The following is a 55,252-nucleotide window of genomic DNA, read 5'->3' on the forward strand; positions in this document are numbered from 1 at the left end:
TTCGGCCTCGAGGTCGCCCGTGAGCTGATGGAAGATCCCGAACGCAGAGGTCACCTCGGTCGATTGCAGTCCGTTCGGATCGAAGAAAGTGAGCGTCATTCGGCGCAGGTGAATCTCGTTGTCCTCGCGCCATTCCGCCGTGTCGGCTTCGACCACGGCGCGCCGGACGCCATCGCGCGTGACGAACGTCCGCATCCCCCGCACGGCGGTGTCCACTCCCTCCGGCAGCGGTTCGCTCGCGGTCGGAGGCGCATCGCCGGACCCGCACGCAAGGAGAAACGGCAACAGCGAAACCCGGGCGAACAGGCCGAGCCGCACCGGTCCCCCCGGCGCATCGACCCCGCTCGCCCGCGCCGGCGCGCAGTCCGCACCGGCCTCCCGTTCAACCCGCAAACCGTCCTCCTTCTCGAAACTCCGTCACCAGCCCGTCCCATTCCCCTCGGGCGACGAGCAGGGCCTCCGCGAATTCGCGCACGGCCCCTGCCCCGCCGGGCACCGTCCCCACCCACACCGCGCCGGCCCGGACCTCGGGCACGGCGCCGACGACGGCGGCCGGCAACCCCACCCGCTCCATGACGGCGAGGTCCGTCAGATCGTCGCCAAGGTGCGCAGCCTGGTCCCAGGTGCAACCGCGTCGCGCGAGCATACCCCGAAGCGCCGAAAGCTTTCCCCTTCCGGAACCGAGCGAAACCTCCGCGATATCCAGCTCCCTCGCCCGCAGGCGGACGGCAGCGGATCGCTTGCCGCTGAGAAACGCAACCACGAGTCCCGCCCGCTGCATCATCCGGATCGCCAGGCCATCGAGTGCATGAAAACGACGCACGTCACGCGCGGCGCCGAGGGCGGAGTTCGAGTCCGCGCCGATCCAGATCGAACCGTCCGTGAGGACGCCGTCCACGTCGAGGGAGACGAAGCGGACGGACTCGGCGAGTCGACGATCCATCGGGGGTCTCGGGCTCATGGGTACCGGGCTCTCAGACCGCCACGACCTCGCGCACGCGCAGCGCCCGGTCCACCACACGCTCGAGTTCGGCGAGCGGCAGCATGTTCGACCCGTCGGAAGGCGCCGCGCCCGGGTCCGGGTGCACTTCGATGAAGAGGCCATCGGCCCCGGCCGCGACCGCCGCCGCCGCGAGCCGCCCGATGTGTTTCGGCTCCCCGCCGCTTCGCGACCCTTCCCCGCCCGGCAACTGCACGGCATGGGATGCGTCGAAGACCGTCGGGCAACCCGTCGCTTCGCGCATGAGGCCGAAACTCCGCATGTCCACGACCCACCGCCCGTAGCCGAAGGCGAACCCGCGCTCCGTCACCGCCATCTCCCGCGCCCCCGCCTCACGGAGCTTCCCGATGACGCCGCCGACATCTTCCGGGGCCATCCACTGCCCCTTCTTCACGTTCACCGGCCGGCCCGTGGCGGCCGCCGCCCGCAGCAGATCCGTCTGCCGGCAGAGAAAAGCCGGAATCTGGAGGGCGTCCACGACCTCCGCCGCGAGCGCCGCCTGTTCGGGGAGGTGAATGTCGGTGAGCAGCGGGAGTCCGGAGCGGTCGCGCACGCGGGCGAGCGCGGCCAGGCCTTCGTCGAGACCCGGTCCCCGGGGAGACGACGCGGAACTCCGGTTCGCCTTGTCGAACGAGGCCTTGAAGGTCACAGGCAGGTCGAGCCGCTCCCCGAGCTCCGCCAGGTGATCCGCGACCTCGAAGTTCAAGGCGTCGCCCTCGAGCACGCACGGCCCCGCGATGAGAAAGAGCGATGTACGCCGGCGACCCGAAAAAAAAGAGGGACGCCCCGGCTTCATCTCCCGACCGTGACCCCGCTCGTCCCGGCCGCCGCCGAGTCCGCCCACCCCTCGGCCGTTCGGTTCCGCGCGGCGGAGTCCAGGGGTGCGTCCCGCCGCGCCAGCGCCGCCTCGACGAACGCCGCGAAGAGCGGGTGCGCCTTCGTCGGCCGCGACTTGAGTTCCGGGTGAAACTGCGTACCGAGGAAGTAGGGATGCTCGGGAAGCTCGAGCATCTCGACGAGTCCCCCGTCCGGCGACATGCCGCTGAAGACCAGCCCCTGCGCGCCCAGCGTCTCCCGGTAGGCCGGGTTGACCTCGTACCGGTGGCGGTGCCGCTCGGAGATCTCGTCGGCGCCGTAGACGCCGTGCGCCCGGGATCCCGGCTGAAGCAGACACGGGTAGGCGCCGAGCCGCATGGTCCCGCCCATGTCCGTTACCTTGTGCTGCGAGTCAAGGAGCGAGATCACGGGATGGTCCGTCTTCGCGTCGAACTCGGTCGAGTGCGCGGTCGGGAGATTGCACACGTTGCGCGCAAACTCGATGATGGCGCACTGCAGACCCAGACAGATCCCGAAATAGGGGACCTCGCGCTCCCGGACGAACCGGATCGTGTCGAGCATCCCGTCGATGCCGCGCTCCCCGAAGCCGCCCGGGATGAGAACGCCGTGGAAGGGCTCGAGGAAGTCGGTCCCCCGCGCCTCCACATCCTCCGCGGACCGCCACTCGACATCCACCTCGACATCGCTGACGGCGCCGCCGTGGATGAACGCCTCCGCGATCGACTTGTAGGAGTCCACGAGTTCCGTGTACTTCCCCACCACGCAGATCCGGACCCTGCCGTTCGCCGGGTTCTTGATCCGGTCCACCATCGCCATCCAGCCGTCAAGATTCGGCGCAGGCGTGTCGAACCCGAACTGCTCGCAGACGCGGTCGTCCACCTCCTGCGCGCGATAGGTGAGCGGGAGCTCGTAGATCGTCGATACGTCGCGGGACTCGATGACCCGGTTCACCTCGACGTTGCAGAAGCGGGCGATCTTCTTCTTGATCCCGTCGTCGAGGTCGTGTTCCGTACGGCACACGAGCAGGTCGGGCTGGATTCCGATGCTCAGGAGTTCCCGCACCGAGTGCTGCGTCGGCTTCGTCTTCAGTTCGCCGGACGCATTGATCCAGGGGACGAGCGTGAGGTGGATGAAGAGGGAGTGCTCGCGCCCGACATCCTGCCGGAACTGCCGGATCGCCTCCAGGAAGGGGAGCGACTCGATGTCGCCGACGGTTCCGCCGATCTCCGTGATCACGACGTCGTGGCCCTTGTCCAGGCGCCGCACCGCCATCTTGATCTCGTCGGTCACGTGCGGGATGACCTGGACCGTCGCGCCTAGGAAATCGCCGCGCCGCTCCTTCGTGATGATGTCCTGATAGACGCGGCCCGTCGTGACGTTGTTCGCCTGCGAGAGCGACTCGTCGATGAACCGTTCGTAGTGGCCGAGGTCGAGGTCGGTCTCCGCACCGTCGTCCGTCACGTAGACCTCGCCGTGCTGGAAGGGCGACATCGTCCCGGGATCGACGTTGAGGTACGGATCGAACTTCTGGATCGTCACGCGCAGGCCCCGCTCGACGAGCAGGCGCCCGATCGAGGCCGCGGTGATCCCCTTCCCGAGCGCGGAGACGACGCCTCCCGTAATGAAGATGTACTTCGTCGTTGACGTTTCGCCCGTCATCCCCGCACCTCCTTGCTGGACAATACTCTCTCCGCCCGCATGATGTCGGCAGGAAGATCGACCCCCGGCTCGGTCCACGGACCGAGTTCGACGTGAATCCGCATGCCCGCTTCGAGCGCCCTCAGTTGCTCCAGCCGCTCGGCCCGTTCGAGCGTGGATTCGGGCAGGGCCGCCCACCGCTTGAGAGCGGAGCGCCGGCACGCGTACACGCCGACGTGGCGGAGCCGCGCACGGGTGCCGAACTCCGGCTCGTCCCGGGAGAACGGGATGGGGCTGCGGCTGAAGTAGAGCGCCCTTCCGTCGGCGGCCCGGGCGACCTTCACCACGGCCGGGGATCGCCACTCCTCATCCGCCCGGATCGGGGCCGCGATCGTCGCGACCTCCTCCGCCCTCCGCACGGCGCCCTCGATCGCCCCGCCGTCCACGAACGGCTCGTCCGCCTGGAAGTTCACGACGACGTCGTCCTCGGCCGCGCCGAGAAGGTCCGCCGCCTCATCCACGCGATCCGTGCCGGAGGCGTGGTCCGACCGCGTGCGGACGACCTCTGCATCGAACCCCCGCGCACAGCCCTCGATCTCGTCGCTGTCGGTCGCGATCACGACCCTGTCGAAGGAGCGGATCGCCGAAGCGGCGCGCCAGCACCACTCAAGGAGCGTGCGGCCGGCCAGCGGCTGGAGGGGCTTCCTGGAGATACGGGTGCTGGAGATACGTGCGGGAAGGACGCAGATCACGCCCATCGCTGGGGAGGCCGGGAGACGGTCCGGAGCGGCATCGCGAAAAGCTAGACTTGCGCTCCGGGGTTGTCAAAAGAATCAGCGCGGCGGCGGCATCCGGCCGGGTCGCGCGGAGCGGCGGGTTCGGACCTCCACGAAGCCGATAAGACCGGGATCTCCGGGCTCCGCCGTGGAGCCGGCGGCGGCCCCGAATTCGAGCCGGAAATCCCACATCCGCAGGGCGAGTCCCCCCTGGATCGAGCCGTACAGATCGAAGTCGCCGTGTTCCGAACCGACGCCCCCGACGCTGCCGCGTGCGAAGGCGTCCAACCCCCCGAGTGCCGCATCGCCGAGAAGCGGGATCGCATAGGTCGTTTCGGCGTAGAGCAGGCGCGGGCCGCGCAGACCCCGCAGCGGCATCGTGGGCAGGGTCCCGATGCCCCCGATCGTCGAGTAGCGCTGCTCGGGCAGGAGGCCGGTGACGTCGAGGCGTCCGATCGCGAACGCTTCCACGGCATGCCCCGACGGCGTCACGCGGCGGAGAGAGAAGCGCCCCTCCAGCAGCAGGAAGTCGTACAGGCGGGGGGGAATGTTCGGAGTCCCCGGGATCGCGGGCCCAACCTCAATCCGCCGAATATCATCCTCGAATCCGGCCTCGGCGGCGAGCCCGAACGCCATGTGCCCGCCGCGGCCGGCGACGGCCCAATCAAAACCCAGACGCCCGAACCAGATACTCCCGCTGTTGATGAACAGAGCCGGCTCGAACCACTCGACGGCGTTGGTGTACTCCCCGCCGATGAGGACGGTCACGTTGCGGCGGCGGACCGATTCCGCTTCCTCCCTTCCTCCGGCGACGACGACGCGCCAGCGGGGCGCATCCTCCCACACGGGCGGCTCGGGCGACACCCACTCCAGTTCCAGTCCGAACTCCTTCGCGTCGTAGTGGTTGCGCACATCGTCGGCCGCGACGAAGTGCGCCAGGCTGTTGTACCACACCGGCCGGATCCAGTTGTCGTTGCTCACGGTCGCGCTGGTCGCGTACAGGCCCAGTCGGACGCGCTCGCCGAGGAGCCACGAGTTGTGGAGGCGGTAGTCCACATCCCCGCGGGCGGGGATCCACGTGATGCCGCCCGCGAGTTCGGGCCGGCCGGGAACGGCGGAGAGGCGGGCCAACGCGCCGACCGGGAAGGCGAGGCCGTTCACGCGGTCGTAGGTGGGGAGATGGAAGCCGTACGTGCCGTCGAATTCGAAGGCGGGGTCCGGGTCGATCTCCGGGATGATCTCGAAACCGCCCCGCGTGGGCCGGACGCGCAGCGGTTCGTTCGGACGATACGTGACGGCTCCCTCGACTTCCGCCACGTCCGAGTCGTAGAACCCTCCCCCGAGCACGACCACGTCCCCCGTGATGGAGGCGCCGGAGCGAAGGAAGAGGTCGCCGTCGACGACATAGAGATCGCCCTCGATCCGTCCCGCGATGCGCGCCGTACCTTCGAGCAGAAGGACGGCTTCCGGCACCGTGTCTCCCCGCGCCAGGACCGTGTCCGTCGTCCACACCGTGAAGCCGCCGGCTTCGAGGAAGGCCTCGAGCGCCGCCTGCGCTTCCGACCGCGGCTCCTCCGCCAGCCACACCTCCTGCCCGTCCGCCGCGGCCGGCACTCCGGCGGCCGAAGCCGCGGCGAGCGCGGCCGCGAGGCCGAGGCGCTTCACTTCGCGGCCCTCACCGGCGTCCGCCAGCGGTCCCACGCGATCACCTCCTCGCGAGGCAGCCGCTCCGGCAGCTCCGCCAGCCCATCGTGATATCCGAGGCAGAAGAGGGCCACGATCGGAACGTGCTCCGGCACGCTCAGGATCTCGCGGACGTCACCCTCCCGAAAGCCGTACACCCAGCTCGACTGCACCCCTAGATCCGCCGCCGCCAGCATCATCGTCTGGGTCGCGGCGGCGAGATCCATGGCGAAGCTCGGGCGGCCCGTGCCGCTCACGTGCGAGTGGATCCGCGCGCAGCAGGCGACAACGACGGGCGCCGTCCTCACGTGCGGATGGTTGAAGGCGGCCGCGGCGATCCTGTGGCGCGCGAGCGCCTCCTGCACGACGACGAGGCGCCATGGCTGCGCCTCCCGAGCGGACGAGGCGTAGCGTGCCGCCTCCAGCACCGCCTCCACGACCTCGGGTTCGACGAGCCGGTCGCGGAAGCGCTTGACCGGACGCCGGTTGCGCGACAGGTGGAGGAGGCGGGTCAACCTCATGAGCGTCGCCTACCCGCGCGGATGGTGGCTGCGGTGCATCTGGCGCAGGTGCGACCGGTCCACGTGCGTGTAGATCTCGGTCGTCGAGATGTCTGCATGTCCGAGCATCTCCTGGACCGACGCGAGGTCGGCCCCCCCCTCCAGCAGGTGAGTCGCAAAGCTGTGGCGCAGCGTGTGGGGCGTCACGCGCTTCAGGATGCCGGCACGTTCGACGTGGCGGCGCAGAATCTTCCAGACGCCCATCCGGCTCAACGGAAACCCCCGGGCATTGAGGAAGATGTGTCCGGCGGATCGCCCCCGGTCGAGCGCCGGTCTGGTGGTTCGAAGGTATCGGCGCACCGCCGAGCGCGCAGCCGCGCCGACGGGAACGAACCTCTCCTTTCCCCCCTTCCCTCGCACGCGCACGAGGGCTTCCTCCAGATCGAGTTCCCTTCCCTGCAGGGCGACGAGTTCCGACACCCGGAGCCCACAGCCGTAGAGCATCTCGAGCATCGCCTCGTCCCGCGGCGCCGTGCGGCTCTCCGGGTCCGTCGCTCCGATCAGCGCCTCGATCTCGTGGACGGAAAGCACGTCGGGCAGAGAGCGCCCCGCCTTGGGCGCTTCGAGGCGTTCGCTCGGATCGGACTCGATCGCGTTCTCGACGATGAGGAAGCGGAAGTAGCCGCGCAGCGCATACACAGTGCGCGCGACGCTCGAGGCCGCTCGTCCCTCCCCGGCCAGGCGAGCGACGTGGTCGCGGAGAAGTCCGTACGTGACTCCGGCCGGCTCCGCGACGCCCTCCGAAACCGCGAACGCCGCGAAGCGCCGGGCCTCGCGCAGATACGCGTCGATGGTGCGCGGGGAGAGCCCCCGCTCGAAGCCGAGGTGGTCGCGGAAGGACTCGAGGTGGAAGGCGCGCTCGATCCCCGGGCTTTCTCCGGTCACGGCGGCACCCGCGGCCCGTCGGCGTCGCCGCCGGAGTCGTCGTCGGGCTCCGTGGACGCCGGTGGAGCCTCCTCCCGCCGGCTTCGGACCCACCAGCCGACGATGCCGCCGATGAGGACGACGGCCACGACGAGGAGCCACGCGTTCACCTGGCCGAGAAGCGCCATGAGGCGGTCCACGTTTCGCGAGGCGAACATCCCGCCCGCGAGCATAAGCCCGTTCCAGAGGAGCGAGGCGGCGACGACCGGGGCCATCGCACGCACCGCCCCCAACCCCGTGAAGCCCGCGAAGGTGGGGACGACCACACGCAGCACCGGCAGGCAGCGGGCGAAGAAGATGGCCCACAACCCGTGCCGCTCGTAGAAGAGGGTCAGGCGCCGGAACTGGTGCGGGCGGAGGAGGCGCCGCCCCCACCGGGTCTCGAACGCCCCTCGGCCGTGCCGGCGCGCGAACCCGAAGACGACCATGGCGCCGCCGGAGTTCGCGATCCACGCGCAGAGGAGGACGGGGAGAGGCTGCAGGGAGCCCCGGTCCGCAAGCACGGCGCCGAGTACGACGAAGGTGTCGGACGGGACGGGCGGAAAGATGTTCTCGAGAGCGGACCCGACGGTGATGAGCGCGTAGGCCGTGACCGCCGGGAGGGCGATAAGGAAGTCGAGGAGGGGTTGAACGCCGGGGACCTCAGTCACCGTCCCCCTCGGCCCCGGACACCGTGGCGACCGCGATGGCGGCGAGGCCCTCGCCCCGTCCGATCCATCCCATCCCCTCGTTCGACTTTCCCTTCACCGACACGCCGCCCGGCCCCGTGCCGAGCGCCCGGCCGAGCCGCTCCCGCATCGCCTCGGCGTGTGGCCCGATGCGCGGCCGCTCGGCGATGACGGTCGCGTCGACGTTCACGACCCGGAGTCCCCCCTCGCGCAGTCGGCACACCGCCTGGGCGAGAAGTTCGACGGAGTCGGCGCCTTCGTACGCGGGGTCCGTGTCCGGGAAGAGCGCGCCGATGTCCCCGAGGCCCGCCGCGCCCAGGAGCGCATCCGTAATCGCGTGCGCAACCGCGTCCCCATCGGAGTGTCCCTTGAGTCCGGGCGCGTTCGGGATCGACACGCCCCCCAGCACGAGGGGCCGCGTCTCATCGAAACGGTGGGAATCGTACCCGACGCCGGTTCGCACCGGACGAACCTCCGAGCGGCCGGTCTGCGCTAGCCCCTCGCGCCCAGGATGCGGAGAGCGAGATGGGCCGCGTTCTTCGCGTTGTCGATGCCGACGGCGGCGACGGGGACGCCCGGCGGCATCTGCGCACACGAGAGGAGCGCGTCGAGCCCGCCGAGCGTGCCCGCCGAAACGGGAACGCCGATCACCGGCAGCGACGTGTGCGCCGCCACGACGCCGGGGAGCGCCGCCGACAGTCCCGCCCCGCAGATCACGACGGAATGGCCGGCCGCCGCCGCGCCCTCCGCCAAGTCCGCGGTCCGCTTCGGCTGCCGGTGGGCCGAACTCACCTCGACCTGCACCTCCACGCCGTTCTCCCGAAGGATCGCCACGCCCTTCTCCATCGTGGGCATGTCCGATTCCGACCCCATCATCACGAGTACCGAACTCATTCCTCTAGTCTCCGTTCCAGCGCCGAACGGCCAGACAGACGTTGTGGCCGCCGAACCCGAAAGAATTCGAGAGCGCGACCTCGACCTCCCGCTCGATCACCCCTCCGTGGGCGTATTCGAGATCGCACTCGGGATCCGCTTCCTCGAAGTTGATCGTGGGCGGGATGATCCCGTGCCTGCAGACGAGGGCTGAGATCGCCCCCTCGATGGCCCCCGCCGCTCCCAGCGTGTGTCCCGTCATCGACTTCGTCGAACCCACGACGATCGAGTAGGCGTGATCGCCCAGAACATCCTTGATCGCCTTCGTCTCCGAGACGTCGTTCGCGGGCGTCGAGGTCCCGTGCGCGTTGATGTACCCGATGTCCGTCGGGTCGACGCCCGCGTCGTCGAGCGCCTGTTCCATGGCGAGCCGCGCCCCCGATCCATCCGGCACCGGCGCCGTCATGTGGTAGGCGTCCGCGCTCTGCCCGAAGCCCGCGAGTTCCCCGAGGATCAGGGCGCCGCGTGCCTTCGCGTGTTCCATCTCCTCGAGGATGAACATCCCCCCGCCTTCCCCGAGCACGAACCCGTCCCGGTGAGCGTCGAAGGGTCGCGAGGCCCGCTTCGGATCGTCATTGCGCGTCGACATCGCCCGCATGTTCGCGAAGCCGGCGACCGCGAGCGGCGTGATCGTGGACTCGCTGCCCCCCGTGATCATCACATCGGCCTCGCCGTTGCGGATCGAGCGGAAGGCCAGCCCGACGGAGTGGCCGCTGGAGGCGCAGGCCGACACGGTCGCGTAGTTGGGGCCCTGCGCCCCGTATCGCATGGAAACCATGCCCGAAGCCATGTCCGGGATGAACATGGGGATGAAGAAGGGGGAGACGCGCCGCGGCCCGCCGGCGAGCAGCTTCTCGTGCTGAGCCTCGAGGAGCGGAAGCCCGCCGATCCCGACGCCGATGAGCACGCCGACCCGATCCGGAGGAAGCTCTCCGAACCCCTCCGCGAAGCCCGCCTCGGTCACGGCCTGGTCCGCCGCGGCCATCGCGAAGTGGAGGAAACGGTCCGCCCGCCGGGCATCCTTGCGGTCCATGTGCCGGGCCGGGTCGAAGTCCTTCACCTCGCAGGCGAAGCGCACCGAATGGTCGGTGGTATCGAACTGCGTGATGGGCCCGGCGCCGCTCTCGCCGCGGATGAGCGCGTCCCAGGTCGAGTCGGGGTCGAGCCCGATCGGGGTGACGAGGCCAACCCCCGTGATCGCTACACGTCTTCTCATGAAATGAAAGGCCTGCGGCTGCCGGCGGCCGGCGCGAAAGCCGCGATCCCTAGACCTTCTCGTTCAGGTAGGCGATGGCCTCCTCGACCGTCTGCATCCTCTCCGCGTCCTCATCCGGGATCTCGATCCCGAACTCCTCCTCGAAAGCCATCACGAGTTCGACGGTATCGAGCGAGTCGGCGCCCAGATCATCGACGAAGTTCGCGTCGTCCACCACCTTCTCCTGCTCCACGCCGAGTTCCTGCGCGATGATCTCCCGCACGCGTGCCGCGTTGTCCATGATTGCGTGTTCTCCTTGTATGAAGGGGACCGACCCGCGGCCCCGCCGTTTCCCGACCCTGTTCCAGCGATCGTACCGGCGACCGAATATGCCGCGTCGGCGCTACGACTGCATGACCATCCCGCCGTCGACGACGATCACCTGCCCGGTAACGTACGAAGCCCCGGGACCGACGAGAAATCGCACCACCGTGGCGACATCTTCCGGGGACCCCGGCCGGCCGAGGGGAATCCTCTCCGACATGGCTTTTTGAACGCTCTCGGGCAGTCCGGAGGTCATGTCCGTGGCGATGAACCCCGGCGCGACGGCGTTGGCCCGCACACCGCGACTCGCAAGCTCCTGAGCGACGCTTCGGGTGAGCGAGATCAGGGCGGCTTTGGCCGCCGCATAGTTGGACTGGCCGCGGTTTCCCGTCAAGCCCACGACGCTGGAGATGTTCACGATGTTCCCGGTGCGCCGCTTCATCATGCCGCGGGCGACGGCCCGCATGAGATAGAACGCCCCCGACAGATTCGTATCGAGCACGGCGCGCCAGTCCTCGTCCTTGAGGCGGAGGACGATGTTGTCGCGCGTGATGCCCGCGTTGTTCACGAGGATCGTCGCGTCGCCGAGGCTCCCGGAGACGTCCGAGACGAGTCCCCGGCACGCCTCCGGATCGGAGACGTCGCAGCCGAAGCCCGCATGGCCCTCTCCCGGCAGGCGCTCGGCCACGGCCCGGGCCCGGTCCGCTCCGGTGCCGACCACGGCAACGCGCGCCCCTCCCCGGGCCAGTTCCGTCGCGATCGCGGTCCCGATGCCGCGCGTCGCTCCCGTGACGATGGCGATCTCCCCCGTCAATTCGCTCATTCAGGCACCCTTCAGTCCGAAGATCCGAGATAGCCGTCCACGGACCGAGAATCCCCGACCGCGGTCACGCGCAGACTTCGATCGATGCGGCGGGCGAGGCCCGAGAGCACGTTGCCGGGTCCGACCTCGAGCCAGCGCTTGGTCCCCGCCTCGCGGATACGGTCGATCCCCTCCATCCACCGGACGGGCGACGTGAGCTGCAGGATGAGGGTTCGCCGCGCCTCCTCCGAGCCCGTCACGGGCGTCGCCGTGGCGTTGGAGACGATGGGAAAGGACGGCTCCCGCCAGGCCGCCCCCTCGAGCGCAGCCGCCAGTCCGTCCGTCGCCGTCGCCATGAGCGGCGAATGGAACGCACCGCTCACGTTGAGCGGGAGGACGCGGCGCGCGCCGGCTTCCGAGGCGAGCCGGCCGGCCGCAGCCACGGCCTCGACGTCGCCGCTGATGACGACCTGGCCGGGCGCGTTGAGATTCGCGGGCACGGCCGCCCCTCCAGCCTCCGTCGCGCGCGCGCACGCGTCGGCAACGGATTCGGCATCCAACCCGAGTATGGCGGCCATCGTGCCCGGCCGGTCCGCGCCCGACGCCCCCATGAGCCGTCCGCGCTCCCGCACGATCCGGAGACCGTCCTCGAAGCCGAAGGCACCGGACACGAGGTAGGCCGACAGCTCCCCGAGCGAGTGTCCCGCGCCGATGCCGGGCTTCCCGGCGCGCGCGGCGATGAGATGCCAGATGGCGAAGGAGTGCAGCATGATCGCGGGCTGCGCGTTCTCCGTCGCCCGGAGTTCCTCCTCGGGCCCCTCCCAGCAGATCCGGCTCAGCGGCATGCCGAGGGTGTCGTCGGCCCGCTCGTAGAGTTCCCGCACCGACCCATCGTCCTCCGCCAGGTCCCGGCCCATGCCCACGTACTGGGCCCCCTGTCCCGGGAAGAGGAGCGCGACCCCGCTCACAAGCCGCTCTCCTGCGGCATCCGGGCGAGGGACGTGCGAGTGACGGAAGTGAAGCGCGAGGCGGCACAGTCGGCCGCCGTGCGGATCCCGTTCATGATCGCGCGCGGGGGGGAGGTCCCGTGACAGATGACGGTGACCCCGGCCACGCCGAACAGGGGCGCGCCGCCGTACTCCGCATAGTCGAGGAAGCGCAGCGCCTCGCCGAGCCTGCCACCTTCGCCGACGCCGGCGTTCCGGAAGATCTCGAGCACGAACTCGGCGATCGACTCATAGAATTTAAGCAGCACGTTGCCGACGAAGCCGCCGCACACGAGCACGTCGCAGGCCCCGGTCACGATGCGGTGTCCCTCCACGTTTCCGATGAAATCGAGTTCGTGGTCGGCGGAGAGGAGGCCGTGGGCCGTCGCCATGACGCCTCCTCCCTTCTCGCCCTCCGCCCCGATGTTGAGCAGTCCGATCCGCGGCCGCTCGATCGAGAGCGTCCGGCGCAGGTAGGTCGATCCCAGGTGCGCGAACTGGTGCAGCTGCCGCGGGGTGACGTCCACGTTCGCGCCTACGTCCATGACGAGGACGCGCCCGGTCGCGGTCGGGAAGAGGGCGCCCACCGGCGGCCGGTCCACGCCGGGGAGCAGGCCGAGCGTGAGCACGGACGCCACGACCGTGGCCCCCGTCGGTCCCGCCGACACGAAGCCATCAGCCTTCCCGTCGCGCACGGCCTCCAGCCCGCGGACGATGGTGCTGTCCGCCTTCCGCCGCACGGCGAGCGCGGGCGGCTCCGCCGGATCGATGGACTCCTCCGCGGCGAGCCACGCCACGCGGTCGCGCGGGAACCGGGTTCGTGCTCCACGGAGGAGGCTTTGCGGGCCTACGAGCAGGAGGGATAGATCGTCCGGCCATGCGTCGAGCGCGCCCTCGGCGGCCTCGAGAGTGGCCTCCGGCGCGGCATCGCCGCCCATGAGGTCGAGTGCGACCCGCATCACGGTCGGCTGCCCAGATGATCTACCCGGCCCGGCCGCCGGATGGGCGGCCGCGCTCGGGAGGTTCAAAAGTCGTCGATCTGAACGACCTCGCGATCCCCGTAGTATCCGCAGGTCGGGCAGACGCGGTGCGGTCGTTTCGGATCCCCGCATTTGGGGCATGCCTGGCGCGCGTTGTCCGGCGCCTTGTAGTGCGTACGCCGCTTGCGCTTGCGCTGCTTCGACGTCCGTCTCTTGGGAACAGCCATATCGTCAACTCACTCCTGGCAGCCATTGGCTCGTGTGCCGCGTGCGACGTTCGATTCGAGCGGAACACGGCAACTGGCACTTTTCGCCCTCGAATGTCAAGGAATGTCGCCCTCCGAACCGCCCTCCGAACCGCCTCCCGATCCCTCCAGCGCGGCCCAGCGCCCGTCGGGTTCCGGCGGGGGGCAGCGACAGGCCTCTTCCGCGAGCCGCACGCCGCACGTCGGGCAGAGCCCCGGGCAGTCATGCGAGCACTCCACCCAGGCGGGTGCGTTGACCCACAACTCCTCGCGGATCGGCCCCGCCAGGTCGAGTTCGCCCGACTCCGCGTCCAGCGCCCAGACCCCCTCTTCCCCGGGCGTGACCCGACCGGGCGGACGGTACAGCGCGGCCCACCTCGCGCGCACGCCGATCCGCGTGGGCTCGAGGCAGTGCCGGCACGCTACGACGGCGCGAGCGCCGAGCGTTCCCCGGGCGCGAATCGCGGCCCCGTCCGCACGCCGGACTTCGACCTCGACATCGACGTATTCGAAGGGCAGCGGCAACGCGCCGAGCGATTCACCCGGCGCCTCGACCCGAAACGCCCGCTCGATGGGGCCGGCGTCGAGGCCCGCAAGTCCGATCCGGGCGGTTTCCGGCCGGTTCGGCAGGTCCGGCGGGTCGGGTGATCGCGGGGCGCGCCGCGGACTCACGCGCTTCCGATGAGGTCGACCTGTCCGAAGAAGAAACCGAGTTCGACCCTCGCGTTCTCGTCGGAGTCGGAGCCGTGGATCGCGTTGCGCTCCTTGCTCTCCGCGTACAGCGCGCGGACGGTGCCCGGCGCGGCCTCGGCCGGATCCGTGGCGCCGATGATCTCGCGCAGGTAGGGCACGGCCCGCTCGTGTTCGAGCGCGAGCGCCATGCAGGGCCCCGACGTCATGAACTCCACGAGCGCCCCGAAGAACGGCCGCTCCCGGTGCACGGCGTAGAATGCCTCGGCTCCGGCGCGCCCGAGCCGCAGGACCCGTGACCCCCGTATGCGAAAGCCCGCGTCCTCGAGCGCGGCGAGAACCCTGCCGACCTTCCCGGACCCGAACGCATCGGGCTTGATGATCGCGAGCGTCATCGTCTGCACGTCTTCACTCCCCTTTCGTTTCTTCCGTTTCGCCCGCCGTGTCCCGAAGCAGGAGCCTTCGTATGATGTCGCCGCGCGTCAGAAACCCGACGAGCTGGCCCTCTCGGACGACCGGCAGGCGTTCGATTTCCCGGTCCAGCATCAGACGAACCACGTTGGCCAGCGGTTCGTCCTCCTTCACGCACATCACGGTGCGTTCCATGATGTCGCGCACCTCCCCGGCGGCGTCGCCTCCGGCCGCCGGCCCGCCGGCGTCCGCCCGCTCGAGCGCGGGAAGGAGCCGGCTGATCAGCAGGCGGTCCGTGAGCATCCCGAGCACATGGCCCTCGTGATCGATGACGGGCATCGCGCGCAGCCGCCTCCGCGCAAGCATTTCCGCCGCATCCTCCAGCGTCATCCCGGGAGCGGCCGTGGTCACGTCGCGGGTCATGATCTCACGAACCTTCATTGCCGCCTCCTGCCGGTTCTGCGTCGCAGCGTTCCCTGCCCCGGGTCCCCCGCCAAGGGTTCCCGCCCCGGCCGCCCTAGCCTTCTCGTATCAGCCCGACCAGGTCGGCGGGTCTCCGCGCGACCCCGATCCCGTGGCTCTCGAAGGCGCGGATCTTCTCCTCCGCAGTCCCCTCGGAGCCCGAGATGATCGCGCCCGCGTGCCCCATGCGCCGTCCGGGCGGCGCGGTCTGGCCCGCGATGAACCCGACGACGGGCTTGCTCATCTCCCGCGACACGTATTCCGCCGCCACCTGCTCGTCCGTCCCGCCGATCTCCCCGATGACCGCGACCGCCTCCGTCTCCGGATCCGCCTCGAACGCGGCGAGACAATCGACGAAGTCCGTGCCGATGAGCGGATCTCCGCCGATCCCGACGCAGGCGGACTGCCCGATACCGGCGCGCGTGAACTGGAAGATGACCTCGTAGGTGAGCGTGCCGGAACGGCTCACGATGCCGACCGGCCCCTCGCGCACGATCTGGCCGGGAAGGATCCCCACCTTGCAGCGGCCGGGGACGATGAGTCCCGGACAGTTCGGGCCGATGAGACGCGCGCCCTTCTCCCGCACGTACGGGAGCACGCGCAGCATGTCCCCCACGGGTACGCCCTCCGTGATGCACACGATGAGCGCGATCCCCGCGTCCGCCGCCTCGAACACCGCATCCGCCGCGAAGCGCGCGGGCACGTAGATGACGCTCGTGTTCGCCCCCCGCTCGGCCACCGCCTCCTCCACGGTGTCGAGCACGGGCACGCCGCCGTCGAACGTTCGGCCGCCCTTTCCCGGGGTCACGCCGGCCACGACGCGCGTGCCGTACTCCATCATCTGCCGGGTGTGGAACGAGCCGTCGCGCCCCGTGATCCCCTGGACCACGAGTCTCGTATCGTCTCCGATGAAGATCCCCATCAGCCGCCGCCCGCCCGTCCGACGGCGGTCTCGACCGCACGGTCCATGTCCACCATCGCCTCGAAGCCCCGCGAGGCGAGGATCGCGACGCCCTCCTCCTCGTTCGTTCCCGTGAGGCGGATCGTGATCGGGACCCCCAGTTCCATGCGGCTCGTCGCCTCCACGATCCCGTTCGCGACATCGTCGCAGCGCGTGATGCCGCCGAAGATGTTGAACAGGATCGAGTTCACCTTCGGGTCCTCGGTGATGAGTTCGAGCGCGGCCACGACCTTGTCCGGATTCGACGAACCGCCGATGTCGAGGAAGTTCGCGGGCTCGCCGCCGTAGTACTTGACGAGGTCCATCGTGGCCATCGCGAGGCCGGCCCCGTTCACGCAGCAGCCGACGTTGCCGCCGAGCTGGATGTACGAGAGTTCAGCCTCGCGCGCCCGAACCTCGGCCGCGTTCTCCGCCTCCGTATCGCGGAGCGCCGCGACCTCCGGGAGCCGGAAGAGGGCGTTGTCATCGATATTCATCTTCGCATCGATCGCCTTAACTTCGCCGGCGGGGTTCACGATCATCGGGTTGATTTCTGCCAGCGTGGCGCCGCTCGCCCGGTAGGCCTCGTAAAGCTTCGCGATGATGGACGAGGCCTGCCGCGCCGCGCGGGGGTCGTCGTAGAGGTGGTGTCCGAGGAGCGCCGCCTGGTGCGCGAGGAGCCCGTAACGCGGATCCACCGCGACCTTTCGGATGGCCTCGGGCATCGTCGCGGCGACCTCCTCGATGTCGACGCCGCCCTCCGAGGAGACCATGATCGTGTCCGCCCGGCGCGCCCGGTCGAGCACGATGCCGACGTAGGCCTCGGACGCGATGTCCTCGGCCGGCGCCACGAGGACCCGCCGCACTTCGATCCCCTTGATCTCCATCCCGAGGATGGCTTCGGCCCTCTCGCGCGCCTCGGCCGGCGTGTCGGCGAGCTTGACGCCCCCCGCCTTGCCGCGCCCTCCCGCGTGGACCTGGGCCTTGACCACGACCGGCCCGCCGAAGCGTTCGGCCGCCGCCCGGGCTTCCTCCGCCGTCGCGGCGACCTCCGCCTCCGGCACGGGGATGCCGTGCCGGACGAAGATCTCCCGCGCCTGGTATTCATGAATGTTCATCGCCTCGAATCTCGCTTCAAATTGCCGGCAGGTCGACCCCCTGGCCGGCCAGAAAGGTTCGCGCCACCTCCGCGATCTCCCGCACCCGCGTCTCCGTGTCCGCCTCGATGCGGGCCACGACGACCGGCTGCGTGTTGCTCGCCCGGATCAGCAGCCACCCGCCCTCGAAGAGGACGCGGACGCCGTCGATGTCGATGACCTCGTAACGCTCGCGGAAGAAGCGCACGGCCTCCGCCACGACGCCGAACTTCCGCTCCTCCGGACAGTCGATGCGCAGTTCGGGCGTGGCCGGATAGCTCGGAATCTCCGCCGCCAACTCGGAGAGCGGGCGACCCGAACGAGACACGAGACCCGCGAGACGGGCCGCCGCATAGATCGCGTCATCCGTGCCGAAAAATCTGTCGGCAAAGCAGATATGTCCGCTCATCTCACCCGATATCGGAGATCCTCCGGCCCGCATGCGCTCCTTGATGAGCGAGTGTCCCGTCTTCCACATCACGGGAACGCCGCCATCGGCCCGAATCACCCGGGGCAGCGCCTGCGAGCACTTCACGTCGAAGACGACCTCGGCCCCCGGCCGCTCCGCGAGCACTTCCCGCGCAAAGAGGAGGAGCAGGTGGTCGCCCCGGATGATCTTCCCCTCCTCGGTCACCGCGCCGATCCGGTCCGCGTCCCCGTCGAGTCCCGCGCCGAGGTCCGCATCGGTCGCGCGGACGCGCGCGATCAGGTCCTGCACGTACTCGTCCACGGTCGGGTCCGGGTGGTGGTTCGGGAAGGTCCCGTCCGACTCGCAGTAGAGGCCGTCCACGTCGATTCCCGCGGCGGTCAGCGCGCGCACCGCGACGACGCTCCCCACCCCGTTCCCGCAGTCGAGCACCATGCGCACGTCGCCTTCGACCCGTCCGCGCGCGACGATCTCATCCACGTAGCGGTCGAGGATCTCCGCCTCCCGGATCTCCCCGCGGCCCGACGCGAAGTCCTCCGCCTCGATCCGGTCCCGGAGCGCCCGGATCGCCGAGCCGTAGAGCGACCCGCCGTCCCGCACAAGCTTGATTCCGTTGTATTCGGGCGGGTTGTGGGACCCGGTGATCTGGATCGCCCCGTCCGTCCCGAACTCGATCGCCGCGAAATAGAGGGTGGGCGTGGGGACGGTCCCGACCGTCGTCACGTCGACGCCGCTGGCGCACAGACCGCGGCACAGCGCGGCGGTGAGCGCCGGCGACGAGGGCCGGTTGTCGTGCCCCACGACGACGCGCGGCGACGGCCGCCCGGCGAGTTCGGTCCCGAAGGCCCGGCCGACGAGTTCGGCCGCCGTCTCCGTCAGGTCGTCCCCGACGATCCCGCGAATGTCGTATTCGCGGAAGATTCCGGAATGGATCCGCATTACGGCGACGGCGGGTCCTCGGCCTGCACGACCATGCCCGGCGCGGGTGCGTCCGCGAGCGCGTCGTGGGCCCGGTCGATGATGCGTCCGGGGAAGAGGCCGCCGAGAAGGATCAGGGCCACGCAGGTCCCGATCACGAGATTGAACCCCGGCCTGGGAGACGGCGGCGTATGGGCGTCCTCGGGCGCCGCCTCGAAGTACATCTTCCACACCACGCGGAGGTAGTAGTAGTAGGCGACGAGACTGGTCAGCACGAGCGTGACGGCCAGCGAGATCTCCCCCGCATCCACCGCGGCGCGAAGCAGGTACAGCTTTCCGACGAAGCCCGCAGTGGGCGGGAAGCCGGCCAGCGAGAGGAGGAAGATGAGGAGCGCGGCGCCGAGCACCGGACGCCGCCAGCCCAGCCCCCGGTAGTCGCGCACGCGCTGGTTCCGGTCGCCCCGCCCCGCCACATGAAAGACGATGGCGAAGCTCCCGGCGGTCACGACGGTGTACGCCGCGAGGTAGAAGAGCGAGGCGGACCGGCCCAGTTCGGAGGCCGCGACGACCCCGACGAGCAGATATCCCGCGTGGGCCACCGAGGAGTAGGCGAGCATCCGCTTCACATCCTGCTGCGACAGCGCGACGAGGTTCGGCACGATCATCGTCAGGATCGCGAGCCACCACACGGCGCCCTTCCAGATTTCGGCCGCGCCCCCCAGATCCACGGTCAGCACGCGCAGGAGCGCGATGAAGGCCGCCGCCTTGACTCCCGTCGCCATGAACGACGTCACCGGCGTGGGGGCGCCGTCGTAGGCGTCCGGCGCCCACATGTGGAAGGGGACGGCGGCGATCTTGAACGCGAAGCCGATGAGGAGGAGGCCGATGCCGGCGACGAGGAGCAGGTCTCCCCCGGCCGGCGCGGCCGCGATCCGCTCGGCGGCGGTGGCCAGGCGCGTCGTCCCGGTGGCCCCGTAAAGGAGCGCGATCCCGTACACGACGAAGGCGCTCGCGAAGGCACCGACGATGAAGTACTTGAGGCTCGCCTCGGAGGAGCGCGGGTTCTTCCGCACGAATCCGGTGAGGACGTAGACGGAGATCGACATCAGCTCGAGGCCGACGAAGAGGAGGATGAGGTCGCGCGCCGCGACGAGGACCATCATCCCGACGAGGGCCAGGAGGATCAGCGCGTGGAACTCGGGGGAGCGCAGCCCCTCGCGGTCCAGGTAGTCGCGCGAGAGGGAGACCACGAGCAGAGCTCCTCCGAGCAGGATCACGTCCGCCGCCACGCGGAAGCCGTCGAGCGCGATCATCGAGTCGGTCGGGGCGGAGGCGTCCATGAGCCACAGGCTCGCGATGAGCGCGCCCGCGATCGAGTACAGCGTGACGAGGCAGTCGACGGACATCCGCCGATTGTCGCCGCCCGCGCCAGCGCCTCCCGCGGCCCCGCCCGCGTCCGGGCGCACGAAGGCGTCGCGCATGAGGATGAACATCGCAGCCAGCGACAGGACGACTTCCGGCAGGAGTGCGACCCAGTGGCTCACGTCACTCCCCTCCCCCGGCCTCGACGGAGGCGGCCCCGGCGGAGGCGGCCTCGAGGGACACGGCTTCGACGGGCACGGGCTCGAGGGACAGCGGCTCTGCGGCGGGCACGCTCGCCGAGCGCGTCTCCACGTGCTCGATGAGTGCTTCCACGGACGCCCTCGTCCGGTTCAGGAAGGGGCCCGGCCACACGCCGATGAGCAGGATCAGCGCGAGGAGCGGGGCGAGGATCAGCCGCTCCCGGCGGTTCACATCCGTGAGCGCGCGGTTCTCCTCGCGATCGAGGCGGTTGAAGAGGACGCGCTGCACCATCGGCAGCATGTAGCAGGCCGCGAAGATCACACCGGTCGTCGCAATGGCGGCGATCCACGGGTGCGTCCGGAACGTCCCCACGAGAATCAGGAACTCGCCGACGAAGCCGTTCGTCCCCGGAAGCCCGACGGAAGACAGCGCGACGACGACGAGCGCGAAGGCGAACACCGGCATGACCTTCGCAATGCCGCCGAAGTCCGCGATCTCCCGCGTGTGCCGCCGCTCGTACAGCATCCCGATGAGGAGGAAGAGCGCCCCCGTCGAAATCCCGTGGTTCACCATCTGGAGGATGCCGCCCTCGATCCCCTGGGTCGTGAGCCCGAACACGCCGAGCACGACGAAGCCGAGGTGGGCGACCGAGGTATAGGCGATGAGCTTCTTCGCGTCCGGCTGGACCGCCGCCACCCAGGCCGCGTACAGGATCCCGATGAGCCCCAGCACGAGCATCGCGTTCACGACCACGGGGTCCGTCGCCGCGGCCGGGAAGAAGGGGAGCCCGAAACGCAGGAAGCCGTACACGCCCATCTTGAGCAGCACCCCCGCCAGGATCACGGAGCCCGCCGTCGGGGCCTCCACGTGCGCGTCGGGCAGCCAGGTGTGGAACGGGAAGAGGGGCACCTTGATCGCGAAGGCGAGCGCGAACCCCGCGAAAAGCCAGAGTTGCGCGCGCCGCGCGAGTTCGAGCGACACGAGATCCTCGTAGGCGAAGCTCCACGCCCCCGAGCCGTCCTGGAAGATCCACGCGAGGGTTACGATCGCGACGAGCATCAGGAGCGAGCCCACCGCCGTGTAGAGGAAGAATTTCACGGCGGAATAGATCCGGCGCTCCCCGCCCCAGACCCCGATGAGGAAGTACATCGGAATCAGCATGATCTCCCAGAACACGTAGAACAGGAAGAGATCGAGGGCGACGAAGACGCCGATCATCCCCGTCGTGAGGAAGAGGAGCATCGCGTAGAAGGCGCGCTCCCGGCGCCGGATGTAGGAGAAGGAGCCCGCTACCGCCAACGGCATCGTGAAGGTCGTGAGCAGGATCATGAGGATGGAGATTCCGTCCACCCCCACCGCGTACGATATCCCCCACGCCTCGATCCACGGGATGGAGGCGAGATTCTGGAACCCCGACTCCGCCGTGTCGAAGGTCCAGAAGAGCGGCAGCGAGAGCGCGAACAGGACGAGTGTCGTCGCGAGGGCGACGGTCTTCGCGCGCGCCTCCGGCACCACGAGACAGGCCGCGCCGCCGATGAGAGGCAGGAGCACGAGCGCCGTCAGGATCCATTGCCCGTCGTAGAGGGCCATCATGAGAGCACCCCAAGAACGAGCAGCGCCCCGAGCATGAAGGCGACGAGGTAGGTCGTCACCCGGCCCGTCTGGAGCTGTCCCCCGGCCCAGCCGAGGAGGCGGGCGGCGCGCCCCGCGCCGTTCACAGCGCCGTCGATGATGCCTGCATCCACGATCCGCCAGCAGGCGCGCCACAGGGCGAGCGAGGGACGGACGATCGCGCGGTCGTACAGTTCATCCACGTACCACTTGTCGTGGAGCACGCGGGCGAACCCGGTCGGCGCCACGGCCTCCGCCTCCGTCGGCACCGGCTTCGGCGACAACGCGCGGACGGTCCCGACGACGGCGGCGATCGCGATCGCGGCGGAGATCCCCGCCCAGAGCGCCTCGCCGCCCCCGACCGGCGACCGGTACTCGGGGGCGAAGCCGTGCGCCTCCTTCACGGCGATCGCCGGCGCGAACACCGGCTCCAGCCAGTGATGCAGCCAATCGACGGTCGGCAGGAGCGGCAGCGCCTCGGGGATGTTCGCCCACCCTCCGACGACGGAGAGGACGGCGAGGACGGCAAGCGGCGCCCACATGACGGCGGGCACTTCATGCAGGCGACGCCCGGCTTCCTGTGCTCCCCCGTGGCCGAAGGTCCGGTTCCCGCCGTGGAAGGTCATCACCATCAGACGGGCCATGTACACGGCCGTGAGCAGCGCCGTCGCGAGCGCCACGCCCCACAGGATCGGGTATCCGTACGCGCCCGAGTACCAGATGATTTCGTCCTTCGAGAAGAATCCGGCCAGCGGCGGCACCCCCGCGATCGCGAGCGTCGCGACCCACATGAAGACGAACGTGCGGGGCATGAACTTCCGGAGCCCGCCGTGGTTCCGCATGTCGTTCGGGTCGCCGTGGTGCGCATCCCCGTGCCCGTCTCCGTGTGCGTCGTCGCCGTGCGCCCATGCGTGGTGCACCGCGTGGATCACGGCTCCCGCGCCCAGGAAGAGGAGCGCCTTGAAGAAGGCGTGCGTCATCAGGTGGAAGACGCCGGCCGTGAACGCTCCCACCCCGACGGCGAGGAACATGTAGCCGAGCTGCGAGATCGTGGAGTACGCGAGTACCTTCTTGATGTCGTACTGTCGGATCGCGATCGAGGCCGCGAAGAGCGCCGTCCCCGCGCCCACCGCCGCGACCACCCCCTGGGAGACGGGCGAGAGCGCGAACAGAACGCTCGTGCGCGCGATGAGGTAGACCCCCGCCGTCACCATCGTCGCCGCGTGAATGAGCGCCGAGACCGGCGTCGGACCCGCCATGGCGTCCGGAAGCCAGGTGTGAAGGGGAATCTGGGCCGACTTCCCGGTGCAGCCGAGGAAGAGGAGGAGCGTGATCCCCGTCACGAGCGCGCCGCCGTACGCGAGCGACCCCTCCGCCGCCGCGAGCACGGGAACGAAGTCCAGCGTCCCGAAGGCCGTGAAGACGAGGAACATGGCGACGAGGAAGCCCGCGTCGCCGATCCGGTTCATGATGAACGCCTTCTTCCCCGCGTTCGCGTACTCCCGGTTCTCGTACCAGAAGCCGATGAGCAGGTAAGAGCAGAGCCCCACGCCCTCCCATCCCACGAACATCAGCGGGAAGCTGGCCCCCAGGACGAGGACGAGCATGAAGAAGACGAAGAGGTTGAGATACGAGAAGTAGCGCGAATAACCGGGGTCGTCGCGCATGTAGCCGACGGAGTAGATGTGGATCAGGCTCCCGACGCCGGTCACGATCATGCACATCAGCATCGAGAGCTGGTCGAACTGGAGGTCGACCCCGATGCTGAGGTCCCCGGACACGATCCAGCTCCACAGGCGGACGACTTCCGCGCCGTGCAGTTCCACGCCGCTCATCCCGATGAAGTTCACGAGGACGACGGCGAAGCTCCCGAGCAGCGCCGCGGGGCCGACGATCGTCGGGATCCGCTTGTCGTCCCGCCACAGGAAGGCCCCGAGGCCGTTCACCGCCGCGCCGAGCAGCGGGAGAGCGAGGATGAGCCACGGGAGCACCGGATGGAACCCGGCTCCCGCCCCCTCCTGCCCCGCGAGGGCGGCGGCGCCCGCTGGCCACGCGCCGACCCCGGCCGACAGCGCGCCGGCTCCCGAAACGGCGCCGAGGCTCACCACTTCAGGAGCCGGAAGCGGTCGAGGTCCACGACTTCATAGTGCCGGAAGATCGCGATGATGATCGCGAGCCCCACGGCGGCCTCCGCCGCGGCGACGGCCATGACGAAGAAGACGAAGATCTGCCCCTCGATCCCGTGCATGCGCGAGAAGGCGACGAGTGACAGGTTCGCGGCGTTGAGCATCAGCTCGACGCACATGAAGACGATGATCGCGTTGCGCCTCAGCAGGACCCCGATAACGCCGATGGAGAAGAGGATCGCGCTCACGAAGAGGGCGATGAGTCCGTTCAGTCCGAGCGCGCCCGCCATGCCGGCCTCGCTCATGTGCGCTCCCTCCGGGCGAGCAGGATCGTCCCGACGATGGACACGAGCAGGAGGACGCCGGTGACCTCGAGCACGATCGTGTACTCCGTGAAGAGCGGCCGGGCGACGACGCCGACGACGCCCTGTTCCGCGGCTGCCTCGCGCAGGGCGCTGCCCGCGATCTCCACGACCGGCCGGGCCTCCGTGCCGCCCACGAAGAGGCGCGTGAGGACGCCGAGGAAGGCGATCGAGATCGAGCCCCCGATGAGCCCCCCGACGGGTCCCCGCAGGTCGCGCCAGTCCGCGTGCCCCAGGTTCAGGAGCATGAGGACGAAGAGGAAGAGGACCATGATGGCCCCGCCGTACAGGATCACGTTGATCGCCGCGATGTAGTGCGCGTCCAGCATGAGGAACATGCCCGACGTCGCGAAGAACACGCCGACGAGGAAGATCACGGCGGAGACGGGATTCCGGCGCGTGACCATGATCACCGCGCCCAGAATCGCGCTCGCCGCGAAGGCCTGGAAGAGGAAGTCCTGGATCATCGCGGCATCACTGCGACGCGGGGTCCTGAGGATCCCACAGCGCGGTCACTTCGTGCTCCTGCTCGACCAGCCGCTCGAGGTCGTACACCCAGCGCTCGCGCGAATACTCCGCGTTCTCGTAGTGCACGCCGAGGTGGATCGCCTCGACCGGACACACTTCCTGGCAGTAGCCGCAGAAGATGCAGCGGAACTCGTCGATCTCGTAGATCGCCGCGTAGCGCTCGCCGCTCTCGTCCTCCGCCGGCACGAGCTTGATGCAGTTCACCGGACACACGGTCGGACACAGGCCACAGGCCACGCACTTCGCCCGTCCGTCCTCGTGCACTGCCATGCGGTGCGTTCCGCGCGTCCGTGGCGCGAGTTCCCATTTCTCGTCGGGATACTGCTGCGTCTTCTTGTTCGGGCTCAGGAGGTGCCGCATCGTGATCGACATCCCCTTCGCCGCCGCCCGCACGTACGAACTCTCCGCGCGCGGCCGCTCCACAACCTTCACCTCTCCAGGCATTTACCCTCCCTGGCCTTCAGCAGTGTCGCCGCCGGCCGGCCTCGCCCCCTTCGCCCCGCCGCGGATCAGCGTCCCCCGGTCCATGGCAAAGAAGAGAACCCCCGCGAGCACAAGATTCACGAGGAAGAGAACGAACGCGTACCAGCCGCCAGCCGGGATACCGACCGCCTCGATTCCGAGGATGACGAAGGCGATGACGAGGATGTAGACCGTCACCGCTTCCAGCATGAACTTCCAGCCCAGATCCATGAGTTGGTCGTAGCGGAAGCGCGGCAGCGTCCACCGAATCCACACGAAGACGAGCACAAGCAGCGACGTCTTCACACCGAAGGCGCCGAGCGTGAGCAGCGTCTTCCACCACGTCGGCTCTCCGATCACCGTCCCGTCGGAGAGCACGCGGATATTGTCCCCCTGCCAGAACGGGATGTCCCACCCGCCGAGGAAGAAGACGGTGACGAGCGCGGCGACCGTGATCACGTGCGCGAACTCGCCGATCATGAACATCGAGAACTTCATCGCCGAGTACTCCGTGTGGTACCCGGTGATGAGTTCGGCCTCCGCCTCCGGAAGGTCGAAGGGCAGGCGGTTCGTCTCCGCGAGCCCCGAAACAAAAAAGAAGAAGAGGCCGACGAGAAGCGGAAACATGAACCACGTCGCGTAGGTCGCGGGCCCGGCGGTGAACGTCTGCTGCATCGAGACGATCTCGGGGGCGCGCACATCCCCGGTCAGGAGGATGAGCGGGACGAGGCTGAGCGCGAGCGCGACCTCGTAGCTCACCATCTGCGCGGAGCCGCGGAGGCCGCCGAGCAGCGAGTATTTCGACCCGGAGGCCCAGCCGCCCATCGCGACGCCGTACACGCCGATCGAGCCGATCGCGAGCACGTAGAGGAATCCGATCGGCACGTCCGCCACGATCATCTCCACGAGTCCCCACTGCGTGGGCAGGGGGGAGGCGAAGGGGATCACGGCGAAAAGGATCGTGGCCGGCAGGATCCCGAGGACGGGCGCGAGGAGGAAGAAGGGCCGGACGGCCTGCGCCGGCATCGTCTCCTCCTTCAGGAGATTCTTGAGCCCGTCGGCGATGACCTGGAGGAGTCCCCACGGACCGACGCGATTCGGGCCGCTCCGGTCCTGCATGAAGCCGCACACCTTGCGCTCGAAGATCGTGGCGAGCATGACCGCGAGCATCAGCACCGAGAAGAAGAGGATGACCTTCCCCACGGTGGCGAGGACGAAGGCGCCGCCGGTGACCGGGTTCACGCGCTGGCCTCCGCCGAGCCGGCAACGCCGGCGGCCTCCGCGGCCGAGCCGGCGGCCGGGGCGCCCTTGAGCCCGATCCCGTCCCACGTCAGGCCCGCAAAGGCCGGAGTCTGCGCCGCCATCCGCTCGAACGCGCCGCGCACGTCGTTCACGGCCTCGCCGTCTCCCAGGCGGGCGAGCACGCGACTCAGCACCATCCAGCCCGGGCGGGCCAGCCCCGGCGGCCTCAGCGCCTGGTGGAAGCGCTGCACGCGACCCTCGAAGTTCGTGAAGGTGCCGTCCATCTCCGCGAAGGTCGCGATGGGGAGCACCGCGTCCGCGTTGCGCGCCGCGCCGGGGAGCCGCGTCCCGAGATAGAGGAAGAAGTCGGCCGAGCCACCGAAGTCCTCGGCGGCGCCCTCGAGTTCGTCATCGAGCACGACGAGCGCTCCGCCCGCGGAACCGTTGGGCGGACCGTCCGCGCGGCGGCCGCCGAAGAACCCGGCGCCGGTCGCGTTCGCCGCGCGATCCGCCCTCAGCTTGAGCGTCGGCACCGTGGGGAGTTCGGCGGTTTCGCCCTGCGGGACGCGGAAGCCGGCGTCCGCGACGCCGAGCCGGTCGAGGAGCGTCCGGAGGTAGAACAGGTTCTCGTTCGAGGCGTCCGGGGAGACGACCGCGCTCCCGCCGGGCGCGCCGAGCGCGTCGATCTTCTCCGCCACCCAGTCGAGCGCCGTCGCCCAGTCCACCGGCCTGAGCTCGCCGCGGCCGTCCCCTCCCCCACCGTCGCCGCCGTCGCCGTCGCCGCCGCCGTCGCGGATGAGGGGGAGTTCGGCCCGGACGCCGCGGTTCGTCATCACGAGGTGCTTGCGTCCGTGGTCGCACATCCACCAGGAGTTCACCGCCGCGTTGTGCCGCGGCTTCACGCGCACGATCTGGTTCTCCTTCGTGTCGATCGTGACGTTGCAGCCGGTCGGACACCCCGGACACACGCTCGCGGCCGCGTCCATGTCCCACGCCCGCGCCTTGAACACGAAATCCTCGTGCACGAGCGCGCCGACGGGGCACACGTCGACGATGTTCCCCTGGAAGGGGTTGTCGAGTTCGCGGCCCGGGAAGGTGTCGATGTACGCCTTGTCGCCGCGCTGGGCGACGATAAGCGAGTCGTCCTCGGCGACATCCCGCATGAAGCGCACGCAGCGGGTGCAGATCACGCAGCGGTCCGCGAAGTAGAGGATGTCGTCGGAGATGCGGTCGCGCCCCATGATCCGCTTCGGCTCGTCGACCCGGCTCTCGAGCTGGTTCGTGACGTAGGCGTAGTCCTGGAGCATGCACTGCCCCGCGGCGTCGCAGATCGGGCAGTCGAGCGGGTGGTTGACGAGGAGGAACTCGATGACCGACTGGCGGGCCGTGCGCGCCGTGTCGCTCGCCGTGTTCACGACCATGTCGTCGGCCGCCTGCAGCGTGCAGGAGGGCTCGAGCTTGGGCCGTCCCTCGACCTCCACGAGACACATGCGACACTGCGCCGGTCGCGTGGGGATGCCCGGATGGTAGCAGTAGCGCGGCACGACGACGCCGACGTGCTCCGCGGCCTCGATGACGCGCGTGCCGCTCGGGACCGTGACCTCGACCCCGTCGATCTTGAGCGTAACCGTCGCCTTCGTCCCGTTCTCAGCCATCTCGGCCATCCTCACGCGCCATGCGTCACCCCGCCGCGACCAGGGTCGGCTTCATCCGCGCCTCGTAGTCGGCGCGGAACTTGTCCAGCGAGGACTCGAGCGGGAACACGACGCTGTCCGCCAGCACGCAGATCGTGCGTCCCGTCATCTGCTCGCACAGCTCGTACAGCGTGTCGATGTCGGCCGGGCGGCCGTCCCCCGCCTCGATGCGCTGCAGGATGCGGACGACCCACGACGTGCCCTCGCGGCACTGCACGCACTGGCCGCACGACTCGTGCGCGTAGAACTGCGCGATCCGGCGCATCGCCGCGACGATGTCCGTGTCCTCGTCCATCACGATCGGCGAGGCGGTGCCGAGCGCGCTTCCCGCCTCCGCCAGCCCCTCGTACGTCGTCGGGCAGTCGAGTTCATCTCCCGTCAGGAAGGCCGTGGACGACCCGCCCGGGATCACGGCCTTCACGGGCTTGCCCGAGGGCGTGCCGCCGCAGGCCTCGAAGATGATGTCGCTCAGCGGCAGGCCGAGCGGGAACTCGTAGTTGCCGGGGCGCACGAGGTGGCCCGAGCAGCTCCACAGCTTCGTGCCGGGCGACTCCTCGCTCCCCCACTGCCGGTACCAGTCCGCGCCGTTCTCCAGGATCATCGGGACCGCGGCGAGCGTCTCGACGTTGTTCACCGTCGTCGGCATCCCGAACGCCCCCGCCTGCGCCGGGAAGGGCGGCTTCGCCCAGGGTTCCGCGCGGTTGCCCATGAGCGAGTTCATGAGGCCGGTCTCCTCGCCGGCGATGTATGCCCCGGCCCCGGCGTGGATCGTCACGTCGCACGACCACGACGAGCCCAGGACCCCGTCTCCCGCGAGACCGTTCTCGTACGCCTCGACGACCGCGGCGTTGAGGACCTCCGTCTCCTCGAAGAACTCGCCCCGCACGTAGATGTATGCGTGCTCCGCCCCGATCGCGCGCGACGCGATCAGGCAGCCCTCGATGAGGAGGTGGGGCGTCCAGCGGATGACTTCGCGGTCCTTGAAGGCGCCCGGCTCGGATTCGTCCGCGTTGCAGCAGAGGTAGTGCGGCTTGCCGTCGTCCTTCGGCATGAAGCTCCACTTGAGGCCCGTCGGGAAGCCCGCGCCGCCGCGCCCGCGGAGACCGGAGGCCTTCACGACCTCGGTGATCTCGGCCGGCGACATGTCGAGCGACCGCCGGAGCGCCTCGTAGCCCCCCCGGGCGCGCCACCCTTCGAGCGTGCGCGCTTCGGCCTCGCCCTGGTGCCGCGAGAGCCGCGTCGTCGTCTCGAGGTCGCTGCCGTGCGGGAAGCTCATGCGCCGCCTCCCGCCTCCGGCCCGTCCGTCGCCCCGCCATCACCCGCCCCGCGCAGATTCGCCACGATCTCGGACACGCAGTCCGGCGTCACATCCTCGAGGTAGCGGTCGTTCACCTGCACGACCGTGGCGAAGCCGCACGCGCCGAGACATTCCGCCTCGATCACGGTGAACTCGCCGTCCGCCGAGATCTCGCCCTCCCGCGTCCCCGTCTCGGCGAGGAACCGGTGCAGCACCTCTTCGGCCCGGTTCAGGTGGCAGGAGATGTTCGTGCACACCTGGACGAAGTGACGCCCGACCGGGTGCTTGTTGTACATCGTGTAGAAGGTCGCAATCGAGTGCACGTAAGCGGGCGTAAGGTCCAGCGCTTCCGCGACTTCGACCATGTCCGCGGGTTCGATCCACCCCTTCACCGACTGCACGAAGCCGAGCATGGGGAGGAGCGCCGCCTGTTTCGTCGGATAGCGGGAGAGGGCCGCCTTCAGCCGGTGCCTCCCCTCCTCCGTCTCGAAGATGGGACCGTCAAAGGTCTCCCGCGCCGTCAACTGGAAGGGCTGCGCGGGGACGACCGCGGGATGGATGCGCCGGCTCACCGGTCGATCTCTCCGAGCACGACATCGAGCGAGGCGTTGATGGCGACGACGTCCGCGACGAGTTCGCCCTTCACGAGCTCGGGAAGCGACGCGATGTTGATGAACGACGGGCCGCGGAAACGGCAGCGGACGGGCTTCGTGCCCCCGTCGGAGATGATCCCGAACCCCAGTTCGCCCTTCGAGCTTTCGATCGAATACCACGTTTCGCCGGCCGGCACGCGGACGCCTTCCATCACGAGCTTGAAGTGCGAGATCATCGTGTCGATCGACCCCATCGCCTCGCCCTTGGGGGGGAGGACGATCCGGTAGTCGTCGATGTTGATCGGGCCGCCCGGAAGCCGGTTCAGCGCCTGTTCGATGATGCGGACGCTCTGCCGCATCTCCTCCACCCGCACGAGATAGCGGTCGTAGACGTCGCCGGCCGTCCCCACGGGCACGTCGAAGTCGTACTCCTCGTAGCCGAGGTAGGGACGCGCCTTCCGCACGTCGTAGGCCACGCCGCTCGCGCGGAGCGTGGGTCCGGTGACGCCGTAGCTCACCGCCCTGTCCGCGGAGAGCAGGCCGATGTCCATCGTGCGGCCCTGCCAGATCGCGTTGCGCGACAGGAGGCGCTCGACCTCGTCCAGCGTCTCCGGGAAGGTCGCGGCGAAGTCGCGCACCGCCGCTGTCCAGCCCACGGGCAGGTCCGCCATCATCCCGCCGACCCGTGTGACGGAGGTCGTGATCCGGCCCCCCGTATACGCCTCGTGCAGGTTGTAGATCCGCTCGCGCTCCTGGAAGGTGTAGAGGAAGACGGAGAACGCGCCGATGTCGATCGCCGTCGTCCCCAGCCACAGGAGGTGGCCGAGGATGCGGTTCAACTCGCCCAGGATGACGCGGACGACGCGGCAGCGCTCGGTGATTTCGACGTCGAGGAGCGCTTCGACCGCCCCGGCGTAGCCGATGTTGTAGAGCATCGGCGCGAGGTAATCCATGCGGTCCGTGTAGGGGACGCATTGATTCCATTCACGGTATTCGCACGTCTTCTCGAAGCCCGTGTGCAGGTATCCGATGTGGGGGGAGCAGCGGACGACGCGCTCCCCGTCGAGCTGGAGCACGAGCCGGAGGACGCCGTGAGTGGCGGGATGCTGCGGCCCCATGTTGATGAGGATGGGTTCGCCCTCGAGCGCGTCCTCGGGCTTCTCCTCCGGGCTCACGTCGCGAATGCCGCCCGGCGCTCCGGCCGACGACCCGTCGTCCGGTGCGCCGCCTTCCAGCGCGCGCTCCGACGGAGCCCGCACATCTCCTTCCTCGGTGACGGTGTAGCCCGCCATCTCCAGCTCCTCAACGGCATACATGTCGACGAGGTCGCGGGAGAGCGCGCGGCTCACCTGCCGGGAGCGGCTGAAGCGTCCGCGGAGCGGGAAGTCCTTCCGGAGCGGGAACCCCTCCTCGTAGTTCTCCGGCATGAGGATGCGGCGGAGGTCCGGGTGTCCCCGGAAGCTCACGCCGTACATGTCCCACACCTCGCGTTCGAGCCAGTTCGCGGCGAGCCACTGGTCGGTGACGCTCTCCAGCTCGAGGTCGTGCATCGGCACCTCGCACGCGACCCGGAGCTGGCGGCCGTGCGCCATGGACCAGAGCTGGTACCACACCTGGATCGGGGCCCCGATGCCGCCGTGCGCCCCCATGAGGTCCGCGAGCAGGTCGTACGTCTGGTCGGGGCTCTCGCGGAGGAAGCGGAGCGCCTCGGCGTTGAGGCCGGGGTCGATCCACACGACGGGGTAGCCGAGCGCGTCGTTCTCCACTCGCCGCACGCCCTCTCCGAAGCGCTCTCGGAGGGCGAGGACCGAGGGATGGCGTGCCGCGTCCCCGTCGAGGGACGCGACGCGCACCATGCGCGGAGGGGCGGTCGTCGTCGCGGTCGTCCCGGTCGTCAACGGCGGAGCGCCCCGGTCAATCCCGGTGTTCCAGACGGCGCTCGCGCCGGTCGCGGGACCGGGTCAGCGCGGAGGTCGGGCCGAGCCCGCTCATGCGGTTCTGGTTCGTCGAGTTGCCGAAGGGCTGGGCGACGAGTTCGATCGTCTCCGGGGGCAGATTCGGGCGTCCGACGGCCTCCGGAGCCTCGTCCCGCGCGCGGGGGTCGGCGAGCGACTCTCCCTTGATCTTCTCCTGGATCATCAGGAGTCCGTAGATGAGGCCTTCCGGCCGCGGCGGACAACCCGGGACGTAGACGTCGACGGGCACGATCGTGTCGATCCCCTGGACGATCGTGTAGTTGTCGAACATGCCGCCGGAACTCGCGCACGCGCCCATCGATACACACCACTTGGGCTGGGGCATCTGATCCCAGACCCGGCGCAGGACCGGGGCCAGCTTGTAGGTCACGCGGCCGGCGACGATCATCAGGTCCGCCTGCCTGGGGCTGAAGGACATGCGCTCCATCCCGAAGCGGCCGATGTCGTACTTGGTCGCGGCGGAAGCCATCATCTCGATCGCACAGCAGGCGGTGCCGAACGGCATGGGCCACAGCGAGTTGCGGCGCGCCCAGTTGATGACGTAGTCGAGCTTCGTCGTCATCCAGTTGTGCGGGATGCCGGTGTCGACCCTGCCCTCGTCGGGGTGCGCGCCGGGAGGCAGCACATCGAGCGTTTTCAGTCCCATTCGAGGGCCCCCTTCTTCCACGCGTACACGAGTCCGACGCCGAGCACGGTCAGAAACGCCGTGATCTCCACGAACCCGACCATGCCCAATTCCCGGAAGATCGCGGCCCACGGAATGAGGAAGAGCGTCTCGATATCGAGGACGATGAAGAGCATCGCCACGATGTAGAAGTTGACCGAGAAACGCTCCCGCGTCGTCCCGAGGGGGGGGATCCCCGACTCGTACGGGCTCGCCTTCACCGCGGTCGGCCGGCGGGAACCCACGAAGTGCGATACGCCCATCATCGCGGCCGCGTTCAGCACGCCGACCAACGCGAGGATCAGGATGCCGAGATATGGGTCGAGCAAGGGGGTTCGCTCCTCTCGTGCGAGCTTGTGAATTTCTTCACTTTCCCGCGCCGCGAAGGTATCGCGGAGGGGTACCACCGGCAAGCGGTATTTGGCTTCGGAAGCAAGGAGATGCGAGTGAGTCGGAGGCAGCCTGAGGTGCGCAATGTGGCGCTGGGCGACGGCACGGTGCGCGTCGCGATTCTGGGGCGGGGGCGCCCTGTGCTCTTCCTGCACGGGATCAGCGCTCACGGGCGCGCGTGGCGGCCCGTCGCCGAACGCTTCGTCGACGAACACCGGGGATGGGAGTGCTGGCTTCCGGACCTGCCGGGGCGCGGCGTTTCGGACGCGGAGCCGGGACTATCGTACACGCTGGACGACGAGGTGCGCCGGCTTCGCGCGCTTGTACGGGCGCTCGCGCCGGAGGGCCCATGGCCGCGACTCGTCGCCGGACACTCCCAGGGCGCTGCGATCGCGCTTGCACTCGCGCGGGCGGAACCGGAGATCCGCGGACTCCTGCTCTCGAATCCGGTGACGCCGGAGATCCGGAGCCCGGCGGTGCTGCGGTTGCTACGGTCTGCGGCGGTCCGGCGGGTCGTCGGGGGCGTGCTGGCGCCGCTCCACGCGCCGCTCGGCCACCTCGTGCTGCGGAGGGCGTGCGGTCCCGCCTTCCGGGCCCCCGCGGATCTGGTCGCCGCCTACGCCCGGCCCTGGGCGAGTTCGCGCCGGGCGCGGACCCTCCTGCGCATCCTGGCCGACTGGCACCCGGCGGAGTTGGAGGACCGCATGCCCGATCGTCCGATCGACGCGCACGTCGTGACGGGGGCGCATGACCCGAGGATCCCGGTCGAAGCCGCGAAGCGCCTCGCGTCCCGCCGCGGCTGCGATTTCACGGTGTGCAGGGACGGCGGCCACGTCCTGACCGAACAGCACCCACAGCTCCTCGCCCGCCTCCTCGGCGAACTTGCCATCCGGTTGCCCCCGGATGCGGGGAGCGGCTAGAGCTTCGGCGGCGTGACGCCGGTTTGGCCCTGGTACTTGCCGGCCTTGTCCGCGTAGCTGACCTCGCAGACCTCGTCGGACTCGAAGAAGAGGACCTGGGCGATCCCCTCGTTCGCGTAGACCCGCGCGGGGAGCGGGGTCGTGTTCGAGATCTCGAGCGTCACGTGCCCTTCCCACTCCGGCTCGAAGGGGGTGACGTTCACGATGAGGCCGCAGCGGGCGTAGGTGCTCTTCCCCACGCAGATGGTGAGGATGCTTCGCGGGATGCGGAAATACTCGATCGAGCGGGCGAGGGCGAAGGAGTTCGGAGGGATGATGCAAACGTCCCCCTGGTACTCGAGAAAGGAGCGCTCGTCGAACTTCTTGGGGTCGACGACCGGGAAGAGCGCGTTGTGGAAGATCCGGAACTCGTCGGCGACGCGCATGTCGTAGCCGTAGCTGCTGACGCCGTAGGAGATGACGCCGTCGCGGACCTGGCGGTCGGCGAAGGGTTCGATCATGCCCTGCTCGCGCGCCATGCGCCGGATCCAGCCGTCGCTCTTGATCGCCAATCGGACCTCTCGGTTATGGGGGACGGCTGCTCGCGGTTCAGTTTATCGCCGCGTCAACCTACGCGGGCGTCAAGGGACGGCGCGCCGGGGCGTCAGGTACGCGCGAGGGCGATCCAGCCGGCCCAGATCCAGGCGGCGATGAGCGCGACGCCTCCGACCGGCGTGATCGCGCCGAGCCAGGCCATGCCGGACAGCGCGAGGATGTAGAGGGTGCCGCTGAACACCGCTATGCCGCACAGCATCAGAAGCCCGGGCCCCTTCCACCCCGTGTCCGGCCAGCGCGCCGCCGCGAGGCCGAGGAGGACGAGGCCGAGGGCGTGCAGCATGTGGTAGCGGGCCGCCGTGTCGAAGATCGCGAGTTCGTCCGCCGAGAGGCGACCCTCGAGCGAGTGCGCGCCGAACGCCCCGGCGGCGACGCCCAGACCGGCGAGCAGGCACCCGGCCGCGAGGAGCCCGCGGTGCGGCGAACCGGCGCCGATCAGTCGAAGAGGGGGGCCGGGGCTGCGCCCGCCCTGCGCGCGGCTTCGCTCGCGACCATCTCCATCACCCGGTCCCAGCGCTCCGGACCGATCTCCCTCAGCGTCGCCTCCAGGATCGCCGCGAGTTCCCGGCCCTCCTCGCGCCGCATGGGGGCATCGCCGTCTCCGAGTTCCAGCCGCTTGCGCAGCTCCTCTGCGCGCTCGATCAGGTCCCGGTGCCGGAGTCGTTCCTCATAGCTCATCAGCCCCCCACCTGGCTCAGCGCCGCGAGCCCTCCGCTCCCGGCCGCCGTGCCCAGCTCCAGGTAATGGCGCTTCGGTTTCCCGGCGAGCGCCTCCGCCACCGCAGCCTCGATGCTGCCCGTCTCGCGCAGCGGGCCCTTCATGTCGACTTCGTGGTCGCCGAACAGGCAGGTCCGGAGCTTCCCGTCGGCCGTCAGCCGCATGCGGTTGCAGCGTTCGCAGTAGTTGTGGGAGAGGGGCGTGATCACGCCCACGGTCCCCGCGCCGTCCGGGAAGCGGTAATAGACGGCGGGCCCGTTCCCCCTCGGTCCAGGATCCGGCAGCAGATTCTCGATCGCGCGGATCTTCTCGAGCACTTCGTCGGTCGAGATGAAGCGGTCGGTGAGGTGGAGGTTCTCTCCCACCGGCATGAGTTCGATGAAGCGCACATGCCACGGCCGCTCGCGCGTGATCTCGGCGAAGTCGACGACCTCGTGGTCGTTGAGGCCCCGCATGATGACGCAGTTGATCTTGATCGGAGCGAAGCCCGCCTCCTCGGCGGCGCGGAGGCCTTCCATCGTTTCATCGAAGCGCCGCGCGGGCCTTCGGGCGATCTCCTCGAACCCCTCCCGATCGAGCGTGTCGAGGCTCACGTTCACGCGCGCGACGCCCGCTTCCTTGAGGGCCGCCGCAAAACGCGGCAGGAGGATGGCGTTGGTGGAGAGCGAGATGTCGTCGATGCCCGGGACCGCGGCGATCATGCGCACGAGGTCCGGCAGGTCCTTGCGGACGAGGGGTTCTCCGCCCGTGATCCGGACCCGTTCCAGCCCGAGCCCGGACATCTGGCGCACGATCTCGGCGATCTCCTCGTACGCCAGCATCTCCGGCTTGGGGATCCACGCGAGCCCTTCCTCCGGCATGCAGTACGTGCAGCGCAGATTGCACCGGTCTGTGACCGAGATCCGGAGATACCGGATGCGGCGGCCGAACTGGTCTCTCATGGCACCGTTCGTGAGGGTTGCGCGGGAAGCTCGTCGCCCTCCGGGCCGGGAGCGGCGAGTGGCGGGACTCCGCGCAGCCGACGCCGCGCGGAGTCCTCGCCCAGGACGGCTAGCCGATCAGCGTGACGTCCTCCTGCATCATCATGTTGTCGTCGTCGTCGCCACAGTCTCCGGCAAACGAGACCGTCGCGATCATGGCAACGACCAGCAGGTTGCGGACCATCTTAAACATGGCTTCCTCCTCGATTTGGGCGCCCGCGTCCGGGGCCGGCTGCCCCGGAATCCATCGACCGCCCTTGACCAGGCATCCCTATCCGAACCGTGAACCGCCGGTTGAAGCCCCCGCTTCCGGCGTCGGGGCTCCCACCCAATGCGATTCGCCATCCTCGTAGTGCTCGTGCTTCCAGATCGGCAGTCTGACCTTGATCGTTTCGATAATCCAGCGTGAAGCCCGGTAGCCGTCGTCGCGGTGTGCCGACGTGACCGCGATCGCCACACTGACCTCGCCCAGCGCGAGGTCGCCCACGCGGTGGGCCGCGGCGATGGAACCCACGTCGAACTGCTCCAGCGCCTCGAGACAGATGGCGGACAACTCCCCTTCCGCCATCTCCCCGTACGCCTCGTACGTGAGGCGCGACACCCGGCGACCGCGGTTCGTGCGGCGAACCCGCCCCTGAAAGAAGAGCAGCGCACCGTCCTCCCCGGACCCGACCTCCCCTACAATATCCTCGAATCGCGCGAAGTCGTCCAGACTCTCGCGGGTGATCCACGTCCGGACGCGGTCGTCCGGTCCCTGCGACATCGGCTCAGCCCCCCGCCACGGGAGGGATAAGCGCGACCTCGTCTCCGTCGGACAGGGTCGTGCCGGCCTCCGCGTAGCTCTGGTTTACGGCGACGACGACGCTCTCCGGGAGCCAGTCGAGCCCGCCGGGCCCGCGCAGGCTGTTGACGAGGTCCGCCACTGTGCTGTCCGCCGCGAGTTCCGCCGACCCCTCCCTGCGCGCGGCGAGTTCGCCGTACACGCCGAAGAAGAGGGTGCGAACCGAGATCCGGTCCGTCATGGGCTCGCGCTCGCGAGTTGGAGGTGGGCGAGGAGCCGCGGCACGATCCCCTCCTCGCGCAGCGTCGTCACCCGCACCCGCGTCCCATCGCTCCCCTCGGGGTCCGGGAAGGCCGCAACGGAGAGGTTGCCCCTGAAGGTGCAGAAGGCGATGTGGGTGTCGCTCTCGGTATCGACCCAGGCGTCGACCATCCGGTCGTCCCCGAGGAAGAAATCCCGCGTGGCGGCCAACACGTCCGCCGGGTCCAGCGCGCTTGCCGTCTCTGTCGTCATCTCTCTGTCATCATCGTCTTTCCGCGCGTACCATCCAGCAGCCGAAGATAGGGGCGCAGGAGCCCTCTCTCAATCCGACCCACCCCTTCGACAAGAGTGCGCGACCGTGCCCCTTACGCAGTTTTCCCCGAACGTCGCCCGGCTCGAGGCATCGGCGACGCTGGTGCTCGCCGCCCGGGCCCGGAAGCTGAGGGCGGCGGGCGTTCCGGTCGTGGACCTTTCGGCCGGCGAACCGCAGTACCCCGCGCCAGCCTTCGCAGCCCGCGCCGGCATTCGGTCGGTCGAGGAGGGGAAGACGGGATATCCCCCGACGTCGGGGCTGCCGGAACTGCGCGAGGCGATCGCGCGCTATCTGTGCGAGACGACGGCCGCCGAGGCGGTGGATCCGGGCTCCGTGATCGTGAGCGCGGGCGTGAAGCAGTCGCTGTTCAACTGCTGCTATGCCCTCTTCGGCGCGGGCGATGAGGTGCTCGTGCCTTCCCCCTACTGGCCGAGCTATACGACGATCGTCCGGCTCGCGGGGGCGGAGCCGGTCATCGTGGAGACGACGTGGGACGGCGGGTTCGTGCCGACGGTCGAGGATCTCGAGGCGGCCCGCACGGCGCGGACCGGGGGGCTCATGCTCAACAGCCCGGGGAACCCGACCGGCGCCGTCATCCCGTCCGATCTCCTGCGCGAGATCCTGGCGTGGGCGGAGCAGCACGGGATCTGGGTGCTCTCCGACGAGATCTACCGGCGGCTCGCCTTTGGAGCCCCGGCGCCGTCGGTGTTCGAAGTCGCGGAGCGCGGGGAGAGGACGATCCTGCTCGACGGCGTGTCGAAGGCGTTCTGCATGCCGGGGTTCCGGATCGGGTACGCCGTGGGGCCGTCCGACGTCGTCCGGAAGATGGCGGACCTGCAGGGACAGACGACCTCCGGGGCCGTCGGCCCCTCCCAGCACGCCGCCGCCGCCGCGCTCGGAAAGAGCGCCGACCGGGAGGCGTTCGTCGAGGACCTCCTGTCCAGGCTCGCCGGACTCAGGGAGATGGGGCTCTCGAGGTTCGCGGAGATCGACGGGATCGACGCCTTCCCGCCCGACGGCGCCCTGTACTTCTACGCGCGGATCGGCCATGGCGGGGCCGCGTCGCTCGATGTCGCGGAGCGGCTGCTCGCCGACGCGCAGGTGGCGTGCATGCCGGGCGAGCCGTTCGGCTCTCCGGGGCACCTGCGCTTCAACTTCGCGGTGGAGCGGGAAGTCCTGGAGGAGGGACTGGAGCGGATCGCCGGCTTCTTCGGCTGACCCGCCCGCCCCGGCTCACTCGAGGCTCGACGCCACCTCGTCCCGCAGCAGGCGCGAGGGCTTGAAGACGGGCACCTTCCTCTGCGGCACGCGGACCGGATCTCCCGTTCGCGGGTTGCGCGCCATGCGGGTCCGGCGCTCCCGAACCTTGAAGGTGCCGAAGCCGCGAATCTCGATGTGGTTGCCTTGCACGACGGCTCCCTTGACCGCGTTCAGAAACGCGTTGACCACCGCTGCACAGTCCCTCTTGGTCACGCCGGGGCCGATGGCCTCGTGGACCTGTTCGATGAGATCCGCCTTCGTCATTCTCCCTCTCCTCCGAGCGTTTACGATCCTGTGTATTGGCGTGCCGCTCCGGGACGGGAGCGGCTATCTCAGTTCAAAGAGGAGCCTCGGCGCGCCTGGACGCAGCGGCGCCAGCGACCCGAGCCACGTCCGCGCGTCGCCGATGCTCAGCCCGCCGAGAATGTCGAACAGACCGATGGTCGGCTCGCGCGGCCGCACGATCGTCGGATCCGTTCCCAGATCCGCCATCCGACCGGCGAGCGAGATCGTCTCGGACAGCGTCATCAGGCCGTCGACGAGCCCGAGTTCGTTCGCCTGCCGGCCCGAAAAGATGCGGCCGTCCGCCAGCCCGCGGACGGTCTCCCGATCCAGGTTCCGGTTCTCGGACACGACCTCGACGAACTGCTCGTGTACATCTCCCACGACGTCTTCGAGGATCTCGCGGCCCTCGGGCGAAAGGGAGCGGCCCAGGCCGCCGAGATCCTTGTGTTCGCCGCTCGCCACGACTTCCCAGTCGACCCCGACCTTGCGGAAGAGTTCCTCGGCGTTGGGGAACTCCATGATGACGCCGATGGACCCGGTCATCGTGCCGGGCAGCGCGTACACGCTGTCGGCCCCGACCGCGGCGTAGTATCCGCCGGAGGCCCCCACATCGCCCATCCAGGCGAGGACGGGCCGGTCGTCTTCGTCCCGCAACTCGCGGATGGCTTCGAAGATGCTCTGCGAGGCCCCCACCGTGCCGCCGGGGGACTCGATCTCGATCACGAACGCGCGCACGCCGGGGTCTTCGCGAAAGCCTTCGAGGGCCTAGGTGAACGCCGCTTCATCCTCGATCACGCCGCGCAACGGGACGACCGCGACGCGTCCGCCCGAGAGAAACGACGTACTCCCCACCGTCCACCAGATGGAGAGGATCGCACCCACGCCGAAGAGGCCCAGCAGCGCCAGTAAGGCGATCACCGTGTTTCGCTTGTCGTAGGTCACGTGGCGCGACGGTCCGTGAAGTGTGTGGATCCGTGGGCGAGGGTCATCCGCAACCTAGAGAACACAGCGGCGCCCGATCAACCCGGAACGGGGCTGCCGTGATTCTGCATCGTCTCGATGAAGCGGTTGAAGAGGTACCGGCTGTCGTGGGGTCCGGGAGCCGATTCGGGGTGGTACTGTACCGCGAACACCGGCCGCTCGCGGTGGACCAGCCCCTCCACGGTGCCGTCATTCAGGTTCCGGTGCGTGATCTCGAGATCCTCGCCGCCCTCGATTCGTCCGTCCTTATCGAGCACGCTGAAGCCGTGATTCTGAGAGGTGATCTCCACGGCGCCCGTGGCATGGTTGAGCACGGGGTGATTCCCGCCCCGGTGTCCGTAGGGGAGCTTGTAGTTCGTGCCCCCGAAGGCGCGCGCGATGAGTTGGTGTCCGAGGCAGATGCCGAAGAGCGGGACCCCGGCGTCGCTCAGCGTGCGGATGCGCTCGACCGCGCCCGGCACCGCCTCCGGATCGCCGGGTCCGTTCGACACGAAGACGCCGTCGGGGCGGGCGGCCAGCAGCGCGTCGGCATCCGTGTCGCACGGGACGACGCGCACGCGGTATCCCTCGCGGCGGAAGAGGTCGAGGCTGCGCGTCTTGACTCCGTAGTCGAGGCAGAGCACGAGGCCGCGCTCGGTCGACCCGTCGAGCGCGTCGAGTTCGTAGGGTTCGGGGGTCGAGACGGCGGTCGCGAGGTCGCGGCCGGACATCTCCGGCTCGGCGGCGAGGCGCTCGGCGGCCCGCTCCGGCGCCACGCCATCATGCGCGATGACGGCCCGCATCGCGCCCGCATCGCGGATGTGACGCGTCAGCGCCCGGGTGTCCGTGCCGATCAGCGTCGGAATCCCGTGCGAGGCGAGATACTCGGGCAGCGTGGAATCGGCGGGCCCGGACCCGATTTCGTGCGAAAGGTGCCTCACGACGAAGCCCGCGACCCACGGGCGCCGAGATTGGACGTCGGGGTCGCGGATGCCGTACACGCCCTGCATGGGCGCGGTCATGACGACGATCTGCGCGGCGAAGGAGGGGTCCGTGAGCACCTCGTGGTAGCCCGTCATCACCGTCGTGAAGACGGCCTCGCCGGCGGTCTCGGTCTCGGGGCCCACGTAGGCGCCGCCGAATCGGCGGCCGTCCTCGAGCAGGAGGTATCCGGGGCGTGCTTGCGTCTCGCTCAAGTGGCGCGTCCAATGTGGCGGTTGAAGGTGCGGGGACCCGGGCATCGGCCCGAGGCCCGCGTGCCGAGCAAACCCAAGCCGCGGGAGGCGCGTTGACGACCGACTCCGGACCCGGGAGGGAGAGCGGGACCGATGCTCCGCTCGTTCATATCTTCGCCGACGAGTCGTGCCTCGGCAACCAGTTCGAGAATCGCCGGAATCCGGGCGCGGCCGCGGGTCTCATCGAACGGTTCGACGAGCGCGGCGGATGGTACCGGCGGGACTTCGCCCACTTCGATCCCGACACGACGAACAACCGGATGGCGATCACCTCCGGCATCGTCGGGCTGGGCGCCCTGCGGCGGGCGTGTCGCGTCGTCTTCACGAGCGACAGCCAGTATCTCGTCCGAGGGATGAAGGAGTGGGTGCACGGCTGGGCCCGGCGCGGCTGGCGCCGGAAAGGCGGACCGATCGAGAACCTCGACCTGTGGCGGGAACTCGTGCGGGTCGCGGCGCGCCATCGCGTCGAGTGGCGCTGGACCCGGGGACACGCCGACGACGTGAAGAACTCCTACGCGGATCACCTCGCGGTGACGGCGGCGCGGGACCGGCGCGGCACCGACGGACTCGCCCCGTCCGGATTCGAGAGCTGGCTCGCGGAGGCGCAGGAGAAGGAGCGGTTCGTCGAGTTCCTGGATCTGCCGAGCGACGCGTTCACGGAGGATCCCCGACCCCCCGCTCCGGGCGGGGCCGGCGGCGACTGAGACCGGCTACGCGCCGCGATTCCGGCTACGAACCGGGGTTGCCGTCTCCGGAACCGGGATTCCCTTCCCCGCCTTCCGTCCCGTCGGGAACGGCGGCGCCCTCCTCCGCTGCGGGTGTGGCCGCTTCGTCGGACGGGGCCGCGCCCTCTCCGAGGTCGGGCGGCGCCTCCAGCAGCGAAGCCGGCGCCTCGGGGAGGCTCTGCTGGCTGGGGAGTCCCTGACGCAGGATTGACTCCGGCGCAGAGTCCGGACGCGCGGAGAGCACGGTCAGCACGAGCGCGAGGAAGAGGAAACTCCCCCCGCCGTACCAGCTCATCTTCGTCAGCGCGTTGGCCGCCTGGCGACCTCCCATGAAGGAGTCCGTGGAGGACGAGGCGCCGCCGAAAGACGCGGCGAGCCCGCCGCCCTTCGCGGACTGGAGGAGGATCATCACGCACAGCACGAGCGCGATCAGCGATATCAATACGATCAGGAACGTGAACATCGTCTACCTGCTATTGGTTGGATCGACCGTTTAAGGTAGAGCGGCCGGCGGAACGGGGCCAGCTTTACGCGCCGGGCGACACCGGCGGGGCGGACGCAGATACAGGTTATCGGCCCGCCGCGCAGATCGCGGCCCAGCTGTCGGGGTCGAGGCTCGCGCCACCCACGAGCACGCCGTCCACGCCGGGCGCCGCCAGGAGCGCCTCGATGTTGGCCGGCTTGACGCTCCCGCCGTAAAGGATCGCCGCCTGCTCGGCATCGCAGCCTTCGGCCCGCACCAACTGCTCGCGCACAATGGCGTGGGCCTCGGCGGCGTCGGCGGGGCTCGCCGTGCGTCCGGTGCCGATTGCCCACACGGGCTCGTAGGCGTAGACGAGGCCGGCTCGGCCCTCGCGGTCGAGAGGGCGGATCGCTCCCCGGATCTGGGCCTCGAGGACCGTCGCGAGTCGTCCGGACTCCCGTTCCTCGAGCGTCTCGCCCACGCACAGGACGGGACGGAGGGCGGCCTCGAGGATGCGAACGAGCTTGCGCCCCACGTCCGCATCGGTGTCGCCGAACTCCCGCCGGCGTTCCGAATGGCCCGCGAGCGCCCAGGTGGCGCCCGTCGCCGGGACCATGGCGGCCGAGATTCCACTCGTGTGCGCGCCTTCGAGCTCGGTGTGCACGTCCTGGACGCCGAACTCGAGGTCCGGACGCTCGGAGGCCGCCGCGGCGAAGGCCGCCAGGCTGATCGCGGGGGGGAATATGACCACGGTCGCGTCGCTGCGGCGCCTGTGGCGCGCCGTGAACCGTTCCACGAACGCCCCGGTCTCGGGAGGGCCGTGCGACATCTTCCAGTTCGCGGCGAATACGGGGGTGCGCGGCTGACTCGGCGGGTGACTCACGAGCGTGTCCTTTCGTTGAGAACGTCGAGTCCGGGCAGACGCCCGCTCGACAGGTACTCGAGGGCCGCGCCGCCGCCGGTGCAGACGTGCGATACGCGGTCGAGAAGCCCGGCCCGGCGAACGGCGGCCGCGGAGTCGCCGCCCCCGATGACGGTGAACGCGCCCGCCGCGGTCGCCTGCGCGGCGGCTTCGGCGACGGCGAAGGTGCCCGCCGCGAACCGCGGATCCTCGAACAGACCCATGGGACCGTTCCAGAAGAAGGCGGCGCACCCGTCCAACGCCTTGGCGTAGCTGGCGCGGGACTCGGGCCCGATGTCCAGGGCGGCCATCCCCGGCTCGATCGCGCCGACCGCGACGCTCTCCACGTCGTCCCCTTTCCCGCCCGACCGGTCCAGGACCATCACGTCCGCCGGCAGGCGGATCCGTTCCCCGCCGGCAGCCAGGATCGACCGGGCGAGATCGAGCGCCTCCTCCTCGACGAGCGAGCTACCTGTCTGGATGCCCTGCGCACGGAGGAACGTGTTCGCCATCGCGCCGCCCACGAGGATCAGGTCGGCGCGTTCCGTGAAGCGCCGCATGAGCTCGATCTTGTCGCCGATTTTGGCCCCCCCGAAGGCGACAATGAAGGGACGGCGCGGGCGGTCGAGCGCACCCAGCGCCTCGAGTTCGCGCTCGACGAGCAACCCCGCGGCCGAAGGGCTCAGGAGCGCGGGCACGCCCGTCGTCGAAGCGTGCGCGCGGTGCAGCGTGCCGAACGCGTCGTTGACGAAGAAGTCGCCGAGCCGGGCGAGCCGCCCGGCGAGGGCGTCGTCGTTTGCCGTCTCCCCGGGCAGGAAACGCGTGTTCTCCGCGAGGAGGATCTGCCCGGTCCCCAGTTCGCGGCTGGCGCGGAGCGCATCCTCGCCGTCGCACGGCGCGGAAAAGAGGACTTCGGCGTCGAGGAGGCCGGCGAGCGCGGAGGCTACGGGCGCGAGCGACAGCGCGGGGTTCGGCTGCCCGCCCGGCCGGCCCAGGTGCGACAGCAGCACCGGCCGGACGTCACGCCGCAGCAACCACCGGAGCGTCGGCAGCGAAGCTTCGATGCGCGTCGCGTCCGCGACCTGTCCGGCGTCGAGCGGCACGTTGTAGTCCACCCGCACGAGCCCCCGCTTCCCGGCCAGTCCGGCCGGGAGGTCGCGCAGCGTCCGGGTCACGAGGGAACGGGAGCGGGCCGCTCAGGCCCCGACGGCGGCGGGCAGACGCTCTCCGACGAAACTCGCCAGGTCCACGAGGCGATTCGAGTACCCCCACTCGTTGTCGTACCAAGAGATGACCTTCACGAGCGTGCCGTCCATGACCGACGTCGATTGCGCGTCGACGATTGCGCTCGCCGGGTGTCCCGTGAAGTCGATGGATACGAGCTGTTCCTCGGTGTATTCGAGCACGCCATCGAGCGGACCCTCCGCCGCCTCGCGAAATGCGGCGTTGATTTCGTCCGCCGACGTGTCCCGCGACACCGTGGCCACGAGGTCCACGATCGACACGTCCGGCGTCGGGACCCGCATCGCCATCCCGTCGAGCTTCCCCTTCACCTGCGGGAGCACGAGACCCACGGCCTTCGCGGCGCCCGTCGTCGTGGGGATAATCGAGACCGCCGCGGCGCGGGCGCGCCGGAGGTCCTTGTGCGGGAGGTCGAGGAGCTGCTGCCCGTTCGTGTACGCGTGGACCGTCGTCATCAGGCCGCGCTCGAAACCGAAGCGGTCCAGCAGAACCTTGACGACCGGAGCGATGCAGTTGGTCGTGCAGCTCGCGTTCGAGATCACGTCGTGCTTCGCCGGGTCGTATTCGTCCGCGTTCACGCCGAGGACGAGGGTGATGTCCGGCTCGATGCCGGGCGCGGAGATGAGGACTTTCTTCGCGCCGGCCCGCAGGTGCCGCGTCGCGTCCTCCCGCTTGCGGAAGATGCCCGTGGATTCGATCACGATGTCGACATCGAGTTCCGCCCACGGGAGGTCGGCCGGGTCGCGCTCCGAGAAGACGCGCACGCGTTCCTCTCCCACGACGAGTTCCCCGCCGTCCACGCGCACGTCGCCGGGAAAGCGCCCGTGCACGGAGTCGTACTTGAACAGATGGGCGAGCGTCGCCGCATCCGTGAGGTCGTTTATCGCAACGAAATCAAGGTCCCCGCGCGGGTCCTGAAGCGCCGCGCGGAGGATGTTCCGGCCGATGCGGCCGAAACCGTTGATGGCAACCCTCACACTCATTCGGATTCCTCTCGGGAAGAACTATGGGCGAAGCCGCCCGGTCGGCGATTCGTCCCCGTCCAGGGGACGCAAGGTGCGCGCAAAACTAACGGTGGCCACGCTGCGGAATCCAGCCTCGGCCAGCGTCTCGGCGCAGGCGATCGCAGTGGCTCCGGTCGTGAGCACGTCATCGACGATCATGGCACATCCGCGCTCGTCCGGGAGGCCGGCGCGCAACCGGAATCGGCCCTGTACGTTCGCTCGGCGCAGAGCCCCGCGGACGCCCGCCTGGCGGCCGCCGCCCGGCCGGCGATCGAGGAAGGGCCCCAGCGACCCGACGCCGCGGTCGGCGAGCGCGCGGGCGAGCTCCGCGGCCTGGTTGAATCCCCGTTCCCGCTGCCGGGCGGGCGTGAGCGGCACCGGGATCAGCCAGGGGTCGCCCTCGCCGATCCGCGACGCCATCGCCTCGGCGGCGGGAGCCATGCGCGCGGCCATCCACGGAGCGAGGGCGCGCCAGCGGTCGTACTTCAGGGCGTGCACCGTCCGGGCGGCCAGACCTTCGAAGACGAAGGGCGCGCCGGCCGCCACCAGGACGTCGGGCCACTCCTCGCACGTGCCGCACGGCACAATTTCTCCGGCCGCCGCGGCGATGTTGCCGAGCGGCTGAGCGCAGCGCGGGCAGCGCGGACTCGCGAGCCGGGGGAGTCGCGACCGGCAGAGGGCGCACAGCGGCGGGCCATCGGGAGCGACGCCGCGGCGGCACCCCACGCATGCCGCGGGCACGAGCGCATCGAAGGCCGCGGCGGCCGCTCTGCCCACGAGACCGAGCCGGCCAGCCCACGCCACGGCCCTCACGCGGCGCTGGATCCGGCCCCGGGTTCCGGCGCCGGCCGGCTCCCGAGTTCAGCCACCGCCGCCTCCCGCATCGCTTCAAAGGGAGCCGCGCGGCCGGGGAACCACCGCTCGAGCGAGAGCGCCGCCTGGCCCACGAGCATGTCGAGTCCGCCGATGGCCCGGATTCCGAGAGAGCGCGCGTGTCGAACCCACGCGGTCTCTCCCGACGCGTACACCATGTCGAAGGCGGCGCTAAACCGCGCACCGACCGCGATCCGATCCAGCTCGAGAGGGAGCGGATCCCTGGGAGCAAGCCCGAGGCTCGTCGAATTCAGCACGAGATCGTACGTCGCACCGGCGTGCGGCGCGGCGACCACGCGCACGGTGTCGGCCACGCGGTCAGCGGCGGCCACGCGGTCGGCCTCGGGCGCGCCGGCGGCGCCGGTTGCGGCGGCGACGGCGGTCGCGTGGGCGAGCGCCCGGTCTCGCAGCTGGCGTGCCCGGGCCGGCGTCCGGTTGAGGACCTCGACGGACGACGCCCCGCCTTCGAGCAGCGCATGGACCGCCGCCCGGGCCCCGCCCCCGGCGCCCAGGAGGAGCACGCGCGCGCCCCGCGGCTCGAAACCGAAGCGGGAAAAGGCGGTGTGGAGCCCGCCGACGTCCGTGTTGTCGCCCGCGAGTTCGCCATCCAGTCGTCGCCACCAGCAGTTGCACGCCCCGGTCGCGCGGACCGCCGCGCTCGGCCGGGCGAGCGCCCGGGCCGCCCGCAGCTTGTGCGGGAGCGTCACGTTCCCGCCCGCCAGATCCGCGCTCCGCATGATGGGTCCGACCTCGTCCGGCGCGGTCCGTCGGGCGGTGTACTCCGCGTCGAGTCCAAGGACGTCGAAGGCCGCGCGGTGCATCGCGGGTGAAATCGAGTGCCTCACGGGGTCCCCGAGAAGCGCGAAACGGAGCGTCACGACCCGGACCCTTCGCGTCCTCCCCGTTCGTCTTCATCGAGCGCGTCGAAGAACCCCCGCATCGCCAGCCTCAGCAACGCCCGCGTCTCCTCGTACGTCTCGACATCGCCGCCGTAGGGATCGGGGACCCCGCCCACGCTCCGCTCGTGGTCCGCGGGCAGGAAGTCCGTCATGACGTGGATCGCCGCATCCGGAGCCAAGCGCGCCGCCGCCCGGGCGTGCGACGCCTCCATGCCGATGATCACGTCGGCCCATTCGAGCAGTTCGAGCGAGAGTTCACGGGAACGGTGCTCCGCGAGGTCGAGCCCGTGCGCGGCTGCGACCGCGATCCCGGGACCCGAGGCCGGCTGGCCGGGAAACGCGAAGGTGCCCGCCGATGCGCAGGAGACCTCCCCCCACCCCCGCGCGCCGGCTTCCGCCCGCGCGATCACCTCGGCCATCGGACTGCGGCATATGTTGCCGGTGCAGACGAAGAGGAGGTTCATCGGGACGATTCTCCGACAGGGTGCGGGGATCGGGGATGCGGCGTGAGGGCCCGGGTGACATCCGCCGCCGGCACGGCCCCCTCCCGTAGTATCTCGACTGCGTCCTCCGTCACGCGCACGAGAGTCGACGGGGTCGAGCCGGCCAGATCCCCTGCGTCGAGCCAACCCACCGCTCCCGCCTCGGACCCGATCCCCGACAGGACGGCGCGCACCTCCCCGCCCGTCCTCGCCGGGGGGCTCCCCGTCACGTTCAGACTGGTGGAAGTCAGCAGCCCGCCGGCGCGGTCGAGGAGGCGTCTCACGACCGGATGAGGGTCGACGCGCACGGCCACGCCGGTGTCGCTGCCGTCCTCCAGCACCAGAGTGAGCGGTCCCGGCCAGAAGGTATCAGCGAGCCGGCGCGCGGCGTCCGTCCACCGGACCCCGGGCAGCGCCTCGATGACCGCATCGCGGCTCGCGGCGAGCCGGATCAACGGCCCCGGCGGCCGACCCTTGATCGCGGCGATCCGCGCGTCGACCTCCGGCCGCGGCCGGCCACCCAGCCCGTACACTGTCGAGGTCGGGTGAGCCACGACCCCCCCGGCGTCGAGCAGCGCCCCCGCCCGGTCGAACGCTTCATCATCGGTCGCGAGCGCCCGGACCCGCCCGGCGGTCCCCGAAGCGCCCACCCACTCGTGCCACTTCACCACGTCGATACCCTTCCCGCCGTCTCCATGAAGTAACGAGGACCCGACACTGGTACCCACTAGTTCGCCGCGGCGATCAACCCGGCCTGAACCATGGCGCGCGCGAGCGAGAGGTCGCCCGCCGTCGTGATCTTCAGGTTCGCCGGATCTCCCTCCACAGTCGCAACGTCGATGCCGAGCCGTTCGCAGAGCAGCGCGTCGTCCGTCATGGCGGCGGCGTCCTGCGCTTCCCAGGCGCCCGCATCGTCGACCGCGTGGGTGCGGTTCAGAACCTCGGCCGGAAACCCCTGTGGCGTCTGCACGCGCCAGAGTCGCTCGCGCGGCACGGTCCCCTCGATCCAGCCTCCCTCGTCCACGCGTTTCACGGTGTCCTCCACGGCGATCACCGGTACGACCGGGCCCGCGCGAGCCCCTTCCACGACGCGGGAAACGAGCGCGGCCGACACGAACGGACGCGCCCCATCGTGCACGAGCACGGTCTGGACCTCGCCCGCCAGGGCCTCGACGCCGGCACGCACGGAATCAGCCCGAAACACCCCGCCCGGCACGACGAGAACCCCGTCCGGAAGCCATGCCGGGGGCGAGGCTGCCCGCGACGGCGAGAGCACGAGCACGACCCGATCGATGTCGGGATGGTTCACGAGCGTCCGCAGCGACCAGGCGAGCACGGGCATGCCGCAGAGGTCGACGAACTGCTTGGGCCGCGACGCGCCGAAGCGGTGTCCCTGCCCCGCCGCGACGACGACGGCGCCGACGCCGCGGACGGCTGCCGGGCCTCCCGCCGGCACTAGTCGGGTTCCGGACGGCGGCTCACGGATTCGAACGCCGTGAAGGCCTTGTGGAAATAGAGTTCGACGGTCCCCGTCGGCCCGTTGCGCTGCTTGCCCACGATGAGTTCGGCCTTCCCCGCCAATCCCCGTTCCTCCACCTCTTCCGGTTTGCGGTGCATCTCCTCGCGGAAGATGAAGAGGACGACGTCCGCATCCTGCTCGATCGCGCCCGACTCGCGAAGGTCGGAGAGCCGCGGCCGATTCCCCTCGCGCTGCTCGGGCGCCCGCGAGAGCTGGGAGAGCGCGAGGAGCGGCACGCCGACCTCCTTCGCGATCGCCTTGAGCGACCGGGAGATCGCGCTGATCTCCTGCTGGCGGTTCTCGACCCGCGCGCCGCCGGACATCAGCTGCAAGTAGTCGAGCACGACGAGCCCGACACCGACTTCCGCGTGGAGGCGCCGCACCTTGGCCCGGAGTTCGATGGGCGAGATCGCGGGAGTGTCGTCGATCCAGATCGGCGCCGTGTTCAGGTGTCCGGCTCCGCTCGCCAGCCGCGTGAAGTCGTCGGATGTCAGTCGGCCCGTCCGGATCCGGCTCGAATCCACCTTGGACTCTGCGCTCAGCATCCGCTGGACGAGCGACTCTCTCGACATTTCGAGCGAGAAGATCGCCACCGGGACATCCTCGCCGATCGCCGTGTGCTGGGCGATGTTCAGCGCGAGGGCCGTTTTGCCCATCGAGGGTCGCCCGGCGAGGACGACGAGGTCGGCCGGCTGAAACCCCGCGGTCATCCGGTCGAGATCGGAGAATCCGGATGCGACGCCGGTGATCGAGCCCGGGTTCCGCACGAGTTCGTCGATCCGGTCCATCGTCGAGCGCAGGACTTCCTTGATGCGGACGAAGGTCCCGCGCTGCTCCGCCTGCGAGATCTCGAAGATCCTCTGTTCCGCGCGGTCGAGCGTCTCGTCGACCTCTCCCGACCCCGTTTCGTAGGCGTCCTGGATGATCTCGGTCGCGCTGGAGATGAGCCGCCGAAGCACCGTCTTGTCGCGCAGAATTCGGCAGTGGTAGGCGATGTTGGCGGCGGTGGGCACGGCGTCCACGAGCTTCGCGAGGTACGCCATCCCGCCGACGGCATCGAGTTCCGCCGCGCTCTGCAGCTCGTCCGCGAGCGTGACGGCGTCGATGACGTCGCCGCGTCCGTACAGGCGCACCATCGCGCGGAAGATCCGGCGGTTGCCCTCCCGGTGGAAGGCGGAATCGTCGATTCGCTCGAGGGCGATGGCGACGGAATCGCCGTCGATGAGCATCGCCCCGAGGACCGAAATCTCGGCCTCCTCGGACCAGGGTGTGCGCCGGGCCTCGATCTCGTCGCTGGGGAGGCTGATCGCCGTCTCAACCACTGCGGGCCTCGCGGTCTCCGGCGCCGTCGAGCATGCGGCGCACGATCTGCAGATCCTCCCACGTCGGCCGGATCCAGCCGGGGTTACGGAGGAGCGCCGCCGGGTGGTAGGTGGCGACGACAGGGTACCCGGAATAGCGGTGCACGGTGCCGCGGAGCCGGCCGAGCGCGGCTTTCGTTTCGAGCAAGGTGCGCGCGGCGAAGGCGCCGAAGGCGATGATCACCTCGGGTTCGATGAGCGCAAGCTGTCGCAGGAGATAGGGGGCGCAGGCCGCAACCTCTTCGGGGAGCGGGTCGCGGTTCCGGGGCGGCCGGGACTTCAGCACGTTGCAGATATAGACGGAGGTCCGCGGAAGCCCGATCGACATCAGCAGACGGTCGAGCAGCTGGCCGGCGCGGCCGACGAAGGGGCGGCCGGTGTCATCTTCATGCTTGCCTGGAGCCTCTCCCACGCACACGACGCGGGCGTTCCCCGCCCCTTCGCCGAAAACCGGGTTCTTCCGCGATTCGTGGAGCGTGCAGCGAGTACAGGAGGCGACGAGCGCGGCCAGCGCCTCCAGATCCGGCGCCTCGGCGATCTCCGACCGCGTCACCGTGGCGGGCGGGCTCGTCACTGCGGCGCCCGGGCGGGCGTCACCGTCCGGGGGAGCCGCGGCGGCCGCGTGCGCCACGCGCCGGGCGGACGCCAGACGGCGCACGACCTCGTCGCGCGTCGCGTGCTCGAGCATGAGCGCGTTCCCCTCCGAGGAGAGCGTCTGCTCGAGAAAGGCGCGGGCGAGCGTCCGGGCTTCGGCATCCGGCGGGTTCAACTCTCCGCCGCCGCCATCGAGGCTTCGATCCGGTCGAGCAGTTCGTCCGCCAACTCCGTCTTCTTCGCCAAAGGCAACTCCTCGGCCGTGCCGCTCCGGTCGATCAACGTGATGCGGTTCGTCTCGGACCCGAATCCCGCACCGGGCTCCACGGCCGAGTTCACCGCAACGACGTGCATGCCTTTCCGCTCGAGTTTCTCTCGTCCGCGGGCCAGGAGGTCCTCCGTCTCAAGCGCAAAACCCAGAGTAAAGATTCCCTTTCGTTCGCGGAACGCCCGCGTCTCCAACAGCAGGTCCGGGCCCGCGCGGAGCGAGAGTTGGAACCCGTCTCCCTTCTTGATCTTCGAGTCGGCCGCGCGGGTCGGCTCGAAGTCGCCGACGGCGGCGGCCATCAGAAGGATGTCCGCATCGGTCAACGCCGTCTCCAGCGCGGCCAGCATCTCGTCGGCCGTCTCGACCTCCACCACGTCGGGCCCCGGGGGTCGCGGCAGCCGGCCGGGCCCGCTGATGAGCGTGACATCGGCCCCGCGCCGCCAGGCGGCCTCGGCGAGCGCGAACCCCATGCGACCCGAAGAACGGTTCGAGATGAAGCGGACGGGATCCAGTGCGGCTCGCGTCGGCCCCGCCGTCGCGATGACCTTCCGTCCGCGCAGGCCGGTGGCCGTTTCGAGCGCCCGCCCGATGCGCGACAGGATCTCCTCCGGCTCCAGGAGCCGTCCCGGCCCGCTCTCCCCCTCCGCGAGCGGACCATCGGCGGGCCCGGCGACCCCGTACCCGACATCGACGAGCCGCGCGACGTTCGCCTGCGTGATCGGATGCTCCCACATCCGCGTGTTCATCGCAGGGCAGAGGATCACCGGCGCGCGCGAGGCCAGCACGGCGGTCGCCGCCAGGTCGTCCGCGGCGCCGGCGGCGAGCCTGGAGATGAGGTTGGCCGTCGCGGGCGCGACGACGACGATATCGGCTTCGAGACCGAGGTCCAGGTGCGCCATGGGCCGGTCCCACAGCGACGCGTGTGCCGGGCGGCCCGTAATCCCCTCGAAGGTGACGCGCCCGATGAAGCGCTCGGCCGCGGCGGTCAGGATGACCTCGACTCCGGCCCCGGCCTCGATCAGGCGGCGGGTGAGGATCGCGCTCTTGTACGCGGCGATCCCGCCGGATACGACGAGCAGCACGCGACGACCGTCGAAGGGCCGCACGGGAGTGCCCGGCGCGCTAGGGCATGAGGGTGGGGCGCGCCCGAACCAGCCGGTATTGCAGCTTCTTCTCTTCCGAGGTCAGCGCGTCCGCCGCGACCGTCGTCAGCTTCTCCGCGCCGTACGGCGAGCGTTCGAGCGGCAGGGCGTTGAGTTCGCGCGCATACTTCGCGGCAACGAGGACGCCCAGGTACTTGTTCGTCGCCGCCTTCGCCACGGCGTCCGGCGTAAACACCTTCATTCCATCTCTCCCTTTTATTCCGTGCCGCGGTCACTCGCCGGACCGCAACTGTTCAAGAATCTACCACATGCGTCAGACGGCATCCAACTCGCCGATGATGCGTTGCACGTGCCGCCGCTCCGCCGCTCCGAGACGGCGGTCCGGTACGAGCCCCTTAGACGCGAGCGCCGACACTTCGGCGACGGCGTCCTCGATCCGGTCATTGACGACGAGACGATCGAACTCCGCCGCGGCTTCCAGCTCCGATCGGGCGTTCGTGAGCCGCCGCCGGAGCTGCTCCGGACTCTCGCTGCCCCGCCCCCGCAGCTGCCGCGCGATCCGGGCCGCGGTGGGGGGGACGATGAAGATCGAGAGGACCTCCGCGACGGCCTCCCACACCTGCCGAGCCCCCTGCACGTCGATGTCGAGCAGGAGGTGGGCGCCGGCTTCCCGCGCCCGGTCGAGGTTGTCCCGCGGGGTCCCGTAGCGTTCGCCGTGGACGGTCGCGCATTCGAGCATCGCGCCGGAATCCACCAGCGCCTCGAACCGGGGCCGCGAGACGAACCGGTAGTCTACTCCATCCCGTTCGCCCGCCCGCGGCGCCCGCGTCGTCATCGAAACCGAGAAATAAAACCCGGGGGAACCGGTCTCGGCGAGCAGCCGATCGCGGATCGTCGTCTTCCCCGCTCCGGAGGGTCCCGCGAGGATGACGGGAAAGAGGGTACGCGACCCGGTCGCCGCGGGGCTCACTCGACGTTTTCCACCTGCTCCCGGAGCCTCTCGATCTCGTTCTTCGCTTCCACCACGAGTCTCGATATTCGGGAGTCATTCGCCTTTGCGCCCAGCGTGTTGACCTCGCGCTGCAACTCCTGCACGAGGAAGCCGAGCCGCCGCCCCACGGGCTCGTCGATCGGGGCCTCGAGGAACTCCTCGAAGGCTTCGACGTGCGAGCGGGCGCGCACGAGTTCCTCGCTGATCTCCCAGCGGTCCGCAATGAGCGCGATCTCGCGCGTTAGCCGATCCTCATCCAGGCCCTTCCCGGCGAGGTCCACGACCGCGTCGCGAAGCCGGCGCCGCTCGCGTTCGAGCCGTTCCGGCGCCAGCACCTCCGCGCCATCGACCGCCTCCCGGATTCCCGCCAGCCGTCCCCGCAGGTCGACTTCGAGCCGGGCCCCTTCCCGGTCCCGCATCTCCACCAGGAGGTCGAGCGCGTCCGCCGCCGCCTCCTTCACATCCTCCATCTCCGGGACGAACTCCGCGCCCTCGCCGCCCGCTTTCCGGAAGATGCCGCCCACGCGAAGCAGCGAAGCGATGTCCGGTTCGCCGGAAACCCCGAAGTCATCCCGAAGCCGTGCGCACGCATCGAGCACTTCCCGTACGCGTGCCTCGTCCAGGCTAGCGTCGCCCTCGTCCGACGCGCCCTCCACGCGGACGAAGAGATCCAGCCGGCCGCGGCGGGCCCGGGACTCCGAGAGGGTGCGAAGCTCGCTTTCCCAGCGCTCCCGGCCGGGGGGCGCCTTCACCACGACCTTCAGCCCCCGGGAATTCACCGAGCGCGCTTCGACCGTGACCGTGCCGCCCTCCCGCGTCACGGTCGCCGACCCGTAGCCGGTCATGCTGCGAATCACTTCGGCATCTCCCGGCGCGGCGCCCGGCCGATCAATTGAAGAACTCCCAGCGAAGACCGAACACGTTGAGCTGCCGGGGGAAGTGCGCGCCCTGAAAATCTCCGATTCGGTCTGCACCCAGGTTGCCGAATCGCCAGAAGAACCGAAAGTCGGCGATCTTGAACATCAGGTGTCCGCCCATCCAGCTGTCAGCGTCCAGCATCACCGGATCGGGCGAACCCGGGACGGGGACCAGCCGCTCCCCGCGGCGATCGATGAACACGGACACCCAGATCCGGAGGTGCTCGTCGAAGAAGGTGTCGTAAAGGTACAGCTCCGTGCGGAAGAGGCGTTCGGGGAGAAAGAGCGTCTCGGCACCGCGGGAATCGAACTTTCGCCACGAAGCGCGCAGCCGGATGGGCTCCACTCCCCGCAGCAGCACGCCGAGGGGCACGACCGGCCCATCGAAGCGCACTTCCAGCGAAGTGATGTCCACCTCCGAGGAATCCGCGACGACGAGACGGTCGAAGGGGGCGCCGAAGCCGACCTGCCGGTCCATCCATTGTGCCGAGTAGCGGCCGGAGAGGTTGAACGGCCCGACCGCGAGGGCCGCCGAGGCGCCGCGGGAGTCGAACCGCAGGC

At 69.8% G+C, this 55,252-nt stretch carries 66 protein-coding genes and 2 pseudogenes (1 of these 68 cut by a window edge); 3 read left to right on the forward strand and 65 right to left on the reverse strand.

Annotated elements, in window-relative coordinates; translation table 11 throughout:
- The 37 genes and pseudogenes from RN729_RS12845 to ndhC all read right to left on the reverse strand — a co-directional run.
- A partial coding sequence (locus RN729_RS12845) for a hypothetical protein (protein ID WP_310785381.1) occupies positions 1 to 393 on the reverse strand: 393 nt, incomplete at its 3' end.
- Positions 383 to 943, reverse strand: coding sequence for a hypothetical protein (locus RN729_RS12850; RefSeq protein ID WP_310785382.1), 561 nt, complete (start codon positions 941 to 943; stop codon positions 383 to 385). The genes RN729_RS12850 and RN729_RS12845, both read right to left, overlap by 11 nt.
- Before the next feature lie 31 nt (positions 944 to 974).
- Positions 975 to 1,796, reverse strand: coding sequence for a 3-deoxy-8-phosphooctulonate synthase (gene kdsA, locus RN729_RS12855; RefSeq protein WP_310785383.1), 822 nt, complete (start codon positions 1,794 to 1,796; stop codon positions 975 to 977).
- Positions 1,793 to 3,496, reverse strand: a complete 1,704-nt coding sequence (locus tag RN729_RS12860; protein WP_310785385.1) for a CTP synthase — start codon at positions 3,494 to 3,496, stop codon at positions 1,793 to 1,795. Before RN729_RS12860 ends, kdsA begins: the two co-directional genes overlap by 4 nt.
- The gene (gene kdsB, locus RN729_RS12865; protein ID WP_310785387.1) at positions 3,493 to 4,227 is read right to left on the reverse strand and encodes a 3-deoxy-manno-octulosonate cytidylyltransferase; all 735 of its coding nucleotides are present in this window, start codon (positions 4,225 to 4,227) and stop codon (positions 3,493 to 3,495) included. The genes RN729_RS12860 and kdsB overlap by 4 nt, the downstream gene beginning before the upstream one ends.
- 81 nt (positions 4,228 to 4,308) lie before the next feature.
- The gene (locus RN729_RS12870) at positions 4,309 to 5,952 is read right to left on the reverse strand and encodes a polymer-forming cytoskeletal protein (RefSeq protein ID WP_310785389.1); all 1,644 of its coding nucleotides are present in this window, start codon (positions 5,950 to 5,952) and stop codon (positions 4,309 to 4,311) included.
- Positions 5,913 to 6,455: a nitroreductase family protein gene (locus RN729_RS12875; RefSeq protein WP_310785391.1), complete on the reverse strand. Its 543-nt coding sequence runs from the start codon at positions 6,453 to 6,455 to the stop codon at positions 5,913 to 5,915. Before RN729_RS12875 ends, RN729_RS12870 begins: the two co-directional genes overlap by 40 nt.
- Before the next feature lie 9 nt (positions 6,456 to 6,464).
- Positions 6,465 to 7,379 carry a site-specific tyrosine recombinase XerD gene (gene xerD, locus RN729_RS12880; protein ID WP_310785393.1) on the reverse strand — a complete coding sequence of 305 codons (915 nt, stop codon included), beginning with the start codon at positions 7,377 to 7,379 and terminating at the stop codon, positions 6,465 to 6,467.
- Positions 7,376 to 8,068, reverse strand: a complete 693-nt coding sequence (locus tag RN729_RS12885) for a DedA family protein (RefSeq protein ID WP_310785395.1) — start codon at positions 8,066 to 8,068, stop codon at positions 7,376 to 7,378. The genes xerD and RN729_RS12885 overlap by 4 nt, the downstream gene beginning before the upstream one ends.
- Positions 8,061 to 8,549: a 2-C-methyl-D-erythritol 2,4-cyclodiphosphate synthase gene (gene ispF / locus RN729_RS12890; RefSeq protein WP_310785396.1), complete on the reverse strand. Its 489-nt coding sequence runs from the start codon at positions 8,547 to 8,549 to the stop codon at positions 8,061 to 8,063. Before ispF ends, RN729_RS12885 begins: the two co-directional genes overlap by 8 nt.
- 29 nt (positions 8,550 to 8,578) lie before the next feature.
- Complete coding sequence (purE, locus tag RN729_RS12895; RefSeq protein WP_310785398.1) at positions 8,579 to 8,980, reverse strand: 5-(carboxyamino)imidazole ribonucleotide mutase; 402 nt, start codon at positions 8,978 to 8,980, stop codon at positions 8,579 to 8,581.
- Between the two features lie 4 nt (positions 8,981 to 8,984).
- Entirely contained in the window at positions 8,985 to 10,235 is a 1,251-nt protein-coding gene (fabF, locus tag RN729_RS12900; protein WP_310785400.1) for a beta-ketoacyl-ACP synthase II, read from the reverse strand.
- A gap of 49 nt (positions 10,236 to 10,284) precedes the next feature.
- The gene (locus tag RN729_RS12905) at positions 10,285 to 10,515 is read right to left on the reverse strand and encodes an acyl carrier protein (protein WP_310759001.1); all 231 of its coding nucleotides are present in this window, start codon (positions 10,513 to 10,515) and stop codon (positions 10,285 to 10,287) included.
- Positions 10,516 to 10,617: 102 nt separating this feature from the next.
- Positions 10,618 to 11,361 (reverse strand): 3-oxoacyl-[acyl-carrier-protein] reductase, encoded by a 744-nt coding sequence (gene fabG / locus RN729_RS12910; protein ID WP_310785402.1) that lies wholly within the window; start codon positions 11,359 to 11,361, stop codon positions 10,618 to 10,620.
- An 11-nt stretch (positions 11,362 to 11,372) separates the two neighbouring features.
- Complete coding sequence (gene fabD / locus RN729_RS12915) at positions 11,373 to 12,308, reverse strand: ACP S-malonyltransferase (RefSeq protein ID WP_310785404.1); 936 nt, start codon at positions 12,306 to 12,308, stop codon at positions 11,373 to 11,375.
- Positions 12,305 to 13,285 (reverse strand): phosphate acyltransferase PlsX, encoded by a 981-nt coding sequence (gene plsX / locus RN729_RS12920; protein WP_310785466.1) that lies wholly within the window; start codon positions 13,283 to 13,285, stop codon positions 12,305 to 12,307. The genes fabD and plsX overlap by 4 nt, the downstream gene beginning before the upstream one ends.
- Positions 13,286 to 13,350: 65 nt before the next feature.
- Positions 13,351 to 13,533: a 50S ribosomal protein L32 gene (rpmF, locus tag RN729_RS12925; protein ID WP_310785406.1), complete on the reverse strand. Its 183-nt coding sequence runs from the start codon at positions 13,531 to 13,533 to the stop codon at positions 13,351 to 13,353.
- 96 nt (positions 13,534 to 13,629) lie between these two features.
- The gene (locus RN729_RS12930; protein WP_310785407.1) at positions 13,630 to 14,223 is read right to left on the reverse strand and encodes a DUF177 domain-containing protein; all 594 of its coding nucleotides are present in this window, start codon (positions 14,221 to 14,223) and stop codon (positions 13,630 to 13,632) included.
- Positions 14,220 to 14,636: a nucleoside-diphosphate kinase gene (gene ndk, locus RN729_RS12935; RefSeq protein WP_310785467.1), complete on the reverse strand. Its 417-nt coding sequence runs from the start codon at positions 14,634 to 14,636 to the stop codon at positions 14,220 to 14,222. Before ndk ends, RN729_RS12930 begins: the two co-directional genes overlap by 4 nt.
- A gap of 13 nt (positions 14,637 to 14,649) precedes the next feature.
- On the reverse strand, positions 14,650 to 15,093 hold the full coding sequence (locus RN729_RS12940; protein WP_310785409.1) for a CBS domain-containing protein: 444 nt from the start codon (positions 15,091 to 15,093) through the stop codon (positions 14,650 to 14,652).
- Between the two features lie 76 nt (positions 15,094 to 15,169).
- A complete protein-coding gene (gene sucD / locus RN729_RS12945) occupies positions 15,170 to 16,036 on the reverse strand; it encodes a succinate--CoA ligase subunit alpha (protein ID WP_310785410.1) in 867 nt (288 codons plus the stop codon).
- A complete protein-coding gene (gene sucC / locus RN729_RS12950; RefSeq protein ID WP_310785411.1) occupies positions 16,036 to 17,172 on the reverse strand; it encodes an ADP-forming succinate--CoA ligase subunit beta in 1,137 nt (378 codons plus the stop codon). The genes sucD and sucC overlap by 1 nt, the downstream gene beginning before the upstream one ends.
- Positions 17,173 to 17,188: 16 nt before the next feature.
- Positions 17,189 to 18,556: a phosphomannomutase/phosphoglucomutase gene (locus tag RN729_RS12955; protein ID WP_310785412.1), complete on the reverse strand. Its 1,368-nt coding sequence runs from the start codon at positions 18,554 to 18,556 to the stop codon at positions 17,189 to 17,191.
- Entirely contained in the window at positions 18,556 to 20,079 is a 1,524-nt protein-coding gene (locus RN729_RS12960; RefSeq protein ID WP_310785413.1) for an NADH-quinone oxidoreductase subunit N, read from the reverse strand. Before RN729_RS12960 ends, RN729_RS12955 begins: the two co-directional genes overlap by 1 nt.
- Position 20,080: 1 nt before the next feature.
- Positions 20,081 to 21,691: an NADH-quinone oxidoreductase subunit M gene (locus RN729_RS12965; RefSeq protein WP_310785414.1), complete on the reverse strand. Its 1,611-nt coding sequence runs from the start codon at positions 21,689 to 21,691 to the stop codon at positions 20,081 to 20,083.
- On the reverse strand, positions 21,688 to 23,814 hold the full coding sequence (locus RN729_RS12970) for an NADH-quinone oxidoreductase subunit L (RefSeq protein ID WP_310785415.1): 2,127 nt from the start codon (positions 23,812 to 23,814) through the stop codon (positions 21,688 to 21,690). Before RN729_RS12970 ends, RN729_RS12965 begins: the two co-directional genes overlap by 4 nt.
- Positions 23,811 to 24,140, reverse strand: a complete 330-nt coding sequence (nuoK, locus tag RN729_RS12975) for an NADH-quinone oxidoreductase subunit NuoK (RefSeq protein WP_310785416.1) — start codon at positions 24,138 to 24,140, stop codon at positions 23,811 to 23,813. Before nuoK ends, RN729_RS12970 begins: the two co-directional genes overlap by 4 nt.
- Positions 24,137 to 24,664, reverse strand: coding sequence for an NADH-quinone oxidoreductase subunit J (locus tag RN729_RS12980; protein WP_310785417.1), 528 nt, complete (start codon positions 24,662 to 24,664; stop codon positions 24,137 to 24,139). The genes nuoK and RN729_RS12980 overlap by 4 nt, the downstream gene beginning before the upstream one ends.
- A 7-nt stretch (positions 24,665 to 24,671) precedes the next feature.
- A complete protein-coding gene (locus tag RN729_RS12985; RefSeq protein ID WP_310785418.1) occupies positions 24,672 to 25,169 on the reverse strand; it encodes an NADH-quinone oxidoreductase subunit I in 498 nt (165 codons plus the stop codon).
- Entirely contained in the window at positions 25,170 to 26,429 is a 1,260-nt protein-coding gene (locus tag RN729_RS12990) for a complex I subunit 1 family protein (RefSeq protein ID WP_310785419.1), read from the reverse strand. It lies immediately after the preceding gene.
- On the reverse strand, positions 26,426 to 28,084 hold the full coding sequence (locus tag RN729_RS12995; protein WP_310785420.1) for a molybdopterin-dependent oxidoreductase: 1,659 nt from the start codon (positions 28,082 to 28,084) through the stop codon (positions 26,426 to 26,428). Before RN729_RS12995 ends, RN729_RS12990 begins: the two co-directional genes overlap by 4 nt.
- 25 nt (positions 28,085 to 28,109) lie before the next feature.
- Positions 28,110 to 29,399 (reverse strand): NADH-quinone oxidoreductase subunit NuoF, encoded by a 1,290-nt coding sequence (gene nuoF, locus RN729_RS13000; RefSeq protein WP_310785421.1) that lies wholly within the window; start codon positions 29,397 to 29,399, stop codon positions 28,110 to 28,112.
- Complete coding sequence (locus tag RN729_RS13005; RefSeq protein WP_310785422.1) at positions 29,396 to 29,992, reverse strand: NAD(P)H-dependent oxidoreductase subunit E; 597 nt, start codon at positions 29,990 to 29,992, stop codon at positions 29,396 to 29,398. The genes nuoF and RN729_RS13005 overlap by 4 nt, the downstream gene beginning before the upstream one ends.
- Positions 29,989 to 31,131 (reverse strand): NADH dehydrogenase (quinone) subunit D, encoded by a 1,143-nt coding sequence (gene nuoD / locus RN729_RS14005; RefSeq protein WP_343218932.1) that lies wholly within the window; start codon positions 31,129 to 31,131, stop codon positions 29,989 to 29,991. Before nuoD ends, RN729_RS13005 begins: the two co-directional genes overlap by 4 nt.
- 261 nt (positions 31,132 to 31,392) lie before the next feature.
- A pseudogene (locus RN729_RS14010) lies at positions 31,393 to 31,869 on the reverse strand (NADH-quinone oxidoreductase subunit C); the annotation flags it as partial.
- Positions 31,870 to 31,927: 58 nt separating this feature from the next.
- On the reverse strand, positions 31,928 to 32,551 hold the full coding sequence (locus RN729_RS13015) for an NADH-quinone oxidoreductase subunit B (protein ID WP_343218933.1): 624 nt from the start codon (positions 32,549 to 32,551) through the stop codon (positions 31,928 to 31,930).
- A 74-nt stretch (positions 32,552 to 32,625) separates the two neighbouring features.
- Complete coding sequence (gene ndhC, locus RN729_RS13020) at positions 32,626 to 32,982, reverse strand: NADH-quinone oxidoreductase subunit A (RefSeq protein ID WP_310785425.1); 357 nt, start codon at positions 32,980 to 32,982, stop codon at positions 32,626 to 32,628.
- A 117-nt stretch (positions 32,983 to 33,099) separates the two neighbouring features.
- Here ndhC and RN729_RS13025 point away from each other — a divergent pair, with 117 nt between their 5' ends.
- Positions 33,100 to 33,963 (forward strand): alpha/beta hydrolase, encoded by an 864-nt coding sequence (locus RN729_RS13025; protein ID WP_310785427.1) that lies wholly within the window; start codon positions 33,100 to 33,102, stop codon positions 33,961 to 33,963.
- Here RN729_RS13025 and dcd read toward each other — a convergent pair.
- The 8 genes from dcd to RN729_RS13065 form a co-directional block, all read right to left on the reverse strand.
- On the reverse strand, positions 33,960 to 34,514 hold the full coding sequence (gene dcd / locus RN729_RS13030) for a dCTP deaminase (RefSeq protein ID WP_310785428.1): 555 nt from the start codon (positions 34,512 to 34,514) through the stop codon (positions 33,960 to 33,962). The genes RN729_RS13025 and dcd overlap by 4 nt on opposite strands.
- A 92-nt stretch (positions 34,515 to 34,606) precedes the next feature.
- Positions 34,607 to 35,071 carry a DUF423 domain-containing protein gene (locus RN729_RS13035; protein ID WP_310785468.1) on the reverse strand — a complete coding sequence of 155 codons (465 nt, stop codon included), beginning with the start codon at positions 35,069 to 35,071 and terminating at the stop codon, positions 34,607 to 34,609.
- Complete coding sequence (locus RN729_RS13040; protein WP_310785429.1) at positions 34,993 to 35,235, reverse strand: hypothetical protein; 243 nt, start codon at positions 35,233 to 35,235, stop codon at positions 34,993 to 34,995. The genes RN729_RS13035 and RN729_RS13040 overlap by 79 nt, the downstream gene beginning before the upstream one ends.
- A complete protein-coding gene (gene moaA, locus RN729_RS13045; protein ID WP_310785431.1) occupies positions 35,235 to 36,215 on the reverse strand; it encodes a GTP 3',8-cyclase MoaA in 981 nt (326 codons plus the stop codon). The genes RN729_RS13040 and moaA overlap by 1 nt, the downstream gene beginning before the upstream one ends.
- A 109-nt stretch (positions 36,216 to 36,324) precedes the next feature.
- On the reverse strand, positions 36,325 to 36,447 hold the full coding sequence (locus tag RN729_RS13050) for a hypothetical protein (RefSeq protein WP_310785432.1): 123 nt from the start codon (positions 36,445 to 36,447) through the stop codon (positions 36,325 to 36,327).
- A gap of 78 nt (positions 36,448 to 36,525) precedes the next feature.
- Entirely contained in the window at positions 36,526 to 37,017 is a 492-nt protein-coding gene (locus RN729_RS13055; protein WP_310785433.1) for a molybdenum cofactor biosynthesis protein MoaE, read from the reverse strand.
- A 4-nt stretch (positions 37,018 to 37,021) separates the two neighbouring features.
- The gene (locus RN729_RS13060) at positions 37,022 to 37,276 is read right to left on the reverse strand and encodes a MoaD/ThiS family protein (protein ID WP_310785434.1); all 255 of its coding nucleotides are present in this window, start codon (positions 37,274 to 37,276) and stop codon (positions 37,022 to 37,024) included.
- On the reverse strand, positions 37,273 to 37,548 hold the full coding sequence (locus tag RN729_RS13065; RefSeq protein ID WP_310785435.1) for a hypothetical protein: 276 nt from the start codon (positions 37,546 to 37,548) through the stop codon (positions 37,273 to 37,275). Before RN729_RS13065 ends, RN729_RS13060 begins: the two co-directional genes overlap by 4 nt.
- A gap of 106 nt (positions 37,549 to 37,654) precedes the next feature.
- Here RN729_RS13065 and RN729_RS13070 point away from each other — a divergent pair, with 106 nt between their 5' ends.
- Positions 37,655 to 38,827 carry an aminotransferase class I/II-fold pyridoxal phosphate-dependent enzyme gene (locus RN729_RS13070; protein WP_310785436.1) on the forward strand — a complete coding sequence of 391 codons (1,173 nt, stop codon included), beginning with the start codon at positions 37,655 to 37,657 and terminating at the stop codon, positions 38,825 to 38,827.
- 15 nt (positions 38,828 to 38,842) lie between these two features.
- Here the strand turns inward: RN729_RS13070 and RN729_RS13075 are convergent, their stop codons facing one another.
- From RN729_RS13075 to carA, 4 genes and pseudogenes are all read right to left on the reverse strand, one after another.
- The gene (locus RN729_RS13075) at positions 38,843 to 39,169 is read right to left on the reverse strand and encodes an HU family DNA-binding protein (protein WP_310785469.1); all 327 of its coding nucleotides are present in this window, start codon (positions 39,167 to 39,169) and stop codon (positions 38,843 to 38,845) included.
- Positions 39,170 to 39,196: 27 nt separating this feature from the next.
- Positions 39,197 to 39,901, reverse strand: a pseudogene (gene sppA / locus RN729_RS13080) (signal peptide peptidase SppA); the annotation flags it as partial.
- Positions 39,902 to 39,919: 18 nt separating this feature from the next.
- Entirely contained in the window at positions 39,920 to 40,072 is a 153-nt protein-coding gene (locus RN729_RS13085) for a hypothetical protein (protein ID WP_310785437.1), read from the reverse strand.
- 101 nt (positions 40,073 to 40,173) lie between these two features.
- Entirely contained in the window at positions 40,174 to 41,310 is a 1,137-nt protein-coding gene (gene carA / locus RN729_RS13090; RefSeq protein ID WP_310785438.1) for a glutamine-hydrolyzing carbamoyl-phosphate synthase small subunit, read from the reverse strand.
- 92 nt (positions 41,311 to 41,402) lie between these two features.
- Between carA and RN729_RS13095 the strand changes: the two genes are divergently transcribed.
- Positions 41,403 to 42,053 (forward strand): ribonuclease H, encoded by a 651-nt coding sequence (locus RN729_RS13095; protein WP_310785439.1) that lies wholly within the window; start codon positions 41,403 to 41,405, stop codon positions 42,051 to 42,053.
- Between the two features lie 25 nt (positions 42,054 to 42,078).
- On the opposite strand, the gene secG is transcribed toward RN729_RS13095, so the two are convergent.
- The 16 genes from secG to RN729_RS13175 form a co-directional block, all read right to left on the reverse strand.
- A complete protein-coding gene (gene secG / locus RN729_RS13100; RefSeq protein ID WP_310785440.1) occupies positions 42,079 to 42,537 on the reverse strand; it encodes a preprotein translocase subunit SecG in 459 nt (152 codons plus the stop codon).
- Positions 42,538 to 42,643: 106 nt separating this feature from the next.
- Positions 42,644 to 43,420, reverse strand: a complete 777-nt coding sequence (gene tpiA, locus RN729_RS13105) for a triose-phosphate isomerase (RefSeq protein WP_310785441.1) — start codon at positions 43,418 to 43,420, stop codon at positions 42,644 to 42,646.
- Positions 43,417 to 44,613 (reverse strand): phosphoglycerate kinase, encoded by a 1,197-nt coding sequence (locus RN729_RS13110; RefSeq protein WP_310785442.1) that lies wholly within the window; start codon positions 44,611 to 44,613, stop codon positions 43,417 to 43,419. Before RN729_RS13110 ends, tpiA begins: the two co-directional genes overlap by 4 nt.
- A gap of 21 nt (positions 44,614 to 44,634) precedes the next feature.
- Complete coding sequence (gap, locus tag RN729_RS13115; protein ID WP_310785443.1) at positions 44,635 to 45,663, reverse strand: type I glyceraldehyde-3-phosphate dehydrogenase; 1,029 nt, start codon at positions 45,661 to 45,663, stop codon at positions 44,635 to 44,637.
- A 21-nt stretch (positions 45,664 to 45,684) separates the two neighbouring features.
- On the reverse strand, positions 45,685 to 46,497 hold the full coding sequence (locus RN729_RS13120) for a ComF family protein (protein WP_310785444.1): 813 nt from the start codon (positions 46,495 to 46,497) through the stop codon (positions 45,685 to 45,687).
- Positions 46,494 to 47,435, reverse strand: a complete 942-nt coding sequence (locus tag RN729_RS13125) for a hypothetical protein (RefSeq protein ID WP_310785445.1) — start codon at positions 47,433 to 47,435, stop codon at positions 46,494 to 46,496. Before RN729_RS13125 ends, RN729_RS13120 begins: the two co-directional genes overlap by 4 nt.
- The gene (locus tag RN729_RS13130) at positions 47,432 to 47,920 is read right to left on the reverse strand and encodes a hypothetical protein (protein WP_310785446.1); all 489 of its coding nucleotides are present in this window, start codon (positions 47,918 to 47,920) and stop codon (positions 47,432 to 47,434) included. The genes RN729_RS13125 and RN729_RS13130 overlap by 4 nt, the downstream gene beginning before the upstream one ends.
- The gene (locus tag RN729_RS13135; protein ID WP_310785447.1) at positions 47,917 to 48,609 is read right to left on the reverse strand and encodes an L-threonylcarbamoyladenylate synthase; all 693 of its coding nucleotides are present in this window, start codon (positions 48,607 to 48,609) and stop codon (positions 47,917 to 47,919) included. The genes RN729_RS13130 and RN729_RS13135 overlap by 4 nt, the downstream gene beginning before the upstream one ends.
- Positions 48,610 to 48,665: 56 nt before the next feature.
- Positions 48,666 to 49,394 carry a 2-C-methyl-D-erythritol 4-phosphate cytidylyltransferase gene (gene ispD, locus RN729_RS13140; protein ID WP_310785448.1) on the reverse strand — a complete coding sequence of 243 codons (729 nt, stop codon included), beginning with the start codon at positions 49,392 to 49,394 and terminating at the stop codon, positions 48,666 to 48,668.
- On the reverse strand, positions 49,394 to 50,779 hold the full coding sequence (dnaB, locus tag RN729_RS13145; protein WP_310785449.1) for a replicative DNA helicase: 1,386 nt from the start codon (positions 50,777 to 50,779) through the stop codon (positions 49,394 to 49,396). Before dnaB ends, ispD begins: the two co-directional genes overlap by 1 nt.
- Positions 50,772 to 51,587, reverse strand: a complete 816-nt coding sequence (locus RN729_RS13150) for a uracil-DNA glycosylase (protein ID WP_310785450.1) — start codon at positions 51,585 to 51,587, stop codon at positions 50,772 to 50,774. The genes dnaB and RN729_RS13150 overlap by 8 nt, the downstream gene beginning before the upstream one ends.
- Positions 51,584 to 52,762 (reverse strand): bifunctional phosphopantothenoylcysteine decarboxylase/phosphopantothenate--cysteine ligase CoaBC, encoded by a 1,179-nt coding sequence (gene coaBC / locus RN729_RS13155; RefSeq protein ID WP_310785451.1) that lies wholly within the window; start codon positions 52,760 to 52,762, stop codon positions 51,584 to 51,586. Before coaBC ends, RN729_RS13150 begins: the two co-directional genes overlap by 4 nt.
- Positions 52,763 to 52,802: 40 nt before the next feature.
- On the reverse strand, positions 52,803 to 53,024 hold the full coding sequence (locus tag RN729_RS13160) for a hypothetical protein (protein WP_310758955.1): 222 nt from the start codon (positions 53,022 to 53,024) through the stop codon (positions 52,803 to 52,805).
- 72 nt (positions 53,025 to 53,096) lie between these two features.
- Positions 53,097 to 53,753 (reverse strand): guanylate kinase, encoded by a 657-nt coding sequence (gene gmk / locus RN729_RS13165; protein ID WP_310785452.1) that lies wholly within the window; start codon positions 53,751 to 53,753, stop codon positions 53,097 to 53,099.
- Positions 53,750 to 54,631 carry a YicC/YloC family endoribonuclease gene (locus RN729_RS13170; protein WP_310785453.1) on the reverse strand — a complete coding sequence of 294 codons (882 nt, stop codon included), beginning with the start codon at positions 54,629 to 54,631 and terminating at the stop codon, positions 53,750 to 53,752. Before RN729_RS13170 ends, gmk begins: the two co-directional genes overlap by 4 nt.
- A 31-nt stretch (positions 54,632 to 54,662) precedes the next feature.
- On the reverse strand, positions 54,663 to 55,252 hold the end of the coding sequence (locus RN729_RS13175) for a TonB-dependent receptor plug domain-containing protein (RefSeq protein ID WP_310785454.1). Its footprint extends 1,276 nt past the window's final position; 590 of the gene's 1,866 nt are visible here — the last part of the coding sequence; its start codon lies beyond the right edge, outside the window — the gene reads right to left on this strand; the stop codon is at positions 54,663 to 54,665.

The organism is Candidatus Palauibacter polyketidifaciens, from assembly GCF_947581785.1.
GTDB classification, from domain to species: Bacteria; Gemmatimonadota; Gemmatimonadetes; order Palauibacterales; family Palauibacteraceae; genus Palauibacter; species Palauibacter polyketidifaciens.

Bases quoted from the DNA above. Each gene is read 5' to 3' on its own strand.
- RN729_RS12850 (WP_310785382.1), bottom strand. From the start codon at position 943: ATGGATCGTCGACTCGCCGAGTCCGTCCGCTTCGTCTCCCTCGACGTG.
- kdsA (WP_310785383.1), bottom strand. From the start codon at position 1,796: ATGAAGCCGGGGCGTCCCTCTTTTTTTTCGGGTCGCCGGCGTACATCG.
- RN729_RS12860 (WP_310785385.1), bottom strand. From the start codon at position 3,496: ATGACGGGCGAAACGTCAACGACGAAGTACATCTTCATTACGGGAGGC.
- RN729_RS12875 (WP_310785391.1), bottom strand. From the start codon at position 6,455: ATGAGGTTGACCCGCCTCCTCCACCTGTCGCGCAACCGGCGTCCGGTC.
- purE (WP_310785398.1), bottom strand. From the start codon at position 8,980: ATGAGTTCGGTACTCGTGATGATGGGGTCGGAATCGGACATGCCCACG.
- fabF (WP_310785400.1), bottom strand. From the start codon at position 10,235: ATGAGAAGACGTGTAGCGATCACGGGGGTTGGCCTCGTCACCCCGATC.
- RN729_RS12905 (WP_310759001.1), bottom strand. From the start codon at position 10,515: ATGGACAACGCGGCACGCGTGCGGGAGATCATCGCGCAGGAACTCGGC.
- fabG (WP_310785402.1), bottom strand. From the start codon at position 11,361: ATGAGCGAATTGACGGGGGAGATCGCCATCGTCACGGGAGCGACGCGC.
- plsX (WP_310785466.1), bottom strand. From the start codon at position 13,285: ATGCGGGTCGCACTCGACCTCATGGGCGGCGATGCCGCGCCGGAGGCC.
- rpmF (WP_310785406.1), bottom strand. From the start codon at position 13,533: ATGGCTGTTCCCAAGAGACGGACGTCGAAGCAGCGCAAGCGCAAGCGG.
- ndk (WP_310785467.1), bottom strand. From the start codon at position 14,636: ATGACGCTCGCGATCATCAAGCCCGATGCGTTCGGGTCCGGGAAGGTC.
- RN729_RS12940 (WP_310785409.1), bottom strand. From the start codon at position 15,093: ATGAAGGTTCGTGAGATCATGACCCGCGACGTGACCACGGCCGCTCCC.
- sucD (WP_310785410.1), bottom strand. From the start codon at position 16,036: ATGGGGATCTTCATCGGAGACGATACGAGACTCGTGGTCCAGGGGATC.
- sucC (WP_310785411.1), bottom strand. From the start codon at position 17,172: ATGAACATTCATGAATACCAGGCGCGGGAGATCTTCGTCCGGCACGGC.
- RN729_RS12955 (WP_310785412.1), bottom strand. From the start codon at position 18,556: ATGCGGATCCATTCCGGAATCTTCCGCGAATACGACATTCGCGGGATC.
- RN729_RS12965 (WP_310785414.1), bottom strand. From the start codon at position 21,691: ATGATGGCCCTCTACGACGGGCAATGGATCCTGACGGCGCTCGTGCTC.
- nuoK (WP_310785416.1), bottom strand. From the start codon at position 24,140: ATGAGCGAGGCCGGCATGGCGGGCGCGCTCGGACTGAACGGACTCATC.
- RN729_RS12980 (WP_310785417.1), bottom strand. From the start codon at position 24,664: ATGATCCAGGACTTCCTCTTCCAGGCCTTCGCGGCGAGCGCGATTCTG.
- RN729_RS12985 (WP_310785418.1), bottom strand. From the start codon at position 25,169: ATGCCTGGAGAGGTGAAGGTTGTGGAGCGGCCGCGCGCGGAGAGTTCG.
- RN729_RS12995 (WP_310785420.1), bottom strand. From the start codon at position 28,084: ATGGCTGAGAACGGGACGAAGGCGACGGTTACGCTCAAGATCGACGGG.
- nuoF (WP_310785421.1), bottom strand. From the start codon at position 29,399: ATGAGCTTCCCGCACGGCAGCGACCTCGAGACGACGACGCGGCTCTCG.
- nuoD (WP_343218932.1), bottom strand. From the start codon at position 31,131: ATGGGGCCGCAGCATCCCGCCACTCACGGCGTCCTCCGGCTCGTGCTC.
- RN729_RS13015 (WP_343218933.1), bottom strand. From the start codon at position 32,551: ATGACGACGAAGCTCGACTACGTCATCAACTGGGCGCGCCGCAACTCG.
- RN729_RS13040 (WP_310785429.1), bottom strand. From the start codon at position 35,235: ATGAGCTATGAGGAACGACTCCGGCACCGGGACCTGATCGAGCGCGCA.
- moaA (WP_310785431.1), bottom strand. From the start codon at position 36,215: ATGAGAGACCAGTTCGGCCGCCGCATCCGGTATCTCCGGATCTCGGTC.
- RN729_RS13050 (WP_310785432.1), bottom strand. From the start codon at position 36,447: ATGTTTAAGATGGTCCGCAACCTGCTGGTCGTTGCCATGATCGCGACG.
- RN729_RS13055 (WP_310785433.1), bottom strand. From the start codon at position 37,017: ATGTCGCAGGGACCGGACGACCGCGTCCGGACGTGGATCACCCGCGAG.
- RN729_RS13060 (WP_310785434.1), bottom strand. From the start codon at position 37,276: ATGACGGACCGGATCTCGGTTCGCACCCTCTTCTTCGGCGTGTACGGC.
- RN729_RS13065 (WP_310785435.1), bottom strand. From the start codon at position 37,548: ATGACGACAGAGACGGCAAGCGCGCTGGACCCGGCGGACGTGTTGGCC.
- secG (WP_310785440.1), bottom strand. From the start codon at position 42,537: ATGTTCACGTTCCTGATCGTATTGATATCGCTGATCGCGCTCGTGCTG.
- gap (WP_310785443.1), bottom strand. From the start codon at position 45,663: ATGAGTGTGAGGGTTGCCATCAACGGTTTCGGCCGCATCGGCCGGAAC.
- RN729_RS13130 (WP_310785446.1), bottom strand. From the start codon at position 47,920: ATGAACCTCCTCTTCGTCTGCACCGGCAACATATGCCGCAGTCCGATG.
- RN729_RS13160 (WP_310758955.1), bottom strand. From the start codon at position 53,024: ATGAAGGTGTTTACGCCGGACGCCGTGGCGAAGGCGGCGACGAACAAG.